51 protein-coding genes and 1 tRNA gene (1 of these 52 cut by a window edge) are annotated in these 57,428 nt (G+C 64.7%); 27 read left to right on the top strand and 25 right to left on the bottom strand.

All coding sequences use genetic code 11. From position 1 onward, the window contains the following. From coaBC to ltrA, 5 genes are all read right to left on the bottom strand, one after another. Positions 1–152 carry the beginning of a bifunctional phosphopantothenoylcysteine decarboxylase/phosphopantothenate--cysteine ligase CoaBC gene (gene coaBC, locus LDO29_RS15745; protein WP_224080723.1) on the bottom strand. It extends 1,051 nt beyond the left edge of the window, so only the first 152 of its 1,203 coding nucleotides appear in the window; the start codon lies at positions 150–152; the stop codon falls past the left edge of the window. A gap of 78 nt (positions 153–230) precedes the next feature. After that, positions 231–761 (bottom strand): signal peptidase II, encoded by a 531-nt coding sequence (gene lspA, locus LDO29_RS15740; protein WP_224080722.1) that lies wholly within the window; start codon positions 759–761, stop codon positions 231–233. Next, the gene (gene ileS, locus LDO29_RS15735) at positions 761–3,652 is read right to left on the bottom strand and encodes an isoleucine--tRNA ligase (RefSeq protein ID WP_224080721.1); all 2,892 of its coding nucleotides are present in this window, start codon (positions 3,650–3,652) and stop codon (positions 761–763) included. The genes lspA and ileS overlap by 1 nt, the downstream gene beginning before the upstream one ends. A 132-nt stretch (positions 3,653–3,784) precedes the next feature. Further along, a complete protein-coding gene (locus tag LDO29_RS15730) occupies positions 3,785–4,792 on the bottom strand; it encodes a bifunctional riboflavin kinase/FAD synthetase (protein ID WP_224080891.1) in 1,008 nt (335 codons plus the stop codon). A gap of 121 nt (positions 4,793–4,913) precedes the next feature. Continuing rightward, positions 4,914–6,614, bottom strand: coding sequence for a group II intron reverse transcriptase/maturase (gene ltrA, locus LDO29_RS15725; RefSeq protein WP_224080720.1), 1,701 nt, complete (start codon positions 6,612–6,614; stop codon positions 4,914–4,916). A gap of 1,353 nt (positions 6,615–7,967) precedes the next feature. On the opposite strand from ltrA, the gene LDO29_RS15720 reads away from it, so the two are divergent. After that, positions 7,968–9,773: a hybrid sensor histidine kinase/response regulator gene (locus tag LDO29_RS15720; protein WP_449720081.1), complete on the top strand. Its 1,806-nt coding sequence runs from the start codon at positions 7,968–7,970 to the stop codon at positions 9,771–9,773. A 36-nt stretch (positions 9,774–9,809) separates the two neighbouring features. On the opposite strand, the gene LDO29_RS15715 is transcribed toward LDO29_RS15720, so the two are convergent. Continuing rightward, positions 9,810–10,469: a response regulator gene (locus LDO29_RS15715; protein WP_224080719.1), complete on the bottom strand. Its 660-nt coding sequence runs from the start codon at positions 10,467–10,469 to the stop codon at positions 9,810–9,812. A gap of 237 nt (positions 10,470–10,706) precedes the next feature. Between LDO29_RS15715 and purN the strand changes: the two genes are divergently transcribed. The 6 genes from purN (at position 10,707) to nadC (ending at position 17,933) form a co-directional block, all read left to right on the top strand. Continuing rightward, positions 10,707–11,372 (top strand): phosphoribosylglycinamide formyltransferase, encoded by a 666-nt coding sequence (gene purN / locus LDO29_RS15710; protein WP_224080718.1) that lies wholly within the window; start codon positions 10,707–10,709, stop codon positions 11,370–11,372. Further along, on the top strand, positions 11,369–12,790 hold the full coding sequence (locus LDO29_RS15705) for an RsmB/NOP family class I SAM-dependent RNA methyltransferase (RefSeq protein WP_224080717.1): 1,422 nt from the start codon (positions 11,369–11,371) through the stop codon (positions 12,788–12,790). The genes purN and LDO29_RS15705 overlap by 4 nt, the downstream gene beginning before the upstream one ends. Before the next feature lie 72 nt (positions 12,791–12,862). Beyond that, positions 12,863–14,239 (top strand): mechanosensitive ion channel family protein, encoded by a 1,377-nt coding sequence (locus LDO29_RS15700; protein WP_224080716.1) that lies wholly within the window; start codon positions 12,863–12,865, stop codon positions 14,237–14,239. 362 nt (positions 14,240–14,601) lie between these two features. After that, a complete protein-coding gene (locus LDO29_RS15695; protein ID WP_224080715.1) occupies positions 14,602–15,792 on the top strand; it encodes a DesA family fatty acid desaturase in 1,191 nt (396 codons plus the stop codon). A gap of 126 nt (positions 15,793–15,918) precedes the next feature. Continuing rightward, complete coding sequence (nadA, locus tag LDO29_RS15690) at positions 15,919–17,073, top strand: quinolinate synthase NadA (RefSeq protein ID WP_224080714.1); 1,155 nt, start codon at positions 15,919–15,921, stop codon at positions 17,071–17,073. Continuing rightward, positions 17,070–17,933: a carboxylating nicotinate-nucleotide diphosphorylase gene (gene nadC / locus LDO29_RS15685; protein WP_224080713.1), complete on the top strand. Its 864-nt coding sequence runs from the start codon at positions 17,070–17,072 to the stop codon at positions 17,931–17,933. The genes nadA and nadC overlap by 4 nt, the downstream gene beginning before the upstream one ends. Before the next feature lie 75 nt (positions 17,934–18,008). Here the strand turns inward: nadC and nadB are convergent, their stop codons facing one another. From nadB to radC, 4 genes are all read right to left on the bottom strand, one after another. Then, positions 18,009–19,595 carry an L-aspartate oxidase gene (nadB, locus tag LDO29_RS15680; protein ID WP_224080712.1) on the bottom strand — a complete coding sequence of 529 codons (1,587 nt, stop codon included), beginning with the start codon at positions 19,593–19,595 and terminating at the stop codon, positions 18,009–18,011. 206 nt (positions 19,596–19,801) lie between these two features. Beyond that, a complete protein-coding gene (gene rpmG, locus LDO29_RS15675; protein ID WP_010814980.1) occupies positions 19,802–19,972 on the bottom strand; it encodes a 50S ribosomal protein L33 in 171 nt (56 codons plus the stop codon). 13 nt (positions 19,973–19,985) lie between these two features. Further along, complete coding sequence (rpmB, locus tag LDO29_RS15670; protein ID WP_006575661.1) at positions 19,986–20,219, bottom strand: 50S ribosomal protein L28; 234 nt, start codon at positions 20,217–20,219, stop codon at positions 19,986–19,988. 180 nt (positions 20,220–20,399) lie between these two features. Further along, a complete protein-coding gene (gene radC / locus LDO29_RS15665) occupies positions 20,400–21,086 on the bottom strand; it encodes a RadC family protein (RefSeq protein WP_224080711.1) in 687 nt (228 codons plus the stop codon). A 147-nt stretch (positions 21,087–21,233) separates the two neighbouring features. Between radC and LDO29_RS15660 the strand changes: the two genes are divergently transcribed. The 8 genes from LDO29_RS15660 (at position 21,234) to LDO29_RS15625 (ending at position 28,911) form a co-directional block, all read left to right on the top strand. After that, positions 21,234–21,722 carry an FKBP-type peptidyl-prolyl cis-trans isomerase gene (locus LDO29_RS15660; RefSeq protein ID WP_224080710.1) on the top strand — a complete coding sequence of 163 codons (489 nt, stop codon included), beginning with the start codon at positions 21,234–21,236 and terminating at the stop codon, positions 21,720–21,722. A 28-nt stretch (positions 21,723–21,750) separates the two neighbouring features. After that, positions 21,751–22,725: a 4-hydroxy-3-methylbut-2-enyl diphosphate reductase gene (gene ispH, locus LDO29_RS15655; protein ID WP_224080709.1), complete on the top strand. Its 975-nt coding sequence runs from the start codon at positions 21,751–21,753 to the stop codon at positions 22,723–22,725. Between the two features lie 610 nt (positions 22,726–23,335). Then, positions 23,336–24,538, top strand: coding sequence for a branched-chain amino acid ABC transporter substrate-binding protein (locus LDO29_RS15650; protein WP_224080708.1), 1,203 nt, complete (start codon positions 23,336–23,338; stop codon positions 24,536–24,538). Between the two features lie 211 nt (positions 24,539–24,749). Then, entirely contained in the window at positions 24,750–25,685 is a 936-nt protein-coding gene (locus tag LDO29_RS15645; RefSeq protein WP_224080707.1) for a branched-chain amino acid ABC transporter permease, read from the top strand. 13 nt (positions 25,686–25,698) lie between these two features. Continuing rightward, entirely contained in the window at positions 25,699–26,856 is a 1,158-nt protein-coding gene (locus LDO29_RS15640) for an ABC transporter permease subunit (RefSeq protein ID WP_224080706.1), read from the top strand. A gap of 13 nt (positions 26,857–26,869) precedes the next feature. After that, positions 26,870–27,646 (top strand): ABC transporter ATP-binding protein, encoded by a 777-nt coding sequence (locus LDO29_RS15635; protein WP_224080705.1) that lies wholly within the window; start codon positions 26,870–26,872, stop codon positions 27,644–27,646. 17 nt (positions 27,647–27,663) lie between these two features. Next, positions 27,664–28,380 (top strand): ABC transporter ATP-binding protein, encoded by a 717-nt coding sequence (locus LDO29_RS15630; RefSeq protein WP_224080704.1) that lies wholly within the window; start codon positions 27,664–27,666, stop codon positions 28,378–28,380. 174 nt (positions 28,381–28,554) lie between these two features. Next, positions 28,555–28,911 carry a CREC-EF hand family protein gene (locus LDO29_RS15625; protein ID WP_224080703.1) on the top strand — a complete coding sequence of 119 codons (357 nt, stop codon included), beginning with the start codon at positions 28,555–28,557 and terminating at the stop codon, positions 28,909–28,911. 121 nt (positions 28,912–29,032) lie between these two features. On the opposite strand, the gene LDO29_RS15620 is transcribed toward LDO29_RS15625, so the two are convergent. Both LDO29_RS15620 and LDO29_RS15615 read right to left on the bottom strand, forming a co-directional pair. Further along, on the bottom strand, positions 29,033–30,220 hold the full coding sequence (locus LDO29_RS15620; protein ID WP_224080702.1) for an acetylornithine transaminase: 1,188 nt from the start codon (positions 30,218–30,220) through the stop codon (positions 29,033–29,035). A gap of 296 nt (positions 30,221–30,516) precedes the next feature. Beyond that, positions 30,517–31,581, bottom strand: a complete 1,065-nt coding sequence (locus tag LDO29_RS15615; protein WP_224080701.1) for a CDP-6-deoxy-delta-3,4-glucoseen reductase — start codon at positions 31,579–31,581, stop codon at positions 30,517–30,519. Between the two features lie 9 nt (positions 31,582–31,590). Here LDO29_RS15615 and LDO29_RS15610 point away from each other — a divergent pair, with 9 nt between their 5' ends. The 11 genes from LDO29_RS15610 (at position 31,591) to hutG (ending at position 43,781) form a co-directional block, all read left to right on the top strand. Further along, positions 31,591–32,568, top strand: a complete 978-nt coding sequence (locus LDO29_RS15610; protein WP_224080700.1) for an NAD-dependent epimerase/dehydratase family protein — start codon at positions 31,591–31,593, stop codon at positions 32,566–32,568. Between the two features lie 309 nt (positions 32,569–32,877). Continuing rightward, on the top strand, positions 32,878–33,855 hold the full coding sequence (locus LDO29_RS15605; RefSeq protein ID WP_224080699.1) for an ABC transporter substrate-binding protein: 978 nt from the start codon (positions 32,878–32,880) through the stop codon (positions 33,853–33,855). A 15-nt stretch (positions 33,856–33,870) separates the two neighbouring features. Continuing rightward, positions 33,871–34,725, top strand: a complete 855-nt coding sequence (locus LDO29_RS15600) for an ABC transporter permease (protein WP_224080698.1) — start codon at positions 33,871–33,873, stop codon at positions 34,723–34,725. Continuing rightward, positions 34,725–35,504: an ABC transporter ATP-binding protein gene (locus tag LDO29_RS15595; protein WP_211952412.1), complete on the top strand. Its 780-nt coding sequence runs from the start codon at positions 34,725–34,727 to the stop codon at positions 35,502–35,504. The genes LDO29_RS15600 and LDO29_RS15595 overlap by 1 nt, the downstream gene beginning before the upstream one ends. Positions 35,505–35,509: 5 nt before the next feature. Next, positions 35,510–36,268, top strand: a complete 759-nt coding sequence (hutC, locus tag LDO29_RS15590; RefSeq protein WP_224080697.1) for a histidine utilization repressor — start codon at positions 35,510–35,512, stop codon at positions 36,266–36,268. Between the two features lie 81 nt (positions 36,269–36,349). Next, positions 36,350–37,930, top strand: coding sequence for a histidine ammonia-lyase (gene hutH / locus LDO29_RS15585; RefSeq protein ID WP_224080696.1), 1,581 nt, complete (start codon positions 36,350–36,352; stop codon positions 37,928–37,930). A 17-nt stretch (positions 37,931–37,947) separates the two neighbouring features. Then, on the top strand, positions 37,948–39,648 hold the full coding sequence (hutU, locus tag LDO29_RS15580; protein WP_224080695.1) for a urocanate hydratase: 1,701 nt from the start codon (positions 37,948–37,950) through the stop codon (positions 39,646–39,648). Then, positions 39,645–40,238: a HutD/Ves family protein gene (locus LDO29_RS15575; protein WP_224080694.1), complete on the top strand. Its 594-nt coding sequence runs from the start codon at positions 39,645–39,647 to the stop codon at positions 40,236–40,238. The genes hutU and LDO29_RS15575 overlap by 4 nt, the downstream gene beginning before the upstream one ends. Next, on the top strand, positions 40,235–41,506 hold the full coding sequence (hutI, locus tag LDO29_RS15570; RefSeq protein WP_224080693.1) for an imidazolonepropionase: 1,272 nt from the start codon (positions 40,235–40,237) through the stop codon (positions 41,504–41,506). The genes LDO29_RS15575 and hutI overlap by 4 nt, the downstream gene beginning before the upstream one ends. 4 nt (positions 41,507–41,510) lie before the next feature. Further along, on the top strand, positions 41,511–42,917 hold the full coding sequence (locus LDO29_RS15565) for a formimidoylglutamate deiminase (protein WP_224080692.1): 1,407 nt from the start codon (positions 41,511–41,513) through the stop codon (positions 42,915–42,917). 51 nt (positions 42,918–42,968) lie between these two features. Then, positions 42,969–43,781 carry an N-formylglutamate deformylase gene (gene hutG, locus LDO29_RS15560; protein ID WP_224080691.1) on the top strand — a complete coding sequence of 271 codons (813 nt, stop codon included), beginning with the start codon at positions 42,969–42,971 and terminating at the stop codon, positions 43,779–43,781. Positions 43,782–44,037: 256 nt separating this feature from the next. Here the strand turns inward: hutG and LDO29_RS15555 are convergent, their stop codons facing one another. From LDO29_RS15555 to LDO29_RS15505, 11 genes are all read right to left on the bottom strand, one after another. Beyond that, the gene (locus LDO29_RS15555) at positions 44,038–45,663 is read right to left on the bottom strand and encodes a bifunctional aspartate transaminase/aspartate 4-decarboxylase (RefSeq protein ID WP_224080690.1); all 1,626 of its coding nucleotides are present in this window, start codon (positions 45,661–45,663) and stop codon (positions 44,038–44,040) included. Positions 45,664–45,767: 104 nt separating this feature from the next. Continuing rightward, positions 45,768–47,453: an aspartate-alanine antiporter gene (gene aspT / locus LDO29_RS15550; protein ID WP_224080689.1), complete on the bottom strand. Its 1,686-nt coding sequence runs from the start codon at positions 47,451–47,453 to the stop codon at positions 45,768–45,770. Between the two features lie 108 nt (positions 47,454–47,561). Then, positions 47,562–49,265 carry an aspartate-alanine antiporter gene (gene aspT, locus LDO29_RS15545; RefSeq protein WP_224080688.1) on the bottom strand — a complete coding sequence of 568 codons (1,704 nt, stop codon included), beginning with the start codon at positions 49,263–49,265 and terminating at the stop codon, positions 47,562–47,564. 261 nt (positions 49,266–49,526) lie between these two features. Beyond that, positions 49,527–50,279, bottom strand: a complete 753-nt coding sequence (gene loiP, locus LDO29_RS15540; protein ID WP_224080687.1) for a metalloprotease LoiP — start codon at positions 50,277–50,279, stop codon at positions 49,527–49,529. Between the two features lie 254 nt (positions 50,280–50,533). After that, positions 50,534–51,322, bottom strand: coding sequence for a class I SAM-dependent methyltransferase (locus LDO29_RS15535; protein WP_224080686.1), 789 nt, complete (start codon positions 51,320–51,322; stop codon positions 50,534–50,536). A 210-nt stretch (positions 51,323–51,532) separates the two neighbouring features. Further along, a complete protein-coding gene (locus LDO29_RS15530) occupies positions 51,533–51,763 on the bottom strand; it encodes a DUF1484 family protein (protein ID WP_224080685.1) in 231 nt (76 codons plus the stop codon). Positions 51,764–52,233: 470 nt separating this feature from the next. Next, complete coding sequence (locus tag LDO29_RS15525) at positions 52,234–52,629, bottom strand: hypothetical protein (RefSeq protein ID WP_224080684.1); 396 nt, start codon at positions 52,627–52,629, stop codon at positions 52,234–52,236. Next, positions 52,629–53,102: a Panacea domain-containing protein gene (locus LDO29_RS15520; protein WP_224080683.1), complete on the bottom strand. Its 474-nt coding sequence runs from the start codon at positions 53,100–53,102 to the stop codon at positions 52,629–52,631. The genes LDO29_RS15525 and LDO29_RS15520 overlap by 1 nt, the downstream gene beginning before the upstream one ends. Before the next feature lie 217 nt (positions 53,103–53,319). Then, complete coding sequence (locus LDO29_RS15515) at positions 53,320–53,565, bottom strand: hypothetical protein (protein ID WP_224080682.1); 246 nt, start codon at positions 53,563–53,565, stop codon at positions 53,320–53,322. 232 nt (positions 53,566–53,797) lie between these two features. Beyond that, positions 53,798–53,882, bottom strand: a tRNA-Leu gene (locus LDO29_RS15510). Between the two features lie 80 nt (positions 53,883–53,962). Further along, positions 53,963–54,325, bottom strand: coding sequence for an HNH endonuclease (locus LDO29_RS15505; RefSeq protein ID WP_224080681.1), 363 nt, complete (start codon positions 54,323–54,325; stop codon positions 53,963–53,965). 91 nt (positions 54,326–54,416) lie between these two features. Here LDO29_RS15505 and LDO29_RS15500 point away from each other — a divergent pair, with 91 nt between their 5' ends. Then, positions 54,417–55,322, top strand: a complete 906-nt coding sequence (locus tag LDO29_RS15500) for an alpha/beta hydrolase (RefSeq protein WP_224080680.1) — start codon at positions 54,417–54,419, stop codon at positions 55,320–55,322. A gap of 9 nt (positions 55,323–55,331) precedes the next feature. Here LDO29_RS15500 and LDO29_RS15495 read toward each other — a convergent pair whose 3' ends face one another. Together LDO29_RS15495 and LDO29_RS15490 are read right to left on the bottom strand one after the other, a co-directional pair. Beyond that, positions 55,332–56,210 carry an NAD(P)-dependent oxidoreductase gene (locus LDO29_RS15495; RefSeq protein ID WP_224080679.1) on the bottom strand — a complete coding sequence of 293 codons (879 nt, stop codon included), beginning with the start codon at positions 56,208–56,210 and terminating at the stop codon, positions 55,332–55,334. 45 nt (positions 56,211–56,255) lie between these two features. Further along, the gene (locus LDO29_RS15490; protein ID WP_224080678.1) at positions 56,256–57,428 is read right to left on the bottom strand and encodes an ABC transporter substrate-binding protein; all 1,173 of its coding nucleotides are present in this window, start codon (positions 57,426–57,428) and stop codon (positions 56,256–56,258) included.

The following is a 57,428-nucleotide window of genomic DNA, read 5'->3' as shown; positions in this document are numbered from 1 at the left end:
GTGACCGGGGTGATGAAATGGGTCGCCGCCTCGGTCATTGCCACCTGGACCGTGGCGCCGGCCTTGGTCAGCAGGCGGACCAGCTCGGCGGACTTGTAGCAGGCGATGCCGCCGGTCAGGCCGAGAACGATGTGCTTGCCGCGCAAATCCATGTGGGACTCGTCAGAGAAAATGGTTTCGGCATGATACCGGCAGCACGTGCAGGCTGCCGGAGGCGGCTCAGTGCCGGCTCAGTGTCGACGAACGCGCCGCAACTCGTCCACGATCAGCAGCACCGCGCCCACCGTGATGGCGCAGTCCGCCACGTTGAACGCGGGCCAGTGGTAGTTGCGCACGTAGAAATCGAGGAAGTCGATCACGTGCCCGTAGACCACGCGGTCGACCACGTTGCCCACGGCGCCGCCCAGGATCAGCGACACGGCGAAGCAGAACAGCCGCTGGCCCGTGTGGCGGTACAGCAGCCAGACGATGAACGCGCCGACTACGATCCCGAGCCCGGTGAAGAACCAGCGCTGCCAGCCGCCGGCATCGGCCAGGAAGCTGAACGCCGCGCCCTTGTTGTACACCAGGACCAGGTTGAAGAAGCTCGTCACCGGACGCGATTCCCCATAGGTGAACGTGCGCACGATAACGATCTTGAAGAACTGGTCCAGCACCACCACCAGCAGGGCGAATGCCATCCACAGCAGCGGCGTGGTGTTGCCCGAGGCCTTGTTATTGCGGCGCGCCGGGCGGGCGGAACGGGTCGTGGTCGATGCCATCAGGCATGGCTCCTGTGTTCACCGGCGCCGAACAGGTTGCTGTCGCAGCGGCCGCAAAGGGTCGGGTGGTCCGGGTTCTGTCCGACATCGGCGCGGTAGTGCCAGCAGCGCTCGCACTTGGCGTGTGCCGAAGCCGCCACGGTGACCAGCAGGTCGCCAGCCTCTGGCGCGGGCGTGACCGTGGCCGCGGACGTCAGCAGCACGAAGCGCAGATCGTCGCCGAGGCTCTGCAGCGCGGCCAGCACCGGGCCGCCGGCCTGGATGTTGACCTCGGCCTGCAGCGACGAACCGATGGCGCCTTCCACGCGCACCGCTTCCAGCTGCTTCGTGACTTCCGCGCGCACTTCACGCAGGGTATGCCATTTCTGCAGCAGGTCGTCGGCCTGGTCCACTTCCGGCAGCGTGTAGTAGGTGCTCGTGAAGATGGTGTCGGTGTGGCCGGTGCCGTGCGCGAACACCTGCCAGGCTTCCTCGGCGGTGAACGACAGGAACGGCGCCATCCAGTGCAGCATGGCCTGCGTGATGTGGTACAGCGCGTTCTGCGCCGCGCGGCGGTCCCTGGAGTCCGGCGCGGTGGTGTAGAGGCGGTCCTTCAGCACGTCCAGGTAGAAGCCGCCCAGGTCTTCCGAGCAGAAGGTCTGCAGCTTGGCTACCACCGGGTGGAATTCGTACGAGTCGTAGTGCGACAGTACTTCCTTCTGCAGGCGCTCGGTCAGTGCCACGGCGTACTGGTCGATCTCCAGCCATTCGGAGGCCGGCAGCGCATGCTTCGCGTGGTCGTAGTCGGACAGGTTCGACAGCAGGAAGCGCAGCGTGTTGCGGATGCGGCGATAGCTTTCCACCACGCGCTTGAGGATCTCGTCGGAGATCGACAGCTCGCCCGAGTAGTCGGTCGAGGCCACCCACAGGCGGATGATCTCGGCGCCCATCTTGTTGGCGATGTCCTGCGGCGACACGGTGTTGCCGACCGACTTGGACATCTTGCGGCCTTCGCCGTCCACGGTGAAGCCATGCGTCAGCAGCGCCTTGTAGGGCGGCTTGCCGTACAGCATCGATGCCGTCAGCAACGACGAGTGGAACCAGCCGCGGTGCTGGTCGGAGCCTTCCAGGTACAGGTCCGCCAGGCGGCCGTCGACTTCATCGGCCGACGGGTCGTACAGGTCGTCGCGGTGCGAGCCGCGGATCACGGTCCAGTGCGTGGTGCCCGAATCGAACCACACATCGAGCGTGTCGCGGTTCTTTTCGTACTGGTCGGCCTCGGCGCCGAGCAGTTCCTTCGGGTCCAGCGCCTGCCAGGCTTCGATGCCGTGCTGCTCGACGCGCTTTGCCACTTCTTCCAGCAGCTCGGGCGTGCGCGGGTGCAGCGCGCCGGTTTCCTTATGGAGGAAGAAGGCCATCGGCACACCCCACTGGCGCTGGCGCGACAGCGTCCAGTCCGGGCGGTTGGCGATCATGTTGTGCAGGCGCTGCTTGCCCCACGACGGATAGAACTCGGTGGCCTCGATGCCGGCCAGCGCGGTTTCGCGCAGCGTCGGCACGGCCTTGCCGTTCTGCTCGACCGGATCGACATCCATGCCCGCGAACCACTGCGAGGTGGCGCGGTAGATGATCGGCGTCTTGTGACGCCAGCAGTGCATGTAGCTGTGGGTGTACTTGTGCGAGTTGAACAGGTTGCCGGATGCCTTCAGGACCTCGACGATCTTCGGGTTCGCATCCCAGATCGACAGGCCGCCGAACAGTGGCAGCGTGCCCGCGTACACGCCGTTGCCCATCACCGGGCTGATGATGTCGTGGTCGCTCATGCCGTGCGCCTTGCACGACTGGAAGTCTTCCACGCCATAGGCCGGCGCCGAGTGCACGATGCCCGAGCCGGTGTCAGTGGTCACGTAGTCGCCGAGGTAGATCGGCGACAGGCGGTCATAGCCGGCGTCCATCTTGGCCAGCGGGTGGTGGAAGCGGATTTCCGACAGGGCGGCACCAGTCGTGGTCGCGACGACCTTGCCTTCCAGTTCATAGATCTTGAGTTGTTCCTCGACGCGCTCGGTGGCCAGGATCAGGTAGCCGCGCGGCGTGTCGACCAGCGCGTATTCGACTTCCGGATGCACGTTGAGCGCCTGGTTGCTCGGGATCGTCCACGGCGTGGTGGTCCAGATCACGATCCAGCCCGGCTTGGCGTTGATCTGCTCGATCGAAAGCTTGAAGGCATGCGCCAGCTTGTCGGCTTCGGCGAACGGGAAGCCCACGTCGATCGACAGGTCGACCTTGTCCTTGTACTCGACTTCAGCCTCGGCCAGCGCCGAACCGCAGTCGAAGCACCAGTTGACCGGCTTCAGGCCGCGGAACACATAGCCCTTTTCCATGATCTTGCCGAGGGCGCGGATCTCGTCGGCCTCGTTGCTGTAGTTCATGGTCAGGTACGGATGGTCCCAGTCGCCGAGCACGCCCAGTCGTTCAAAGTCCACCATCTGGCGCTTGATCTGCTCCGTGGCATAGGCACGCGCCTTGGCCTGGACTTCCTGCACCGGCAGGCCCTTGCCGAACTGCTTTTCGATCTGGATCTCGATCGGCATGCCGTGGCAGTCCCAGCCCGGCACGTAGACGGCGTCCAGGCCGGTCAGCCCGCGCGCCTTGACGATCATGTCCTTGAGCACCTTGTTGACCGCGTGGCCGATGTGGATGTCGCCGTTGGCGTACGGCGGGCCATCGTGCAGCACGAACTTCTTCGCGCCCTTGCGGGCCGCGCGGATCTTCTTGTAGAGCTGCTTGTCCTGCCACTGCTTGACCCACTGCGGTTCACGCTTGGGCAGGTCGCCGCGCATCGGGAAGGGGGTGTCCAGCAGGTTGACCGGATATTTGCTTTTCTCGGGCTTGGCGCGTTTGTCGTTGGACATGTCGATTCTCGGGGCAATTCGTTTGGCGCGCAGCGGGCCGCGTATTTGGCCACATAGGGGCCGCACATGGCGTGCGCGCAGGAAAGACGGGATGAGGCGGAGCGCGAACCGGCACCCCGGGGTGCCGGGCCGCTAGCTAATTCGGTCGGTGGCGGAGGTGGCGAAGTCGCGGCCGCCAGCGCCCTCGGCCTGGCCGGTCGGGGCGTCCGGCGCGGTCAGGCCGAAGAAGGCGCGCGCGTCGGCGCTGTCCTTGGCGATGGCCGCGGTCAGGTCTTCCAGGTTGTCGAAGCGCGCCTCATCGCGCAGCTTCTTCATGAACTCCACCCGGATCAGCTTGCCGTACAGGTTCTCGTTGACGTCGAACAGGTGGACTTCCAGCAGCACGCGGCCGGCGTCCTCGATGGTCGGGCGCACGCCGATGCTGGCCACGCCCGGCAGCGGATGATCGGCAATGCCGTGCACCTGCACGACGAAGATGCCGTTGACCGCCGGACGCTTGTGCGAGATGCGCAGGTTCAGCGTCGGAAAGCCCAGGTCGCGGCCCAGCTTGCGGCCGTGGATCACATGGCCGCTGATCGCATAGCCATGGCCGAGCAGGCGGCGCGCATGTTCGAGGTCGCCATCGGCGAGCGCCTGGCGCACGGCCGAGCTGGAGATGCGGATGCCGCCTTCGGACACCGAGCCCATCTGCTCGACGTCGAAACCGAAACGCTGGCCCGCGTCCTGCAGGTAGGCAAAATCGCCGGCGCGTTTGGCGCCGAAGCGGAAATCGTCACCGACCAGCACCCAGCGCGCGTGCAGGCCGTGCCACAGCACGTTCTCGACAAATGCCTGTGGCGACTGGCCGGCGAAGTGGGCGTTGAAGTGCTCCACCACTACGCGGTCGACGCCATTGCGGCGCAGGCTCTCGAGCTTGTCGCGCAGCAGGGCGATGCGGGTCGGCGCCTTGTCCGGCGTGAAGAACTCGCGCGGATGCGGCTCGAACGTCATCACGCACAGCGGCAGGCCGCGCGCGTCGGCCGCCGCGCGCGCGCGCGCAAGCAGCGACTGGTGGCCGCGATGCACACCGTCGAAATTGCCGATGGTAAGCGCGCAGGGCGCGCGGCTCTCGGCGTTGGGCAGGCCGCGGAAGACTTTCACGGGGACGGCGGGAAATGTTTCGGGGTAGGGTAGGAGCATACCATTTCTGGTGATGCTCCCCCCTAAGAACCGTACGTGCGAGTTTCCCCGCATACGGCTCAAGCCTCTCAAAGTAAATGAGTCAATCAAGTACCGGCTTTACAGCGATTCTGCCGTAGTGATGGACTTGAACATGACAACCGGGATGCACCAGCACTCGATTTCCTAGAGCATCGGAGCCGCCAAGAACGCGCGGCACGAGGTGATGGTCATCCCATCCAGTCTCTTTGGTTATCTTGCTCTGACACACCGCACACAAGCCCCGCTGGGACATATACAGCTTGATCCATTGCTTGCGGTGTGACATGTCGTCGGACATGCGTGCCTGTCGCAATTTCTCGCCATACATCTCCTGCGCTGGGTCAAACGGATGGTAGTCCGCCCGAACCTTCTTGTGCCTCCTTATCTGCGTACTCGCAAGCGAATACAGCTCCAGCCAGAAAGGATTGCCCTTCTTATCCACAGTCGTGGTTCCAAACACCCAGTTCCGAGCCTCTATGGTGGCGAAGTATTTCTTCCGCACCCACTCGGCATTCTTCCCTCGATGTCGCCGTTTTGCCCACCTCCACAAAGCACAGAAGATCTGGTGCTCCATCTTGGTGAACGCCGCCGTTGCTACCACCGGGCGATGATACTGCGCCCACCCTCTTAGCATCGGATTCAGCAGTCTGATCAGATCATCCTGCTTTGCCGTTTTCTTGACACTGATGACTTCCTTCACTTTGCGGTAGAACGCTTGCACGTTCTTCTTGCTCGGCTTGATGAGCAGCTTTCCCGAGTACTTCCGGAAATTCCACCCTAGAAAGTCAAAGCCGTCGGCGATGTTGACGATCCGCGTTTTCTCCGTCGATAGTGTCAGCCCCCGTACTGCCAGGAACTTCTCCACCCACGGCTTCACTTCATTTTCTAACACCTCCGGCGTATTGCCGGTGATCACGAAGTCGTCCGCATAGCGCACTACATTCACTTTCAGCTTGTTGGATTTCACGACGCCGAATTTCGCCCGTAGGGACGCATCCAGTTGTCGCTCCAATCCGTTCAGTGCCACGTTTGCCAGAGTCGGGGAAATGATGCCTCCCTGTGGTGTTCCGGCGTCGGTCGCCTGAAACTGGCCCTGAAAAACCACGCCAGCTTTCAACCACTTCCGAAGGATTGCTTTGTCCATTGGGACATTGCGCTCCAGCCAGTTGTGGCTGATATGGTCAAAACACCCTTTGATATCCGCTTCCAGCACCCATTGAGCCGAAGCTCGCTTGGACAGGGACGCGAAGAGCTGGGACATGGCATCGTGAGTGGAGCGATTGATCCGAAACCCATAAGAGTTCGGATCGCTCGTCCCTTCGGACACCGGCTCCAGCGCCAGCAGATACAGCGCTTGCATGGCTCGGTCGTGCATGGTCGGAATGCCCAGAGGGCGCTTCTTCCCATTTGACTTGGGGATGTAGACACGCTTCAACGGCAGCGGTCGATACCCCCGGTGCTTCAACCTCCCGATGGCTTCCCATCGGTCTTCAGGCGTTTCCCACTCGACGCGATCGACTCCTGCCGTCCGCGCACCTTGGTTCATCGCCACTCGCCGCACCGCCGATGCCTTGGCGGACCACGAGCGGGTCAGGGACCTTTGCAAGGCTTTCACCCTGCGCCAGTCCCCTTCCTGTGTTGCCTTCGCAATTCGAATCTGCATTACCCGAACGTTCCGGTCGACGCGGCGCCAGTCAATGTCGCCCCATCTCTCTGGTACGCCGGAAGGCGCAGATTCATCCTCACGGATCAATGCTTCCATGCTGCCCTCCTATCTTGAGGATCTTCCCCAACATCGAAAGACAACATGCCCCTTGTGGGACATGTTGTCCCACAAGGGAAGAAAAGTTAAACAAGCGAGTTCAGTCAGTCGTCTTGCGACGAGTAGACCAGTTGGAAGTCTGCCCGCTTTCGCGTGGGATGATGTTTCAACCCCTATCCGGACCGTTACAGCCCGGCATTCGCTTTTTCCAACCTCCCATACCCGCACAGCCAACAGCGTTCCTTGCGGTTCGCCTGCCTGAGCCAAACAGCACTCGGGCAGCTATACGGGCTTACCACGTTCCCCACGCGTTACACGACTGGGTTAGGGCCTGCCTCTTCGCCGGTGGTCTGAAGGCGATGTACTCCGAGCTTTAAGCGGAGTATCCGACCACGTACCTTTTGGTTAGTGCCTATCATCAGCTTTGGCACTGCAATGCTTACGACGTTTATCAGCAGTTCACATGTGTTACCCATACCAGCCAGCCTAGCTCCTCAACCGATGCTGCTTCGGTCTTCTACCCGCGAATCTCACAATCCACGGGCACCCTTGCGGGGGCTACATTGTCAGGGAAGCTTCACACCCCACCGTTGCCAGTGACGCATGTCCCCCTAGGCTACTGCTAATCGCATAGCAGGTTCTCTATCAAGGCGTCCTCGCGGGCGTGCTTGACTGAACCATAACGCGCGGAGCTGACGCTCCGGGACCTCACTTCTTGCTCGCGTGCTCCCATCCAGGCGAGCGCTTGACGTCGGCGTCGGGCTCTTGCGAGCGCGGGCCTCCGCCCCAAAGGACGTAGCGCCGATCCATACGGATCGGTTTGAATGCTATGTAGCGATTACGCAACTAAAGTACCGCTGCGCAATCACCCGCCCCCTCCGAAGAGAGGCGTTTACAGAGAAACTCGCCCAAAGGCGAGCGTCCCCGCCCTTGGGCAATGGCTGGAAATCCATCCAGCAAAAAAGCAAGCCGCAGGTCAGCCAGTGTTCCGGCTTTCCCACAGCACATCGGACTCCCCCTAGCTGGTCGGCCGGGTTTGTCTAAGCAAGCAATGGTTGGGATTGGACGGGTCAGGCCGAAGCCTTCTCCTTGTCCCAACAGGGTCGATGCTCCTTACGTTGGAGCTATCCGGACACGAGGGTGCGTGTCGCACTAAAGCGAGCATTATAAGGCGAATGGGTCCGATTGCCCCTTCCGGGCGCCCGCGGGCCCGCCCGTATCACTGTTTTTGTGGTGCAACCGGCCTGTCGCCGTGGCACGATGCGGCAAAAGGCGGCATGATATGCGCCACTCCAGACGGGCGCGGGGCATCGGCTGCCGGCGCCTCCAAGTTTCGGTCCGCACATTCTTCACTTGAACGCGCTGCTTAACCGGCTGTTGCCGCGAATCCTGCCGCCTCCCCGCGCCCAGCTCGATATCGAGACGCGCGCCAAGCTGATGGCCATTGTCCACAAGGCTTCGCCGTCGGGCACGGTGGCGGCAGTCCTGCTGCCGGCCCTGACCATCCTCGCGTTCTGGAATTCGGCCGACCATGCCGCGCTGCTGGGCTGGGGCGCGGCGATGCTGGTGCTGGCCGCCGGCGGGGTGTGGTTCTACCAGGGTTACCAGCGCGATGGCGCTTCCATGAGCCGTTCCGCGCACACGCGCAAGTGGTGGAACCATATGCGTGGCGTGGCCTTCCTGACCGGGCTGACCTGGGGCAGCTCGGCGCTGCTCCACATGTACACGGGCTCTGCGGTGTTCTCGAGCGTGCTTTACCTGCTCAGCGTCGGCGTACTGGCCGGCGGCGCGGTATCTCAGGCGCCCGTGCCGTCGAACCTGGCATATGCCGGCGTGCCAATCCTGTTGCCGAACCTGCTGATGGCCGAAATCGCGTTCCCCGGCCATGGCATCTACGTGCAGTTGCTGCTGATCATCTACGCATTGATGCTGGGCCGTCATGCGCTCGGCCTGCAGGGCACGCTGGTGAGGGCGATCCAGCTCGAAGGCGACAGCCGCCGCCTGGCCAAGCGGTTCGAGGAGGAGAAGGAGCGCGCGCTGCACGCCAGCGAGGAGAAATCGCGCTTCCTGGCCGCGGCCAGCCACGACCTGCGGCAGCCGGTGCACGCGCTGGTGATGCTGGTGGAGGCGCTGCGCGCGCGCAACCAGTCCACGGTGCTGCATCCGCTCGTGGAGCAGGTAGCGGCAGGCACACAGACCATTGACCTGCTGTTCCGCTCTTTGCTGGACCTGTCCAAGCTGGAAGGGCGCAAGGTCCTGCCCACGCTGGAGCCGTGCGAGCTGAGCGCGCTGATCCGCGACGTGATGAGCCAGTTTGCGGCGGATGCGCGCGAAAGCGGTCTGACGCTGACCCCGCGCGTCCCCGACGAGCTTTACGCGATGGCCGAGCCCGTGCTGCTGCGCCGCGCGCTGTTCAACCTGGTGCAGAACGCATTGCGCTATACCAGGCGCGGCGGCGTGCTGGTCACGGCGCGCCAGCGCCGCAAGCACGTGCGGCTCGAAGTATGGGACACGGGGGCCGGCATCTTGCCGGATCACTTGCCGGACATCTTTTCGCCGTACTACCAGGTCCACAACCCCCAGCGCGACCCGTCTCAGGGCCTGGGCTTGGGGCTGGCCATCTTCAAGGAGTGCGTGCGCCTGATGCGCGGCACGTACGGCGTGCGTTCGGTTCCGGGCAAGGGCTCGGTATTCTGGTTCGCGCTCGCTCCGGTGCCGGCGGAGACGGTTGCCAGTGTGCGCGAGATGCGTGCCGTGGCCGCGGCGGAAGAGTCCAAGCCTGACAAGCTGCAAGGCACGGTGCTCGTGGTCGATGACGATAGCCAGATCCGCAAGGCCTGGATCGCGCTGATGGAGGCTTGGGGCATTCGCGTCGCTTGCGCCGCGCATGGCGCGGAAGCGGACAAGCTGTTTGCCAAGGGCTTGCGGCCGGACATCATCTTCTGTGACCTGCGGCTGCCGGGCAGCGAAAACGGCCTGGACCTGCTGGAGCGCTGGCAGAACACCCAGCCGCAGGCGCGCAGTGCGCTGCTGACCGGAGACCTGAAATCCGCTGCGCTGGCGGCAGCGGAAGAGGCGGGATATTTCGTGTTGCCGAAGCCGGTGGACCCGGCGTCGCTGCGCTTGCTGCTGCGCCGCTGGCTGCGCCCTGCGGCCTGACGGAGCAGCTTGGCCGGTGTGGCCAGCGGTGTGGCCTTACTGGCGCAGGCGGAAGCGCTCCATGCGCGACATGACCTGCATGCGCGTCCGGACTCCGAGCCGCTGCAGGATAGCCGAGACGTGTTCCTTCACGGTGTTCTCGGTCAGCCCGAGCCTGCGTGCAATGACCTTGTTGGGCAGGCCTTCGAGCACCAGCGCGAGCACGGACCCCTGGCGCGGCGTCAGGCCAAGTTCCGCTGGCGTGACAGGGATGCCGTGCGCCGGCCCGAATGACTGGGCTCGCCCGCTGAGGGCTTCATCGGTCGGAAACGAGGTATCGCCGGCCAGTACCCTGCGCACGGCGGCGGTAAATGCGTGGGCGTCCAGGTGCTTGCCCACGAAGCCGCAGGCCGACAGGGCGCGGGCGCGCCCGACGATTTCGGGCGTGGCTTCGGCCGACATGAAGATGAAGCGGGCGCCCGGGATGACCGTCTTGAACGTCTGCATGGCATCGAAGCCAGTGCCATCGTTCAGCCAGATGTCGAGCAGCACGATATCCGGGCGCAGGCCTTGCTGCAGGCTGGTCAGCGCTTCCCTGGCGCTGCCGGCGGCATGGACGGCAACATCAGGCATCACCTCCGTCAGGAATGCGGTAGTGCCTGACAAGGCCATAGGATGATCATCGACGACCAACAACGTCGGTGCAGCGTTCGACATGCTAATTCCCGTCTAATTTCCCGTTTCGCCCTTGTTGTCACCAGCATGCACAAAACTGGAGCGTGGACGTAGGGCCCACTCTAGCAGAGGGTGCGAAGCGTCACAATCCATCAAACGGGGGTTTACGGCCCGGCTGTCGCATGTCGGTTGCACGTCCTGCCTCCGATTATCGTGAATTAAGTGCCTAATGTATTAGCTTTGGCGAAGTTTAGCGTCTCCGCTTGGTAGAATTGCGCGATGAAAAAAATCGTCATCCTGATTTCAGGGCGGGGCTCCAATATGGAAGCCATCGTCCAGGCCTGCGCGGCCGGCGGCTGGCCGGCGCGCATCGCCGCGGTCATCTCGAACCGGCCGGATGCCGCCGGACTGCAATTCGCACAGGCCCACGGTATTGCCACCAGCGTGGTCGATCACCGCCAGTATCCCGATCGCACCAGCTTCGACGCGGCGCTGGCCGAGGCGATCGATAGCTACGAGCCGGACCTGGTCGTGCTTGCCGGCTTCATGCGCATCCTGACCACGGGTTTCGTCGACCGCTATGCCGGCCGGTTGCTCAATATCCATCCGTCTTTGCTGCCGTGCTTCCCAGGTCTGAATACCCACAAGCAGGCGCTCGACGCCGGCGTGAAGCTGCATGGTGCCACCGTGCATTTCGTTACGCCTGAACTCGATCACGGCCCCATTGTGATTCAGGCGGCTCTCGATGTATTGCCTGTCGATACGCCAGAGAGCCTTGCCGCACGCCTGCTCGATTGCGAGCATGTGATTTATCCCCGCGCCGTGCAGTGGTTCGTCGAAGGGCGCCTGCAGGTGCAGAGCGGGGTCGTACACGTCAATCCGGCCGAGCCGCAACTGCTTATGGCCATCTCCGCCGGCGTGCCGGCGGTAGGAGCAAAGCCATGAGTCGTCATCAGGCAGGGGCGCGTCCGGCGTCCAAGGATTCCCGCCAACCCTCGCGGACCCGCAAGTCGAGTCCTATCCGCAAGCCGGCAGGGGCACGCCCGGCGCATGGCGGCCCGGGTGCGGATGGCCAGCAGGTGCGTGGGCCGGGTGGGCTTCACGCGTCGCATATCCAGCATATCGACCGGCTGCTCGGCAAAGTCATGTTGTTTGCCCGACCGGCCGACGCCGTGGTGAGCCATTATTTCCGCGAGAACAGCAAGCTCGGACATCGCGAGCGCGGCATCATTGCCGAGGCAATCTACGCGGTACTGCGCCGACGCGTGGAATTCGGCCAGTTTGCCGAAAGCGGCAGCGGCTCGGCGTCACGCCGCCTGGCGCTGCTGGGTCTCGCCGCGACCCTCGGCCGCGATATGCTGACGCCTTTCCTGTACCCCGAGGAGGCCGAATGGCTAGATCGCCTGACCACGATCGAGCGCGCCAGCCTGTCGCCGCGCGTGCGGGCCAACTTGCCCGAATGGCTGTTCGATGACCTGGTGGCGCACCACGGCGAAGCCTTCGCCTCCGCACTTGGCGATGCCTGGCTGCGGCCAGCACCGCTCGATCTGCGCGTGAACCTGGGCAAGACCACGAGAGAGGCGGTATTGGCCGAACTCGAGGCCGCGGGCCTGCGTGCCGAGCCCACGCCGATGTCGCCCGTTGGTATCCGCATGCACGGCAAGCCGGCGCTGAACAAGCTGCCGCTGTTCGTGAATGGGCTGGTGGAGGTTCAGGACGAGGGCAGCCAGTTGCTGTGCAGTCTGGTGGCGCCCAAGCGCGGCGAGATGGTGGTCGATTTCTGCGCGGGTGCCGGCGGCAAGACGCTGGCGCTCGGCGTGGCCATGCGTTCGACCGGCCGCCTCTATGCGTTCGACGTGTCGGAAAAGCGGCTCGCCAATCTCAAGCCGCGCCTGGCGCGCAGCGGGCTGTCGAATGTGCACCCGGTGCTGATCGATTCCGAGCGTGACGCCAAGATCAAGCGGCTGGCTGGCAAGATCGACCGTGTGCTCGTCGATGCGCCCTGCAGCGGCCTCGGGACGCTGCGGCGCAACCCTGACCTGAAGTGGCGCCAGAACCCGGAATCGGTGCTGGAACTGACCGCCAAGCAGAGCGCGATCCTCGATGCGGCGGCACGCCTGGTCAAGGGCGGCGGGCGCGTCGTTTACGCCACCTGCAGCGTGCTGGAGGCCGAAAACGAGGCGATCGTCCGCGATTTCCTTGCTTCCCACCCGAATTTCCGCCTGGTTCCGGCGGCAGAGGTGCTGGCCGAGCAGAAGATCGAAGTGCCTTCGTTGCCGACAGAAGGCGGCATGTTCGCGCTGTATCCTCATCAGCACCAGACTGACGGCTTCTTTGCCGCGGTGCTGGAGCGTACGCAGTAATCCCCTCCCGCCGGCAATCGCGCTTTCCGCGTGGCTGCCGGTGCGGCTCCAGGGTATCCAGGCAGATTCTCCATGAGCGGAAACCCATTGGCCGACCTGACGGCCTCCCACGCGACGTTTGGCAAGATGCTCGACGACCTGATCCGGGATGCGGGCGGGCCCGGTTTCATCTGGCAGCTTGCCGTGCTGGCCGGCTGCCTGCTGGCGGCCTGGCCGCTGGCGCGCTTGGTCGTCAAACGGCTCGAGGATCGCTACGCATCGTCCAGCTTCTCGTTGCGTTTCGCCGCCGCCAGCCTGGAGCGGGCCATGTTCCCGCTGTTCGGCTGGCTGCTGGTGATGACGGCCCGCTTCGCGCTGGAGCCGGTAATGGCAATCAGCGTGCTGCGCCTGGCGCTGGTGCCGCTGTTCGGTATTACCTCGCTTTACTTCACCTTTTACATCCTGCGCCGGGTGCTGTCCGGCAGCGGCCAGCTGCATGGCATGCTGCTCCTGGTGGAAAAAGTGCTGACCACGCTGGTCTGGGTGGCCATGGCGCTTTATGTGCTGGGCCTGCTGTTCGACGTGACAGCATGGATGGAAACCATGCGGTTCTCGCTCGGCAAGCAGAAGGTGAGCCTGGCCGACATCCTGATGGCGGTGGTGTGGATCCTGCTGACCGTGCTGGTCGCGATGTGGTTCGGTTCCTGGCTGGAAGAGCGCCTGATGCGCTCGGCCAGCCTCGACGTGAACCTGAAGGTCGTACTGACCCGCATCTCGAAGGCGCTGCTGCTGCTTGTGTCGCTGCTGCTGAGCCTGTCGCTCGTGGGCATCGACCTGACAGTACTGTCCGTGTTCGGGGGTGCGCTGGGCGTTGGCCTGGGTCTTGGCCTGCAGAAGATTGCCAGCAACTACATTTCGGGGTTCATCATCCTGCTCGATCGCTCAGTCAAGCTCGGCGACCAGATCACGGTGGACAAGTACACCGGCATCGTTTCGCAGATCCGCACGCGCTATACCGTGGTACGCAATGGCGATGGCGAGACCCTGGTGCCGAACGAGCAGTTGGTTGCGCAATCGGTGCAGAATCACTCGTTTTCGAACACCAATGTCCGCGTCGCAACGCGCGTGCAGGCCGACTATGGCGCTGATCCCGAGACCGTGATCCTGTTGCTCACGGAATGCGTGCGTGAACTGCCGCGGGTGCTGGAGAACCCGGCGCCAGCCGCATTCCTGGTCATGTTTGCCGACAGCGGCATCGAATATGAGGTGGCGGTCTATATTGCCGATCCGCAGAACGGCAAGCTTGGCGTGCAGTCGGCCATGAACCGCGCGATCTGGCGCACGCTGCGCGAGCATGGCATTTCCATCCCCTATCCGCAGCGGGAAGTCCGTGTGCTCGGTACGTCGGGGCAGTCGCCGCAACTCGATGTTGCTTCCGTGCCACCTGAAAAAGTGGTGACATCGGCATGACTGCCTGAGGGAACAGGCGAAGACTGCACAAGGGAACAAAATGTGTGGCCCCTCGTCAAACTCCGGGAAAAAGCGTATGACTCAGGCTTGCGCGATCCGGTAGAATGCCGGGTTGTCGCGGGTTGCGAGCATCCCGCCCCTACATCAGACAGCCGCCAGATTGCAGCGGCTCGTGCCTGTCCCGCCTGCCATGGCCGGCGCCGGAACTGCGCGCCACGGGTTCCCGCCACCGGCTGGCGGGTCCGTGGCGGACGCCAGACCATATCGCAATCAGTAGATTTGCAGTCCTTTTTCTGCGCGTTGTGCACGGCGCCGGGGCAGCCGCAAGGGAAAGCCCCTGTTTAACCGACGGAGAACAGAGTTTGTTCGACACTATTCTTGACTGGGCCGCTAATGGCCTTGCCAACTGGTCCTGGTGGGAGATCGTGATCTACACGCTGGTGATGACGCATATCACCATCGCGGGGGTCACCATCTTCCTGCATCGCTGCATGGCGCACCGATCGCTCGACCTGCACCCGATTGCCCAGCATTTTTTCCGCTTCTGGCTGTGGCTGACCACGGGCATGGTCACCCGCGAGTGGACTGCCATCCACCGCAAGCACCACGCCAAGTGCGAGACCGAGGACGATCCGCACAGCCCGCAGACCCGCGGCATCCGCAAGGTGCTGCTGGAAGGCGCGGAGCTGTATCGCGCTGAAGCCAAGAACAAGGAAACCATTGCCAAGTTCGGCCATGGCTGCCCCAACGACTGGATCGAGCGCAATGTGTACTCGCGCTTCGGCTGGCAGGGCGTCGGGCTGATGCTGATCATCGACCTGGCCCTGTTCGGCGTGATCGGCATGACGGTGTGGGCTGTGCAGATGCTGTGGATCCCGATTCACGCCGCCGGCATCATCAATGGCCTGGGCCACTGGTGGGGCTATCGCAACTACGATTGCGAAGACGCTTCGACCAATGTCTCGCCGTGGGGCTTGATCATTGGTGGTGAAGAGCTGCACAACAACCACCACACCTACCCGACTTCGGCCAAGTTCTCGATCAAATGGTACGAGTTCGATGTGGGTTGGGGTTATATCCGCGCCATGCAGGCCGTCGGCCTGGCCAAGGTGAAGAAAACGCCGCCCAAGGCTCGACTCGTCGAAGCGCGTCCCGTCGACGACAACACGCTGGAAGCCATCATCGCCAATCGCTATGACGTGATGGCGCGCTACGCCAAGGCCGTGAAGAGCGCGTTCCGCCAAGAACTGGAGCAGCTCAAGGAAGGCCGTGTTGCCGATTACCGCAATCTCAAGCCGGCCCGGAAGTGGTTCCATCGCGACGAGGCCAAGCTGGCCGCGCCGCAGCGCCAGCAACTCGCCAGCATCGTCGAGCAGAGCAAGTCGCTGCAGACCTTCGTGGAGATGCGACGTGAACTGGCCGCCATCTGGGGCCGTTCGAACCTGACGCGCGAGCAGTTGCTGCAGCAGCTGCAGGCCTGGTGCCATCGTGCCGAGGCCAGCGGTATCCAGGCGCTGCAAGATTTCTCGCTGCGCCTGCGCCGCTACGCCTGATACAATTCGGCCGCGCCGTATGGTTTGACAAAGCCCCGCCCATGGCGGGGCTTTTGTTTTAGATAAACTCCCCCATGTTCTGGCCGGCCGCACCCTTGTTGGCGGAGGTCTAGAGGAGTACCGGAGATGACCCCACAATCGATCAAGACCGTCGAGTTCGAGAAGCCGAACCTGGCGGATGCCGAAAACGTCACTGGCGGCAGCTGTGTGGCCCATGCCTGGGCCAAGGTGCCGCCGGTGTTGTCGCCCGACGAGCGGCAATCGCTGAAGGCGCGTATCCGCCGCTTGCTGAAGGAACGCAACGCGGTGCTGGTGGCGCACTATTACGTTGACGCCGACCTGCAGGACCTGGCCGAGGAAACCGGCGGCTGCGTCTCTGACTCCCTCGAAATGGCCCGCTTCGGCCGCGACCACGAGGCCAGGACCCTGGTAGTGGCGGGCGTGCGCTTCATGGGCGAGACGGCCAAGATCCTCAGCCCGGAGAAGACCGTGCTGATGCCGGACCTGGATGCGACTTGCTCGCTTGACCTGGGTTGCCCGGCCGACGAGTTCACCGCTTTCTGCGATGCGCACCCGGACCGCACCGTGGTGGTCTATGCCAATACCAGCGCCGCCGTGAAGGCGCGCGCGGACTGGATGGTGACCTCCAGCATCGGCCTGAAGATCGTCGAGCACCTGCACAAGCAGGGAAAGAAGATCCTGTGGGCGCCGGACAAGCACCTCGGCAGCTATATCCAGAAGCAGACCGGCGCCGACATGCTGCTGTGGCAGGGTTCATGCCTGGTGCACGACGAGTTCAAGGGCATCGAGCTGGACCTGCTGCGCCGTGAATTCCCCAAGGCCAAGATCCTGGTGCACCCGGAATCGCCGGAAAACGTGGTGGCGCAAGCCGATGTGGTCGGCTCGACCTCGCAACTGATCGAGGCCGCGCAGAAGCTGGAAGCAACCGAATTCATCGTCGCCACCGACAACGGCATCCTGCACAAGATGCGGATGGCGGCGCCGGGCAAGCACTTCATTGAAGCCCCGACCGCCGGCAACAGCGCCACCTGCAAGAGCTGCGCGCACTGCCCATGGATGGCGATGAACGCGCTGTCGAACCTGGCCGAAGTGCTGGAAACCGGCCGCAACGAGATCCACGTGGATCCGGCCACCGGCCGCCAGGCAGTGACCTGCATCAACCGCATGCTCGACTTCGCCGCGCAGCAGAAGGCCAATGTCCGCCCCGCGGCTGATCTGGCGAAAGAACAGGCCTTGTTCCAGGGAATCGGTCCGGCATGAGTGTGAACCCCGTTTTCGATAGCTATGGTCCGGCGCTGAAGGCGGCGCTGGAAGCCAATGTCAGGGCGGCGATTGCCGAGGACGTCGGCAGCGGCGACCTGACCGGCTTGCTGGTGCCGGAGGACAAGCCGGCGCTGGCGCGGGTCATCGTGCGCGAGCAGGCCGTACTGTGCGGTCAGCCGTGGTTCGCTGCCTGCATGAAGGCAGTCGACGAGCGGCTGGCGGTGGCATGGAAGCAGGAAGAGGGTGCCCGCATGGCGCCCGATTCGGTCGTCTGTGAGATCACCGGGCCGGCGCGCGCATTGCTGACCGCGGAGCGTCCGGCGCTGAATTTCCTGCAACTGCTGTCTGGCGTGGCGACGGCGACGCGCCGCTATGCCGACCTGATCGCCGGCACGCGTGCGCGCGTGCTGGATACCCGCAAGACGCTGCCCGGCCTGCGGCTGGCGCAGAAGTACGCGGTCAGGGTAGGTGGCGGCGAGAACCAGCGGCTGGCGCTCTACGACGGCATCCTGATCAAGGAAAACCATATCGCAGCGGCAGGCAGCATCACGGCCGCGATGCAAGCCGCGCTGGCACTCGGCGCCGATGCGCCGATCCAGATCGAGGTGGAGTCGCTGGCCGAGCTGGAAGAGGCGCTGGCGGCCGGTGCGACATCGGTCCTGATCGACAACTTCACCGTGCCGATGATGCATGACGCCGTGCGCACCAATGCCGGCCGCGCGCTGCTGGAGGTATCGGGCGGCGTCAATGCCGAGACCATCCGCACCTTTGCCGAGACCGGCGTGGACCGCATCTCAGTGGGGGCGTTGACCAAGGACGTGCGCGCCACCGATTATTCGCTGCGGATCATCGGCTAACCATTGCCAGCGTGAAAACACAAACGGCCCGCATCGCGCGGGCCGTTTGCTTTGGATGCCTGCAGAATTCCCCCGTTACCGCTTGCGCGCGGGCTGCATCACGGTCGGCAGCGCCTTGGGCAGGGTATCCGGGTAGTCGCGGCTGAAGTGGAGCCCGCGGCTTTCGTGGCGCGAATAGGCGCTGTCGACGATCAGCGAGGCGACCTCCACGAGGTTGCGCAGTTCCAGCAGATCGCGCGTGACGCGGAAATTGGCGTAGTACTCGGCGATTTCCTCGCGCAGCAGGCTGATGCGGTGCTGCGCGCGTTCCAGCCGCTTGCTGGTGCGCACGATCCCGACGTAATTCCACATCATGCGGCGCAGTTCATCCCAGTTATGGGAGACCACGACTTCCTCGTCGGCGTCGGAGACGCGGCTCTCATCCCAGGCAGGCAGCGTGATGTCCGGCAATCCGGCCTTGTCCTGGCATGCAATGTCGTTGGCGGCAGCACGGCCGATCACCATGCACTCGAGCAGGGAATTCGATGCCAGCCGGTTGGCGCCGTGCAGGCCTGTGCAGGCGGTTTCGCCCACGGCGTAGAGGTTGCCGATATCGGTGCGGCCCGCGGTATCGGTCACCACGCCGCCACACGTGTAGTGCGCGGCCGGTACCACGGGGATCGGCTCGCGCGCGATGTCGATGCCCAGTTCCAGGCAGCGCGCGTGGATAGTAGGGAAATGCTCCTTGAGGAAGGCCTCAGGCTGGTGCGTGATGTCCAGGTACACGCAATCCAGCCCGCGCTTCTTCATTTCGAAGTCGATCGCCCGGGCCACCACGTCGCGTGGCGCCAGTTCGGCGCGTTCGTCGTGGTCGGGCATGAAGCGGGTGCCGTCCGGCAGCTTCAGCAGCCCGCCTTCGCCGCGCACGGCTTCCGAAATCAGGAAGGACTTGGCATACGGGTGGTACAGGCAGGTCGGGTGGAACTGGATGAATTCCATGTTCGACACCCGGCAGCCGGCGCGCCACGCCATGGCAATGCCGTCGCCGGTGGCCGTGTCGGGGTTGGTGGTGTACAGATAGACCTTGCCGGCCCCGCCGGCGGCCAGCACCGTGTGCGTCGCGGTGATGGTGCGCACCTCTTCGGTGCGGTCGTCGAGCACGTACAAGCCATAGCAGCGGTTTCCCGGCAGCCCGAGCTTGCGCGATGTGATCAGGTCGATCGCGAACTGGTCTTCGAGGATCGTGATGTTCGGATGCTGGCGGGCCTGCTCCGACAGCGTGCTGACCACGGCATGGCCGGTCGCATCCGCGGCATGGATGATGCGGCGCCGGCTGTGCCCGCCCTCGCGGGTCAGGTGATAGCCGAGTTCGGCCTGTTCGTCCCTGGTGAACGGCACGCCGCGGTCGATCAGCCACTGGATGGCCTCTCGCCCATGCTCGACGATGAAGCGCGTTGCCTCTTCATCGCACAGGCCCGCACCGGCCACGAGCGTGTCCTGGGTGTGCTCGTCATGGCTGTCGCCCGAATCAAGCACGGCGGCAATGCCGCCCTGTGCCCAATCGCTTGCGCCTTGTGTCATGGCACGCTTGCTGAGGATGACAACCCGGTGGGTGTCGGCCAGTTGCAGCGCGACCGTGAGACCGGCCAGCCCGCTGCCTACGATGGCGACGTCGAAGTTCATGGTGCAGGAGTTGCCCGCGCGGCGGCGCGGCATTGGGGGAAAGCTGGAAAGTCTACACCCGGGTGTGCCCTCATGCATCAGTGCAATCGCAGGCGCAGGCGCCAATCGCACTGCCGTTGGCCGTGGCACCAGCTGCAAGCCGCGTGGAAGCCACAAAAACAAAAAGCCCCGCAGTTGCGGGGCCTTCTGGCTGAAACCTGGATCAATTACTTGATCTTGGTTTCCTTGTAAGCGACGTGCTTGCGGGCGACGGGATCAAACTTCATGATCTCCATCTTTTCCGGCATGGTGCGCTTGTTCTTGGTGGTGGTGTAGAAATGACCGGTACCTGCGGTCGATTCCAGCTTGATCTTGTCGCGGCCGCCCTTGCTTGCCATGATGTACTCCTAATTAGACTTCGCCACGTGCGCGCAGGTCGGCGAGCACGGAGTCGATGCCTTTCTTGTCGATCAGGCGCAGGCCGGCGTTCGAGACGCGCAGGCTCACCCAGCGGTTTTCCGATTCAACAAAGAAACGACGATTCTGCAGGTTGGGCAGAAAACGGCGCTTGGTCTTGTTGTTTGCGTGGGAAACGTTGTTGCCGACCATCGGCGCTTTCCCGGTCACTTGACAGACGCGTGCCATGAAGCACTCCTAACTCTTCTATTCGTGGACAATGTTCGCAACAGATCAACAAAAGGCGCACGGGCCCGGACTGCAGCGGATGAGACTTCAGCAAAACGTGCATTATAGACTGGAAACCACCGGCGAATCAATGCTTTCGGTGCTCTCGCGTTGTATACCCATGTCGCCGTGCCGTACGCATCACGTGACGGTCTTCAATTGTCCGTGTTCGGCGAAAGAGTGGACGTGAGTGCCCGCCACGACAAAGTGGTCCAGCAGCCGGACGTCGATCAGATCGAGTGCGCGCGCCAGCATGCGGGTCATCTGTACATCGCTCTGGCTCGGCGTGCAACAGCCGGAAGGGTGGTTGTGCGCGACGATGACGCTGGCCGCATTGTGCGCCAGTGCCCGGCGCGCCACTTCCCGCGGGTAGACGGCGGTCTGGTTCAGCGTGCCGCGGAACAGCTCCTCGCTCGCGATCATGCGGTTGCGCGTGTCCAGGAACAGGCAGACAAAGACCTCATGGGCGAGCGGAGCCAGCGTCAGGCGCAGGTAGCCGCGGACTGCGGCGGGGGAATCGAGGCCGCTTGGCGTTTGCAGCGACTCAGCCAGCATGCGGCGTGCCAGTTCGGGCACCGCCTGCAGCTGCGTGTACTTGGCTTCACCCATGCCCTTGATGCCCAGGACGGCTCGTGCATCGGCGGAGAACAGGCGCGTGAGCGAGCCGAAGCACACCATCAGGTCGCGCGCCAGCTCCACCGCGCTCTTGCCGGTCGCGCCCACGCGCAGGAACACCGCCAGCAGTTCAGCGTCTGACAGCGCGGCGGCGCCACATTCCTGCAGTTTTTCTCGGGGCCGCTCGCAGGCGGGCCAGTTTGCGATGCTCATGTCTCGGGAGTCTTGGGATGGGGAGGTCGGTTGGAGACGCGTGGGGTTAGGTCGAGTCGGATGGGGTTGGGCCGGGCAGGGGTGGATAGGCAGGGCGGCAGGTGGCCCAGTCGAATACAATACGGGTTGCTAACCGGTTGATCACCCATGAATTTGCAAACATTTGCGTCGGAAGCCGACGGCGGTGCTGCTGGCCGCAAGACGGTCCGGGCCGACTCCTTCCTGACTCTGCACTACAGCATCTCTCTCGAAAACGGCACCGAAGTCGTCAGCACGTTCGAGGAAAAACCTGCCACGCTGCTGCTTGGCCAGGGGCAACTCGCCCCGACCCTGGAGCAGGCGCTGCTCGGCATGCCCGAGGGCGAGCGCATGACTTACCGTCTGGCTCCCGAGCAGGCGTTCGGCCCGCGCAACCCGGAGCTGCTGCAGTGGGTATCGCTCGCCACGCTGCGCGAGAACAGCTCGTTCGAGGAAGACTACAGCGCGGGCGACCTGGTGGAATTCAACGCGCCCAGCGGCGGCAAGTATGCGGGCGTCCTCAAGGAGATCGGCGACACCGCGGCGCTGTTCGACTTCAACCATCCGCTGGCCGGGCAGACCATCCTGTTCGACGTGCAGCTGATTGGGATCCTCTGATTGCGCTTCCCTGTCCTGACATTGCAGCATGCCTGACCTGACTACCGCACCCGATGCCGAGATCCTGATGGCGCAGCCGCGCGGCTTCTGCGCCGGCGTCGACCGCGCCATCGAGATCGTCGAGCGCGCGCTGGCGCGCTTCGGGGCGCCGATCTACGTACGCCACGAGATCGTCCATAACGCTTACGTCGTCGCCGACCTGCGCCGCAAGGGCGCCGTGTTCGTGCACGAGCTGGACGAGGTGCCTGCTGGCGCTACCGTCATCTTCAGTGCCCATGGGGTGTCCAAGGAGGTCCGTGCCGATGCCGCAGCGCGCGGTCTCAACGTGTTCGACGCGACCTGCCCGCTGGTGACCAAGGTCCATGTGGAGGTGGGCAAGATGCGTACGGAGGGCTGCGAGATCATCATGATCGGCCACCGCGGGCATCCGGAAGTCGAGGGCACGATGGGGCAGGCCGAAGGCGGCATGCTGCTGGTCGAGTCGGTCGCGGACGTCGCCGGGCTGGTGGTGGCCGATCCGGCGCGCCTCGCGTACGTGACGCAGACCACGCTGTCCGTGGATGAGACCCTCGAGATCGTGGACGCACTCAAGGCGCGCTTCCCGCTGATCCGCGAGCCCAAGAAGCAGGACATCTGCTATGCCACGCAGAACCGCCAGGATGCCGTGAAGTTCATGGCGCCCCAGGTCGAGGTGGTAATCGTGGTGGGCAGTCCCAACAGTTCCAACTCGAACCGGCTGCGCGAACTGGCCGCGCGCCTTGGCGTGCCGGCCTATATGGTGGATGCGCCCGAGCAGGTGCGTCCGGAATGGGTCGCCGGCAAGCGGCGTATCGGCCTGACCGCGGGGGCTTCGGCGCCCGAGGAACTCGCCCAGTCCATCGTCGCGCGCCTGCGCGAACTCGGCGCTCGCCACGTGCGCGCCCTGGCGGGTATCGAGGAAAACATGGCCTTCCCGCTTCCGCGCGGCCTGCAGGCCGCCCCGACTGCCGGCGTTACCGCCTGACCTGTCTCCTGGCGCCGCGTCCGGCGGCGCCCCTTTCCTGTATTCGCTTCTGATCTTCCCGCACTTTGCGTGCGCGGGCGTACGGACATTCCGCCATGACAGGTTGGATGCTTTTATCGTCACAACGATAATTCCGCAATCCCACGGGGAATATGCTCCGATAAGGTGCGGCCATTACTTACCTGTCGACGCAAGCAGACAAATAAGGGTAATCCCCGTGACTGGGGTTTTCCCTATTATGGTGCGGCGCTACATTCTGCACATTAGAGATTGGTGCAGGGGTTTTGGAATGAAACGCCTAATTAATACAGATGGATTATGCGTGGCACCAGGCGTGCATATTTCGATGGGAGACAGGAAGCAGGCACGGTTCTTGTAAGCGATGGTGACGGCGCCGCCAGATGACCGGGAATTGCCCCAATCTGTGCATTGGGGAAATTCCCTAGCTCATTTGGCGGGTAATTCGTTCAGGTTGTTGCGTCGCGTATTGCATCGCCGAAGAAAGGGGATACAATGCGCGCGTTTCAAATTGAAACTAAACAAAGGCGGTTCAGGGAGGCGTCCGGGAGGCGCCGCAAATCCCTGTTTTGTGAATCCCAGGAGATCACTCATGCAAATCACGTTTGCCAAGATTCTGCCGATTGCGGCCGCAGTGGCGCTCGTTGCAGCTTGCGGCAAGAAAGAAGAAAAGCCGGCTGAACCGTCGGCATCGGCTCCGGCGGCGGCCGCCCCGGCCGCGGGTGGCGGTGAAGTCGTCGTCAAGATCGGCCATGCGGCTCCGCTGACCGGCGGTATCGCCCACCTTGGCAAGGACAACGAAAACGGCGCCCGCCTTGCCGTGGAAGAAGTCAACAAGACCGGCCTCGAGATCGGCGGCAAGAAGATCAAGCTGGAACTGGTCGGCGAAGACGACGCTGCGGATCCGAAGACCGGCACCGCCGTCGCCCAGAAGCTGGTCGATGCCAAGGTCGTGGCCGTGGTCGGCCACCTGAACTCGGGCACCTCGATCCCGGCCTCGAAGATCTACAGCGATGCCGGCATCGTGCAGATCTCCCCGTCGTCGACCAACCCCGACTACACCAAGCAGGGCTTCAAGACGACCTACCGCGTGGTCGCCACCGACGCCCAGCAGGGTCCGGCGCTGGCCAACTACGCTGCCAAGACGCTGCATGCCAAGAACGTGGCGATCGTCGACGACGCCACCGCCTACGGCAAGGGCCTGGCCGACGAGTTCGAGAAGACCGCCAAGGCGGCCGGCGTGAACGTGGTGGCGCGCGAAGCCACCAACGACAAGGCCACGGACTTCAAGGCCATTCTGACCAAGATCAAGGGCAAGAAGCCTGACGTCATCATGTATGGCGGCATGGACGCCACCGGTGGCCCGTTCGCCAAGCAAGCCAAGGAACTCGGCATCGGCGCCAAGATCGTCGGCGGCGATGGCGTGTGCACCGACAAGGTGGCCGAACTGGCCGGCGACGCGATCACCAACATCATCTGCTCGGAGGCAGGCCTGGCCCTGTCGAAGATGGAGAACGGCGCCGACTTCCAGAAGCGCTACGAAGCCCGCTTCAACGCGCCGGTGCAGATCTATGCACCGTTCACGTATGACGCCGTGATGGTCATCGTGGACGCCATGAAGCGCGCCAACTCGGTCGAGCCGGCTGCCATCCTGGCGGAAATGCCCAAGACCAACTACAAGGGCGTGATCGGCAACATCGCCTTCGACGAGAAGGGCGACATGAAGGAAGGCACCATCACGCTGTACGAGTACAAGGACAAGAAGAAGTCCGTCCTCGACGTCGTGAAGATGTAATTCGGGCTTACCGGCCCATCCGAACGGCACCGTGAGTATTTTGCGGTGCCGTTCTTTTTAGCCTCGCCTAATGTAGAAGCATCCTTACCATGGATGGAGCAGGGCAGGCCGCTTACCAGCAAACCAACCACACCTACATACCCATCTCACACCATGGTCCGTCCGGCATCTACACCATGCCGCAAGAACCGGGACTGAAGCAGGAGTTTTCATGGATATCTTTATCCAGCAGATCGTGAACGGTCTGGTGCTCGGCAGCATCTATGCGCTGATCGCACTGGGCTACACCATGGTCTACGGCATTCTGGGCATCATCAACTTCGCCCACGGCGACGTCCTGATGATTGGCGCGCTGACCGCTTTGTCAGCGATCCTGGGGCTGCAGAAATTTGCCCCCGGCCTGCCCGAGTGGCTGACGCTGGTGATTGCCACCTTTGTCGCCATGCCGGTCTGTGCAGTACTGGCCTATTCCATCGAGCGGATCGCCTACCGGCCGCTGCGCAATGCGCCGCGCCTGGCCCCGCTGATCACCGCCATCGGGGTTTCCATCATCCTCCAGACGGCTGGCATGCTGATCTGGTCGCGCAACCCGCTGACCTTCCCGCAGCTGCTGCCTTCCGACCCGATCGACATCGGCGCGACCGGCGCCACCATCACCGGCAAGGAAATCGTCATCATCGGCCTGGCCGTGATGGTCATGGCCGGCCTGCTGGCCCTGGTCAACCGCACCAAGCTCGGCCGCGCCATGCGCGCTACCGCCGAAAACCAGAAGGTGGCCGGCCTGATGGGCGTGAACCCCAACTTCGTCATTTCCGCGACCTTCATGATCGGCGCCACGCTCGCCGCGCTGGCCGGCGTGATGATGGCCACCAACTATGGCAACGCCCACTTCTACATGGGCTTCATTCCTGGCCTGAAGGCGTTCACCGCCGCGGTGCTGGGCGGCATCGGCAACCTGGCCGGCGCCATGGTGGGCGGCATGCTGCTGGGCCTGATCGAGGCACTGGGTGCCGGCTACATCGGCGACCTGACCAATGGCGTGTTCGGTTCGAACTACCAGGACGTCTTCGCCTTCATTGTGCTGATTACCGTACTTGTGTTCCGTCCGTCCGGCATCATGGGCGAACGCGTGGCTGACCGTGCCTGAGGGGAGCGAATCCATGAATACTCCGATTCCATCCACGGCCGCCGTCGCCGCGCCGTCAAAAGTCCCGACGAAGACCCTGGCCGCGCTGCTGGGCTTCCTGGTGATCGCCCTGTGCGCCCCGTTTTTCGTCCAGACCCTGGGCGGCAACTACTGGGTGCGCGTGCTCGACTTCGCGCTGCTGTACATCATGCTGGCGCTGGGCCTGAACATCGTGGTGGGCTTCGCCGGCCTGCTCGACCTGGGTTACATCGCGTTCTACGCGGTCGGCGCCTACATGATGGCGCTGCTCGGCTCGCCGCACCTGGCCAACCAGTTCGAGTGGATCCATCAGCTGTTCCCCCACGGGCTGCACGTGTCGATGTGGTGGGTGCTGCCAATTGCGATCCTGGTGGCGGCCACCTTCGGCGTGCTGCTGGGTGCGCCGACCCTCAAGCTGCGCGGTGACTACCTGGCCATCGTGACGCTGGGCTTCGGCGAAATCATCCGCATCTTCATGAACAACCTTGATCGCCCGCTGAACATCACCAACGGGCCGAAAGGGATCACCGCGGTGGACCCGGTCCATATCTTCGGCTTCGATTTCTCGAAGTCGCACGAGATCTTCGGGCTCAAGTTCACGCCGGTGTTCATGTACTACTACCTGCTGGTGTTCCTGGTCATCGTGATCGTGTTCGTCTGCCTGCGGCTGCAGAACTCGCGCATTGGCCGTGCCTTCGTGGCCATCCGCGAAGACGAGATCGCCGCCAAGGCGATGGGCATCAACACCCGCAACATCAAGCTGCTGGCCTTTGCCATGGGCGCGTCATTCGGCGGCGCCTCGGGTGCGGTGTTCGGCGCGTTCCAGGGCTTCGTGTCGCCGGAATCGTTCACGCTGTGGGAATCGATCTATGTGCTGGCCATCGTGGTGCTGGGCGGCATGGGCCATATCCCGGGCGTGATCCTGGGCGGCATCCTGCTGGTCGGATTCCAGGAACTGCTGCGCGTGGTGGCCGAGCCGATGCAGACCGGCCTGTTCGGCCACGTGATCGTCGATGCCGAAGTCCTGCGCCAGCTGCTGTTCGGCCTGGCCCTGGTCGGCGTCATGCTGTATCGCCCGGCAGGCATCTGGCCGTCGCCGCGCAAGGAAGACCGCCCGGTGGTGCGCCGTGCGGGCAGCGTGGGCCGTTTCTGACCAGGAGGACAACATGAGCAACAACAATTTCCTCCTGTCGGTACAGGGGGTCAACAAGCGTTTCGGCGGCCTGCAGGCGCTGTCCGATGTGGGCCTGCAGATCAAGCCGGGCGAAATCTATGGCCTGATCGGCCCGAACGGCGCCGGCAAGACCACGTTCTTCAACGTGATCACCGGCCTCTACACGCCGGATTCGGGCGAGTTCGTGCTGGGCGGCAAGCCCTACCAGCCGACCGCCGTGCATGAGGTGGCCAAGGCCGGCATCGCCCGTACGTTCCAGAACATCCGCCTGTTTGGCGACATGACCGCGCTGGAGAACGTGATGGTCGGGCGCCATGTGCGTTCCAAGGCCGGCCTGTTCGGCGCGATCTTCCGCCCGCCGGCGGTACGCCACGAGGAAGAGGGCATCGAGGACATGGCGCATGACCTGCTGGACTATGTCGGTATCGGCAAGTACGCCAACTTTACCTCGCGCAACCTGTCGTACGGCCATCAGCGCCGGCTGGAGATCGCCCGCGCGCTGGCGACCGAGCCCAAGCTGCTGGCGCTGGACGAACCGGCCGCGGGCATGAACGCGACCGAGAAGGTGGAGCTGCGCGGCTTGCTCGAGAAGATCAAGAACGATGGCAAGACCATCCTGCTGATCGAGCACGATGTGAAGCTGGTGATGGGGCTGTGCAACCGCCTGACCGTGCTGGACTATGGCAAGGTGATTGCCCAGGGCCTGCCGCAGGAAGTGCAGAGCAACCCCGCCGTGATCGAGGCCTACCTCGGCGCATCCGCGCACTGATGGCGGGAGGACAAGCAATGAAACAGACAGTACTGAAGATCTCCGGCCTGAAGGTTGCCTACGGCGGCATCCAGGCCGTCAAGGGCATCGACCTGGAAATCAAGGATGGCGAGCTGGTGACGCTGATCGGCGCCAACGGCGCCGGCAAGACCACCACCATGAAGGCCGTCACCGGCCTGCAGGGATGGGCCGGCGGCGACGTGGAGTACATGGGCAAGTCCATCAAGGGCGTGCCCAGCTACGCGCTGCTCAAGCAGGGCCTGGCGATGGTGCCGGAAGGCCGCGGCGTGTTCGCGCGCATGACCATCACCGAAAACCTGCAGATGGGCGCCTACACCCGCAATGACGAGGCCGGCATCAAGGACGATGTCGACCGCATGTTCGGCATCTTTCCGCGCCTGAAGGAGCGGGCCAACCAACTGGCGGGCACCATGTCCGGCGGCGAGCAGCAGATGCTGGCCATGGCGCGCGCGCTGATGAGCCAGCCCAGGCTGCTGCTGCTCGACGAACCGTCTATGGGCTTGTCCCCGATCATGGTCGAGAAGATCTTCGAAGTCGTGCGCGACATCTCGGCGCAGGGCGTGACCGTGCTGCTGGTCGAGCAGAACGCACGCCTGGCGCTGCAGGCCGCGCACCGCGGCTACGTGATGGAGTCGGGCCTGATCACGATGAGCGGCGAGGCCAGGCAGATGCTGGATGATCCGAAGGTGCGCGCCGCGTACCTCGGCGAATAAGGCTGGTTGCCAGCCACGAAGTATGGGACCTGGCTAACCCTGCCGATGCACAAATGTGTTGGTAGGCGGGTTATCAGTGCCTAGAATTCCCTGTGAGCCTTGGCTCACAGGGATTTTTTTTGCCGGAATTTCGCAAGAAGACCCTTCTCGATAAAAACGCTAGAGGAGATGGAAATGATCGTGCGTAAATTGCCTGCAGTATGCTTGGCAGCGGTGATGGCGCTGGCCTGCACGGCCGCGAGTGCCCAGCAGGCGAGTGCCCCGGGAGCAGACTCCGGTCAGGTTCCGGCGGCACCACCGACCACAGCCGAAGCCAAGGCGCTTATTTCCGAACGCTTCAAGGCGGCCGATGCCAACCACGACGGCAAGCTGAGCCGCGACGAAGCGAAAGCGGGTATGCCGCAGGTGTACAAGAACTTCAGCAAGATCGATTCGCTGAAGCGGGGGTACGTCTCCGAACGTCAGATCGGTGCGTATTGGGAAGCGAAGACCAAGGAACAGATGCAGAAGGAAAATCCCATCTGGAACTGACCGTTCGCTGGCGCGGTGACACACCCGAAGCCGCGTGATGTGGGACGGGGCGCCCGGCGCCCCCTCTCGCCTCCCAGGTGGAAGGGAGCGGGGCCGTTCAGGGTGTGTTTCGCTTCGGTGCTCAGGCCAGCTTCTTCAGCAGCGTGCGCAGCATGCCGATCATCTTGTCGATCTCTTCGCGCGTCACGTTCAGCGCCGGCATGAAGCGCAGCAGGTTCGCGCGCGGGGCGTTCAGCAGCAGGCCGTCCGGTCCCATGTCGCGGGCTTCCTCCACGAGTTGCGGACCGATGTCCTTGCCCAGTTGCAGCGCGCGCAGCAGGCCTTCCCCGCGTTCGCCGGCCAGGCCGAATTCGCTGCTCAGCGCCAGCAGCTGTTCCTTCAGGTATTCGCCCTTGGCCTTGACGTCGTCGAGGAAGCCCGGCGCGGTGAGCTGCTCGATCACGGAGCTGCCGACGGCTGTCATCAGCGGGTTGCCGTTGTAGGTGCCGCCCTGGTCGCCGGCCTCGAAGCTGGCCACTTCCGCCTTGCACAGCAGCGCCGACAGCGGCACGCCACCACCGATGCCCTTGCCCAGCGTCATGATGTCCGGCTCCACGCCCGACAGCTGGTAGGCGAAGAGGGTGCCGCAGCGGCCGCAACCAGTCTGTACTTCATCGACGATGAGCAGCAGCTTGTGCTTGTCGGCCAGCGCGCGCAGGCCCTGCATGAACTCGCGCGTGGCGGGAATCACGCCGCCTTCGCCCTGCACCGGCTCCAGCATGATGCCGACGGTCTTGTCCGTGATGAGCTTCTCCACCGAAGCCAGGTCGTTCAGGTCTGCCTTGGGGAAACCCGGCACCTGCGGTGCGAAGATGGTGTCCCAGCCGGCCTTGCCCGACGCGCTCATGGTGGCGAGCGTGCGGCCATGGAAGCTGTGGTCCATGGTGATGATCTCGAAGGCGCCGTTCTTGTGCTTGCGGCCCCATTTGCGCGCGAGCTTGATCGCGCCTTCGTTGGCCTCGGCGCCGCTGTTGGCGAAGAAGACCTTGTCGAAGCAGCTGTTGTCGGTGAGCTGCCTGGCCAGCCGGATCATCGGCTCGTTGTAGAACGCCGGGCTCGGGTTGATCAGCTTGCCCGCCTGCGCGACCACGGCGTCGACCATGCCCTGGTTGGAATGGCCGAGGCAGTTCACTGCCCAGCCCTGCACGAAGTCCAGGTATCGCTTGCCGTTGTGATCCGTCAGCCAGGAGCCCTTGCCCTCGGTGAAGACGAGTTCGGGCCGGTTGGTGATGTACATCAGGGATTGAACGGGATACTCAGCAAATGCCATGGCGGACTCCAGGGGTCGGCTTTAAACGATGGACGGACGGGCGTAAGAACCGGAACAAAAACAAAAAGCCACGGGGGTTGCCCGTGGCTCGTTGACATGAACAGACGCAGTCGACGGTCAGCCGCGCGGCACCCCAGCGGGGAGCGACGTACGGAAGCTGCGGCGTCGGTTGAAGGTCATGTGCATGCGGGCAAATATAAGGCGCATGCGCCCGGGTGTCAAAACGAATTTTGGAGGTCCCGGGCATTGTTGCGCTGAGGGAACGGCTTCGGGAACGGCTGGCGGCGGCGCGCGCCTCAGGCCGCCGGTGCCGCGCCGGCCGGGTGCATATCGGCCTCGGACGTGAACGAGTCGGCGAAGAACGCATCCTCGTGCAGCTTGCACTGTCGGGTGAAATCACCGCGCGCGGCGTTGATCATCACCGGTGCCCCGCAGGCGTAGACCTCGTGGCCGGACAGGTCCGGGTGGTCCGCAATCACGGCCTGGTGGACGAAGCCGGTGCGGCCGCTCCAGTTGTCTTCCGGCAGCGCGTCCGAGATGACCGGCACGTACTTGAAGTTGGGCAGATCGCGCGCCCATTGCTCGCACAGCGCGTGCATGTACAGGTCCTTCGGGCGGCGGCCACCCCAGTACAGCGTCATCGGGCGCGTGATGCCGGTGTAGGCGGCATGCTCGACGATGGCCTTGATCGGCGCGAAGCCCGTGCCCGAGGCCAGCAGGATCATCGGCGCCGTGGATTCCTCGCGCAGGAAGAAGCTGCCCAGCGGGCCTTCGAAGCGCAGGATGTCGCGCTCTTTCATGGCCGGCGCGCCTTCCTTGGCGCCGAACACGTAGTCGGTGAACGCACCGCCCGGCATGTGGCGGATATGCAGTTCGATCGGGCCATCCTCATGCGGCGGCGTGGCGATTGAATAGCTGCGGCGCTTGCCGTCGCGCAGCAGGAATTCCACGTACTGGCCGGCCAGGTACTGCATGCGCTCGGTGGCGGGCAGTTGCAGCTTGATGGCGATCACGTCGTCGGCCAGGCGTTCCAGCGAGGTGACGCGGCACGGCACCTTCTTTATGGGGATGTCGCCCGCGCCGTGGACCTCGCGGCATTCGATGGTGATGTCCGAGCTGGCATTGGCGCAGCAGAACAACGCACGGCCCTCGGTCTTTTCCTGCGCGGTCAGCGCCGCCGGGGCGTGGTCGCCTTGTACGATGGTGCCTTCCAGTACGCGGCCCTTGCACGAACCACATGCACCGTTCTTGCAGCCGTAGGGCAGGCCGATGCTGTGACGCAGGGCAGCGCCCAGGATGGTTTCATCGGCAGCCACCTCGAACTTGTGGCCGCTGGGCATGACGGTTACTTGATAAGCCATAATCGATCTATGAGCCAAATTCTTCCGAAGCTGCAGCCATCGCGCCGCCCGAGCCCCGGGGTTCGCCTGGGCCGCCCGCGCCTGCTGATCGTGGGGTGCGGGGATGTGGGGACGCGCTGCCTGCGAATCGTGTCCGCACGGATGCGTGTGTTTGCCGTAACGTCGCAGCCGGCGCGCCGGGCCGAGCTGCGTGCCGCCGGCGCGGTACCGCTGGTCGCGGACCTGGACCGGCCCGCCACGCTCGCGCGCCTGCGCGGGCTGGCCAGCCGCGTGCTGGATCTGGCTCCGCCGCCTGGGGCGGGTGAGGGCGATCCGCGCACGCGTGCCTTGCTCGCCACCCTGCGCCGCACCGCATGGCGCAGCGCCCGGGCGCACGCCGGCGAGCCCGTCATTCTACCCGACCGGCGCAGGGCTCGTCCGGCCTTCGTCTATGCCAGCACATCGGGCGTCTATGGCGACCGTTCCGGCGCGCGCGTGGCCGAATATGCCCGCGTGCGCCCGCAGACAGCGCGTGCGCGGCGCCGCGTGGCGGCCGAGCGTGCCGTGCGCGAGCTCGGCCGGGATGGTGATTGGCGTACCAGCATCGTGCGTATTCCCGGCATCTATGCCGAAGACCGCCTGCCGCTGGCGCGCCTGAAGCGCGGCACGCCGGCGCTGGCCCCGCAGGATGACGTCTACACCAGCCATATCCACGCCGACGACCTCGCGCGGACTATGGTCGCCGCACTGTTCCGTGGACGAGCCCAGCGCGTGGTGCATGCCAGCGACGACACCGAGCTGCGCATGGCCGACTACTTCGATCTGGTGGCTGACCGCCGTGGCCTGCCGCGTCCGCCGCGCATCACGCGCCAGCAGGCCCGCGAAGTGATTGATCCGACCCTGCTGAGCTTCATGAATGAATCGCGCCGTCTGGACAACCGGCGCCTGAAACGCGAGCTGCGTCTGCGGCTGCGCTATCCCACCGTCACTTCCTTCTTCGACGCCTGATCCGGAGGACTGTTGTGCCGTGTCTTGGGCACGGCGCTTGCGTTCCCGTCGTCTCGTCGTCTCCTGTCTATACAGCAATGGGTGTTTTGCTCCGGCAAGGTGCATCCAGTCATCGCTACTGTCGATGGCTTAATCTGCACTTTGGCCGGAAGCGTCCATAAAAGGTGCATATCTGGCCTCCATGGGCCAGTGGGTCCCTCGGGCAACTACTACATTGACTTGTATATACAGGATTGTAAAATTGCCCGGAACCAAGCAGTGCCACATGCATGGCGCCGCCGCTGACGGACACACCAAAGGAGCTTACCGATGAGGATTCAGAGCCGGATTGCAGGTCGGGCCGCCATGCGCATCGCCCGCGCGTCATTGCTGGCAGCGGTTGCCATGGCCGGGGTGGCCCATGCGCAGACCACGCAGGTCACGCTCGGCATGAGCGGCTGGACCGGCTTTGCGCCGCTGACGCTGGCCGACAAGGCGGGAATCTTCAAGAAGCACGGCGTGGACGTGGACATCAAAATGATCCCGCAGAAGGACCGCCACCTGGCGCTGGCCTCGGGTGCCATCCAGTGCGCGGCCACCACCGTGGAAACGCACGTGGCGTGGAACGCCAACGGCGTGCCCATCACGCAGATCGTGCAGCTCGACAAGTCCTACGGCGCCGACGGCCTGGCCGTGCGTGCCGACGTCAAGGGCTTTGCCGACCTGAAGGGCAAGACCATCGGCGTGGACGCGCCCGGCACCGCGCCGTACTTCGGCCTGGCGTGGATGCTGAAGAAGAACGGCATGACGCTCAAGGATGTGAAGACCACCACGCTGTCGCCGCAGGCCGCCGCGCAGGCCTTCGTGGCAGGCCAGAACGACGGTGCGATGACCTACGAGCCCTACCTGTCCACCGTTCGCCAGAACCCGGACAAGGGCAAGATCCTGGCCACCACGCTCGACTATCCGATGGTGACCGATACACTGGGCTGCTCGCCCAAGTGGCTCAAGGACAATCCCAAGGCCGCGCAGGCGCTGGTCGACAGCTATTTCGAAGCGCTCGAGATGATTCGCAAGGAACCCGGGAAGTCCAACGAGATCATGGGTGCGGCGGTCAAGCAGACCGGCGAGCAGTTCGCCAAGTCGTCGGCCTACCTGCGCTGGCAGGACCGCGAGGCCAACCGCAAGTTCTTCGCTGGCGAGCTGGCCAGTTTCAGCAAGGAAGCCGCCGGCGTGCTGCTCGACATCGGCGTGATCCGCCAGGTGCCGGACGTCACCACGCTCTACGACGCGCGCTTCCTCAAGTAAGCGGAGGCTGATGTCATGGCGCAAGTTCAGATGAGTTCCCCAGCGCCAGTCGGCATGCCGGCCAAGGCGGTGCCGGCACGCCGCCGGCATCCGTGGCTATCGCCGCTGGTGCCGGTGTCGCCGCCCGCGCGCTGGGTGCTGGGCCTGTCGTTCTTCGTGCTGTTCTTCGCGGTGTGGGCCGTGGTGACGCTGGGTGGCTTCGTGTCGCGTACGTTCCTGGCCGATCCGCTGACCATGGCGCGCGAGGGCATGACCTTGTTCGCGGAGTACAACTTCATCGGCGATATCGGCATGACCGTATGGCGCGTGCTCGGCGGCTTCGTGCTGGCGGCGGTCCTCGCGGTGCCGCTGGGCATCCTGATGGGCGCGTACAAGGCGGCGGAGGCGTTCTTCGAGCCGTTCGTCTCGTTCTGCCGTTATCTGCCGGCGTCGGCCTTCATTCCGCTGCTGATCCTGTGGGCCGGCATCGGCGAGACGCAGAAGCTGCTGGTGATCTTCATCGGCTCGTTCTTCCAGATCGTGCTGATGGTGGCGGTCGCCGTGGGCGGCGCGCGCAAGGACCTGGTGGAAGCGGCCTATACGCTCGGCGCCAACAGCCGCGGCATCGTCAAGCGTGTGCTGATCCCGGGCGCGGCGCCGGAGATTGCCGAGATCCTGCGGCTGGTGCTTGGCTGGGCCTGGACCTACGTGATCGTCGCCGAGCTGATCGGCTCGTCCTCGGGCATCGGCCACATGATCACCGACAGCCAGGCGCTGCTGAACACCGGGCAGATCATCTTCGGCATCATCGTTATCGGCTGTATCGGGCTGGTGTCGGATCTCGTCTTCAAGCTGGCCAACCAGCGCCTGTTCCCGTGGAGTTCGATCTGATGAGCGCACTGTCCATCCAGCAGGTCTCGCGCACCTTCACCAACCCGCGCGGCGGCCAGACCCAGGCGCTGCTGCCGGTCGATTTCGAGGTGCGCGACAACGACTTCGTCACCATCCTGGGCCCGTCGGGCTGCGGCAAATCGACGCTGCTGCGCATCGTCGCCGGCCTCGACACGCCTACCGGCGGCACCGTGCTGCTCGACGGCCAGCCCGTGTCCGGTCCGGGCGCCGACCGCGGCATGGTGTTCCAGTCCTACACGCTGTTCCCGTGGCTGACGATCGAGCAGAACGTGCGCTTCGGCCTGCGCGAGCGTGGCATGAGCGAGGCCGAGCAGCGCGAGCGCAGCGATTTCTTCATCCAGCGCGTGGGGTTGCGCGGCTTCGAGCATCACTATCCCAAACAGCTCTCGGGCGGCATGCAGCAGCGCACCGCGATTGCGCGGGCGCTGGCCAACGATCCCAAGATCCTGCTGCTCGACGAGCCGTTCGGCGCGCTCGACAACCAGACCCGCGTGCTGATGCAGGAATTGCTGCTCGGCATCTGGGAAGCTTCGCGCAAGACGGTATTATTCGTGACCCACGATATCGACGAGGCCATCTTCATGGCCAACCGGGTGGCAGTGTTTTCCGCCAGGCCGGGTCGTATCAAGAGCGAGATCGCGGTCGATTTCCCGCATCCGCGCCATTACACGATCAAGACGTCGCCGGAGTTTTCCGCGCTCAAGGCGCGGCTGACCGAGGAGATCCGCGCCGAGGCCATGGCCGCGGCCGAGCACTGAAGACCATGAACCACGCCGTCGGCACTGCCAGCCCCGCTTCCTCTCCCACTGCGCTCTACCAGCAGGTGAAGGCGTACATCGCGCGCCAGATCCAGAGCGGTGCGTGGCAGCCGGGCGACCGGGTGCCGTCGGAGCAGGAGCTGGTGAACCGCTTCGGCGTGTCGCGCATGACCGTCAACCGGGCGCTGCGCGAGCTGTCCGAGCAGGGCAGGGTGGTGCGCGTGGCCGGCGTGGGCACCTTCGTGGCCGAGCACAAGCCGCAGTCCACGCTGCTCAGCGTGGTCAACCTGCAGGACGAGATCCGCATGCGCGGCCATGACTATGCCTGCGACGTGATCCTGGTCGAGCGCGTGGCGGCCTCGATCGAAGTGGCCGCGGCGCTGGAGCTGCGCACCGGCGAATCGGTGTTCCATTCCGTCTGCGTGCACCGCGAGGACGGCGTGCCGGTGCAGCTGGAAGACCGCTACGTCAACCCGCGCGTGGCGCCGGACTTCATCAGCCAGGACTTCAGTGCCATCAAGCCCGGCGAATACCTGCTGCGCAATGTGCCCTATGACCAGGTCGAGCACGTGGTCGACGCCATTTCCGCAACGCCCGACCAGGCGGCGCAACTGGAAATGCCGCCGACACAACCTTGCCTGATGCTGACCCGCCGCACCTGGACGAACGGCGTGCCGGTGACGTTCGTGCGTTGCCTGCACCCGGGCAACCGCTACCGCCTCGGCAGCCGCTTCCGCGCCGACGGCAATCCCGCCTTCGGCTGATTTCCGACAGAACTCAGCTATCTCATCCATTTTTTTGTCCTAAGCTGTATAGACAGGGACATACAAGACAGGAACCGACTCATGACCGCCAGCCAAACCGAACAAGCCTCCCGCCCGCTGCTGACCCTGAATCCGGGCCAGGTCACCCTGGCCGACCTTCGCCGCATCTACCGCGGCGAAGTGCGCCTCGAGATGGCCGACTCGGCCTGGGCCGGCGTGCGTGCCGCGCAGGCCACTGTGCAGGACATCATCGACGCCGACGCCGTGGTCTACGGCATCAATACCGGCTTCGGCAAGCTGGCGCAGACGCGCATCCCGAACGACAAGCTGGCCACGCTGCAGCGCAATCTGGTGCTGTCACACAGCGTGGGCACCGGCCCGGACCTGGGCGAGGACGTGGTGCGCGTGATCCTGGCGATCAAGGCCGTAAGCCTCGCGCGCGGCCATTCGGGCGTGCGGCCCGAGATCATCGAAGCGCTGCTTGCGCTCGCCAACCACGGCGTGACGCCGTGCATCCCGGCCAAGGGCTCGGTGGGCGCGTCGGGCGACCTGGCGCCGCTGGCGCACATGTCGTGCACGCTGATCGGCGTGGGTGATGTGATCGTCGATGGCCGCCGCGTGCCGGCTGCCGAAGGACTGGCTCACGCGGGCCTGTCCGCGTTTGAACTGGGCCCCAAGGAAGGCCTGGCGCTGCTCAACGGCACGCAGGTTTCGACGGCGCTGGCGCTGGCTGGCCTGTTCGCCGCGGAAGATGCGTTTGCCGCCGGGCTGGTGGCCGGAGCGCTGTCGCTCGAAGCGATCAAGGGCTCGGTCAAGCCGTTCGACGCGCGCATCCATGAAGCGCGCGGCCAGGCTGGCCAGATCGCCGTGGCCGGCGCCGTGCGCGCCATGCTCGACGGCAGCGAGATCGTCGATTCGCACAAGGCCTGCGGCCGCGTGCAGGACCCGTACTCGATCCGCTGCCAGCCGCAGGTGATGGGCGCCTGCCTCGACAACCTGCAACACGCCGCGCGCATCCTGAGGATCGAAGCCAATGCCGCCTCGGACAATCCGCTGGTGTTCCCGGAGCAGGGCGACGTGATCTCCGGCGGCAACTTCCACGCCGAGCCGGTGGCGTTTGCCGCCGACATCATCGCGCTGGCGATTGCCGAGATCGGCGCGATTTCCGAGCGCCGGCTGGCGTTGCTGCTGGACACGGGCCTGTCGGGCCTGCCGCCGTTCCTGGTGCGCGACGGCGGCTTGAACTCGGGCTTCATGATTGCGCAGGTCACCGCGGCGGCGCTGGCGTCGGAGAACAAGTCGCTCGCGCATCCGTCCAGCGTCGACAGCCTGCCGACTTCGGCCAACCAGGAGGATCATGTGTCGATGGCCACCTATGGCGCGCGCCGGCTTGGCGATATGGCGGCCAATACCGCGGTGGTGGTAGGCATCGAAGCGATGGCTGCCGCGCAGGGTATCGAATTCTATCGGCCGCTGAAGTCGTCGCCGCTGGTGGAACAGGAACTGGCCCGCATCCGTGCGCGCGTGGCGTTTGTCGAGGCTGACCGCTACCTGGCGCCGGATATCGAGGCGATGAAGCAGTGGGTGGTGCAGGGGGATGCGGGAGCGGGGTGGCCTGCAGCGGTCCGCGACATCCTGCCGACTAATACCAAGAGCGCCTGAGCAAGGAGAGAGTCCCCATGAACGCCCACGAATCCCAATTCCTCCAGCGCGGCCAGCGCGAAATTCGCGCGCCGCGCGGCACGGAGCTGCACTGCAAGAACTGGCTGATCGAAGCCGCCTACCGCATGATCCAGAACAACCTGGACCCGGACGTGGCCGAGCGCCCGCAGGACCTGGTGGTCTACGGCGGCATCGGCAAGGCGGCGCGCAACTGGGAATGCTTCGACGCCATCCTCGACAGCCTGCGCCGCCTCGGCGAAGACGAATCGCTGCTGGTGCAGTCCGGCAAGCCAGTCGGCGTGTTCCGCACGCACGCGGACGCGCCGCGCGTGCTGATCGCCAACTCCAACCTGGTGCCGCACTGGGCCAACTGGGACAAGTTCAACGAGCTCGACCGCGCTGGCCTGATGATGTACGGCCAGATGACCGCCGGCTCGTGGATCTACATCGGCACGCAGGGCATCGTGCAGGGGACGTACGAGACCTTTGTCGAAGCGGGCCGCCAGCATTACAACGGCGACCTGTCGGGCAAGTGGATCCTGACGGCGGGCCTGGGCGGCATGGGCGGCGCGCAGCCGCTGGCCGGCGTGCTGGCAGGTGCTTGCGTGCTGGCGGTCGAATGCCAGGAATCGCGCATCGACTTCCGCCTGCGCACGCGGTACCTCGACAAGAAGGCCACCACGCTCGATGAAGCACTGGCGATGATCGCCGAGGCCACGCAGAAGAAGGAAGCCATCTCCGTCGGGCTGCTCGGCAACGCGGCGGATATCGTGCCCGAACTGGCCAAGCGCGCGCAGGCCGGCGGCATGCGTCCGGACATCGTCACCGACCAGACCTCGGCGCATGACCTCGTCAACGGTTACCTGCCGCAAGGCTGGACTGTCGAGCAATGGGAGCACGCGCGCCAGCAAGATCCCAAGTCGGTGGAGGCGGCCGCGCGTCCGTCTATCGTGAAACACGTGCAGGCCATGCTCGACTTCCAGAAGATGGGCGTGCCCACCGTCGACTATGGCAACAACATCCGCCAGGTCGCGTTCGACGAGGGCGTGAAGAATGCCTTCGATTTCCCGGGCTTCGTGCCAGCGTACATCCGCCCGTTGTTCTGCCGCGGCAAGGGCCCGTTCCGCTGGGTCGCGTTGTCGGGCGATCCCGAGGATATCTACAAGACCGATGCCAAGATGAAGGCGCTGTTCCCCGAGGACAAGCACCTGCACCGCTGGCTCGATATGGCGCACGACCGCATCGCGTTCCAGGGACTGCCCGCGCGCATCTGCTGGGTGGGGCTGGACGAGCGCCATCGCGCGGGCCTCGCGTTCAACGAGATGGTGAAGTCGGGCGAACTGAAGGCGCCCGTCGTGATTGGCCGTGATCATCTCGACTGCGGCTCGGTCGCTTCGCCGAACCGCGAGACCGAAGCGATGCGCGATGGCTCCGATGCCGTGTCCGACTGGCCGCTGCTCAACGCGCTGCTGAACACCGCCGGCGGCGCGACGTGGGTCAGCCTGCACCATGGCGGTGGTGTCGGCATGGGCTTCTCGCAGCATGCGGGCGTGGTGATCGTCTGCGACGGCACGGACGCCGCCGCGAAGCGTATCGAGCGCGTGCTGTGGAACGACCCGGCCACGGGCGTGATGCGCCATGCCGATGCCGGCTATGAACTCGCCATCGAATGTGCGCGCGAGAAGGGCCTTAACCTGCCGATGGTGAACCGCTCATGACCCGCTTCGCCCTTGACTCGATTGAACCGACGCCATGGAAGAACGGCGGCGGCACCACGCGCGAGGTCGCTGTGTGGCCGCCCGATGCGGGGCTTGATGACTTTGCCTGGCGCATCAGCGTCGCCGATATCGCGGCGGACGGGCCATTCTCCGCGTTCGCGGGGATCGACCGGCAGATCGTGCTGCTCGACGGTGCAGGCGTGCGCCTGCACGCCGCCGACGGCAGCTTCGACTACCGGCTCGCAACCATCGGCGAACCGTTCGCTTTTTCGGGCGATGTAGCAGTCGACGCGACGCTCATTGCTGGCGCCACGCGCGACTTCAACGTGATGGCACGCCGCGGTGTCTGCCGCGCGCAGGTGCATGCCATGCAGCACGGCTTCTCCTTCAGCTCGGGCGAGGACGCTGTGGCGCTGTTCGTGCTCAGGGGCGATTGGCGCGATCCCGGCGCAAGCCTGATGGAGCCGCTGCGCGCCAACGAGGGCGTCTGGTATCCCGCGGGCGTCACCGCGGCGTTCCACGCGCTGGCGCCGCTCGACGCCGATGCGCTGTGCCTGTGCGTCACGCTGACAACGGAGAGCGGCCAATGAGTGCGCCCATTGCATCGAGCCTTTCCGGCGCCCGCTCCGCGGACGGCGTCTGGCATCACTGCCACCTGCTGCCGGACGCCGACCCTGGCCGGGCAGTGCGCGATGGTGCGCTGGTCGTGGAACAGGGCACTATCGCCTGGCTCGGCCCTGAAGCGGAGCTGCCCGACGGCTATCGCGGCCTGCCGCGCCATGACGCGGGCGGGGCATGGATCACGCCTGGACTGGTCGATTGCCATACGCACCTCGTCTACGGCGGCCAGCGTGCCGACGAATTCGCCATGCGCCTGGCCGGCGCCAGCTACGAGGAGATCGCGCGCGCCGGTGGCGGCATCGTGTCTTCGGTGCGCGCTACCCGTGCCGCCGACGAAGACACGCTGTTCGCGCAAGCGGCTGCCCGCCTGGCGCCGCTGCTGGCCGAAGGCGTGACGGCCATCGAGATCAAGTCCGGCTATGGCCTGGAACTGGAGGCGGAGCGCCGGCAACTGCGCGTCGCACGCCGCCTTGGCGAAGCGTTCGGCGTGTCGGTGCACACGACCTTCCTCGGCGCGCATGCGCTGCCGCCGGAATATGCGGGCCGTGCCGACGATTACATCGATCTGGTCTGCAACACCATGCTGCCGGCACTCGCGGAAGAAGGGCTCGTCGATGCCGTCGATGCCTTCTGCGAATCGGTCGGCTTCTCGCTGGCGCAGACCGAGTGCGTCTTCGACGCAGCCGCCCGCCATGGCCTGCCGGTCAAGCTGCATGCGGAGCAGCTGAGCAACCTCGGCGGCGCTGCGCTGGCTGCGCGCCACCGCGCGCTGTCGGCGGACCACCTCGAGCACCTGGACGAAGCCGGCGTGGCGGCCATGGCGGCCGCAGGCACGGTGGCAGTGCTGCTGCCGGGCGCCTATTATTTCCTGCGTGACACGAACCTGCCGCCGATCGCACTGCTGCGCCAGTACGGCGTGCCAATGGCGATCTCCACGGATCACAATCCGGGTACATCGCCGGTCACATCGCTGCTGCTGATGATGAACATGGCCTGCACGCTGTTCCGCCTGACCGTGCCCGAGGCGCTGGCTGGCGTGACCACGCACGCGGCGCGCGCGCTCGGTGCAACCGGTCGCCATGGGCGGCTGGCTGCCGGACGCGCGGCGGATTTCGTGCTCTGGCGCGTCGATTCGCCGGCGGAACTGGCCTACTGGTTCGGCCGCAATCCGGCCGCGGCGGTCGTGCGGCAGGGATGTATCCATCCAGCGCCGTCACACGATAGCGGGAGGGCATGAGAGCATGAATGAAGCACGCATCCTTGCGCCCCATGCACTACTGCCCACTGGCTGGGCGCGCGACGTGCTGCTGGCCTGGGACGCCGATGGCCGCCTGACGACGGTACAGGCCGGCGCGGCAGCCGCCGCCGGCGTGCCGCGCGCGGCCGGCCCGGTGCTGCCCGGCATGCCGAACCTGCACTCGCATGCGTTCCAGCGCGGCTTCGCCGGGCTGACCGAATACCGCAGCGTGAAGCCGGGCGCCGATCCCGCCGGAGCGGACTCGTTCTGGAGCTGGCGCACGCTGATGTACCGCTTTGCGCAGCGCCTGTCGCCCGATACGCTGGAGGCCATTGCCACGCAGCTCTACATCGAGATGCTGCGCGCCGGCTACACCAGCGTGTGCGAGTTCCACTACGTGCACCATGACATCGACGGCAAGGCCTACGCCGACGCGGGCGAGATGTCGCTGCGCCTGCTGCGCGCGGCCGGCCGTGCCGGCATCGGCATGACGCTGCTGCCCGTGCTGTACCAGACCGCCGGCTTCGGCGACAAGCCGCCGCTGGCCGAGCAACGCCGTTTCCTGCACGACACCGACGCCATGCTGAAGCTGCTGGAGCGGCTGGTCCCGGCATGCGCCGAGCAGCGCGCGCGCCTGGGGCTGGCGCCGCACTCGCTGCGCGCGGTGCCGCAGCAGAGCCTTGCGCACGCGCTGGCCGGCCTGAACGCGATCGACCCGACCGCACCCGTGCACATCCACATCGCCGAGCAGCAGCGCGAGGTTGATGAATGCATTGCCTCGACCGGCATCCGTCCGGTGGAATGGCTGCTCGACCATGCCGAGGTCGATGCGCGCTGGTGCCTGGTGCATGCGACCCACATGGACTGGGACGAACGCCGGCGCCTCGCGCACAGCGGCGCTGTGGCCGGCATTTGTCCGACTACCGAGGCTAATCTCGGCGACGGTGTGTTCGAGGCCGCGCCTTACCTCGCCCAGCACGGTGCCTGGGGCATCGGCTCGGATAGCCATGCCAGCGTCAGCGTGGCCGAGGAACTGCGCATGTTCGAGTACGGCCAGAGGCTTGCGCTGCAACAGCGCAATGTGCTGGCGTCGGAGTCGCACATGCAGGTCGCGGATCGCCTGTACCTGGAAGCCGTGGCCGGCGGCGCGCGTGCCGCGGGGCGTGCGGTGGCCGGGCTGGCGCCGGGCCAGCAGGCCGATTTCGTCGTGCTCGACGGCGCGCATCCCGCGCTGGCGGGGCTCGACGGTGCCCAGGCACTGGCTACCCACGTCTTTGCCAACCACGGTCATGAGACACTAGCGGAAGTCCGCACCGCTGGCCGTTGCCGCGTGCAGCATGGCGCGCATCCGCTACAGGCGGAAGCCGGCCAGCTGTTCGTCGCCGCGCGCGCCAGCCTGCTGGCAGACTGAAACCGGCAGCACGCGGACTTGCGCCGCGTGCTGCCCAGCATCGCACAGACCATGTCCTTTTCTACCGATACCCCAGCCTTTACCCTGCATCGCGGCACCCGTCCGCTGCTGGTATCGATGCCGCACGTCGGCACCTACCTGCCTGCCACGGTGTCGCAGCGGCTGACTGCCGAGGCGCGCACCGTGCCCGATACCGACTGGCACCTGGAACGCCTCTACGACTTCGCGCGCGAACTCGGCGCCTCCGTCCTGGCGGCCACGCATTCGCGCTACGTGGTGGACCTGAACCGTCCGCCCGACAACGCCAACCTCTATCCCGGCCAGGACACCACCGGCCTGTGCCCGGTCGACACCTTCGACAAGACGCCGCTGTACGCCAATGGCGTGGGCCCTGACGACGCCGAGATCGGCGCGCGCCGTGACGCCGTATGGCGGCCCTACCATGCCGCGCTGGCCGAAGAGCTGGCACGCCTGCGCCAGCAGCACGGCACCGTGGCGCTATGGGATGCGCATTCGATCCGCTCGGTGCTGCCGCGCTTCTTCGAAGGCAAGCTACCGGACTTCAACCTCGGCACGGCCAACGGCGAGAGCTGCGACCAGGCGCTGGCCGACGAGCTGCTGGAGATCGCGCAAGATGTGCCCGGCCATACGGCCGTGCTGAACGGGCGCTTCAAGGGCGGCTATATCACGCGCAATTACGGGCAGCCGCGTGACGGCGTGCATGCGGTGCAGCTGGAGCTGGCGCAGTCGGCGTATATGAGCGAGTCGTATCCGTTTGCGTATGACGAGGCGAAGGCCTCGGCGTTGCAGCCGTCGTTGAAGCAGATGCTGGTGGCGGTGCTGGGGTTTGTGGAAGGGCGCTGAGCAAGGCGATGTTCCGTGGCGCGTGGACAGGCTGGCCCTCAGGTGAGGGCCAGCGCATGCCGTAGCCACTACCCTCACGACAACGAATCCGCCAGCCTGCAAAGGTTCTGCCAAGTCCGTGTAGGGCGTGGTGATCACCACGCGGCGCACGGCGTTGTGGATCATCGACACCAGCACCATCTGGGCATTCTGCGTACCGTAGCCCGGCCGCGGCTTCGGCACGCGCCACCCGTCGGGCCGTCCGGCGCCAGCGCGCTTATTTCTTCACCACGTTCTTGTCGGCCTTGTTGCCGGTGGCCGCGTTGTACTTCTCCACGTACTCCTCGAACAGCTTGCGGATCGAGCGGCCGATCTTCGCGTAGTCCGATTCGTTCAGGTTGGCCAGCGAGACGCGGCCCGACGGGTGGCGCGTGCCGAAGCCGCGGCCGGGCAGCAGCACCACGCCGGATTCCTCGGCCAGGCGGAACAGCAGTTCGTTCGGCTCCACCGATGCCAGCACCCATTTGACGAAGTCCGGGCCGAGCGCCTTGCCGCCCAGTGCTTCGATGTCGAGCAGTGTGTAGTAGTCGACAGCATTGGGGTCGTCCGCCTCCGGCGCGATGCCGATCTCGCGGTACAACGCGGCCTTGCGGCTGCGGATCAGGCGCTTCATGGCGATCTTGTAGCTGTCGGGCGTGTCCATCAGCGAGAACAGCGAGAACAGCACCATCTGCACCTGTTGCGGCGTGGACAGGCCCGCCGTGTGGTTCAGTGCCACGGTGCGGCTGTCCGCCACCAGGCGGTCGATGAACTTGAGCTTGTCCGGCTCGGTGGTGATCGAGGTATAGCGCTCGTGCAACTCCTTGCGAGCAGCTTCGGGCAACTGGGCGATCCTTTCGTCGAAGATGTTGTTGCGGTGCGTGGCGATCACGCCGAGACGCCAGCCGGTCGCGCCGAAGTACTTGGAGAACGAGTAGACCAGGATGGTGTTTCTCGGGCACATCGCGAACAGCGAGACGAAGTTGTCGGCGAAGGTGCCATACACGTCGTCGGTCAGGATGATCAGGTCCGGGCGTTCTTCGATGATCGAAGCCAGGTATTCCAGGCTTTCATCGCTCATGCGCACCGACGGCGGGTTGCTCGGGTTGACGAGGAAGAAGGCCTTGACCTTGGGGTCGCGCAGCTTGTCGAGCTCCTTGTTCGAGTACTGCCAGTGATTGCCGGGGTCGGCATCCACGGACAGTTCGACCAGCTTGTAGTCGTTCAGCTCGGGGATCTCGATGTACGGCGTGAAGATCGGCATGCCCAGCGCGATCGTGTCGCCAGGCTTGAGCAGGTGGTTCTCGCGGATCGAGTTGAACAGGTACGTCATCGCTGCGGTACCGCCTTCGACGGCAAACAGGTCGAATTCGCCGATGAACGGGTGATTGCCGATCATCTCCTTGCGGATGTACTGGCCGACAATAACTTCCGACAGCTTTAGCATGCGATCCGGCACCGGGTAGCTGCAGGCCAGGATGCCTTCGCACATCTCATAGAGGAAGGCACCGGCATTCAGGCCGAGCTGGTCGCGCACGTAGGACACCGCACCGGCCAGGAACGACACGCCGGGCACGTGCGCGAATTCGCGCGCGAACAGGTCGAAGCGCTCTTCGATGCCTTCGCGGCGCGGAAAGCCACCCACGCCTTCGGGCATGTATGAGAACGAGCGCTCCGACTCGCGCATGGCGAACAGGCCGAGCTGCCAGAAGCCATGGCGCGGGATAGTGGCGAGGAAGTTCGGGTTGCCACGGCCCGCATTCAGCATCAGGCGGTCGGCATCGCTGCTGGCAAGCTTGATCAGTTCATCCTTCAGTTCAAACGGCGAGAGGCTGGCCAGCTTGGACATATCCGGTTTGCTCATGACTTGCTCCTTTAAGACGCTTGTCGGGTTGGCGCTGGCGGGCCGTAAGGGTAGGGACGGCCCCGCTCAGCAGGAAAGGCGATGACGATGAAACAGCGGGGCCGCTACACGAGGCCCACCACCAGCGGTCCGAGCAGCGTCAGCAGCACGTTGGCGATGGCATAGGTGATGGCAAAAGGCACGGTCGGCACCGGGCTTTCCGCCTTGTCGAGGATGCCGCCGAACGCGGGGTTGGCGCTGCGCGAGCCGGACAGCGCGCCGGCGAGCAGTGCCGCGTTGTCGTACCTGAGCACATAGCGGCCGAAGAACATGGTCAGGAACAGCGGCAGCAGCGTGACAACGGCACCGAGGATGAAGATGGTCAGGCCTTGTTGCTTCAACGTGGTGGCAGCCTGCAGGCCTGAGTTGATGCCGACGATGGCGACGAACGAGGCCAGCCCGAAATCCTTGAGCAGCTGGCAGGCAGCGGTAGGCATCGCGCCGAACATCTTGTGCTTGGACCGCGCCCAGCCGAATACCAGGCCGGACAGCAGTGCACCGCCACCGGCACCGAGCGTCAGCGGGATCGAGCCCACGCGCCATACCAGAAGGCCGATCAGCAGACCTACGAGCACGCCGGCGCCGAAATAGACAAAGTCGGTCTTCTCGCTCGGCACCAGCTCATAGCCCGCCATCTGCGACGCGCGCTTGGTATCGGCCGGCGTGCCATAGAGCGTGAGGATGTCGCCATGCTGCAGCTTCAGTTCGGGCAGCAGCGGAAGCGGGTTGTCATAGCGCTCGATGTGTTCGATATAGACGCCATGGCGCATGTCGCGTCCCACCATTTCCACAATCTCCGCGACCGTCTTGTTGTTCATGCCCTTGGTGGTGAAGACCACCTTGCGCGTCTGCATGACCACGCCCATGCCCTCCGCGTCCGCGACTTCCTCGCCGATCTGCGAAGCGGTTGGCACCATGGCGTCGCGGCGGCCCACCAGCAGGACCAGGTCGCCTTCCTTGAGCACCTCGTCCTGCTTGACCTCGATCTGCTTGCCGCCGCGCTGGAGTTTCTCGACCGTGACCAGGTCTTCGCCGCCGATCTCGATCTGCGAAACGGTCTTGCCGGCAGCGTCGGTGACGCGAAACAGGCGGCCCGTCAGGCGCGACAGCGCGCCACGCTGGCCCGGACCAAACTGCGGCAGGCCGCCGTGCAGCTTGGCTTCCATCTTCTTGGCCTCGACCTTGAGGTCCGCCTTCATGAAGCGCGGCAGGATGTTCACACAGACGATGATCGCGCCGAGCGAGCCGAACACATAGGTGACGGCATAGCCGATCGCGACGTTGGCCTGCAGCCGCTTCACCTCGTCCGCCGGCAGGCCGAGCTTGGTGATCGCATCGCCTGCCGTGCCGATGATGGCTGACTGGGTCATGCCCCCTGCGGCGAGGCCGGCCGCGATGCCCTTGTCGAGATCAAAGATCTTGGCCAGCACGACCACCGTGGCCAGCCCGCATACCGCCATGAAGACAGCCATGGCGATCTCGCGCAGCGAACTGCGGTTCAGCGAGTTGAAGAACTGCGGGCCGCTCTCGTAGCCCACCGCATAGATGAAGACGGCAAACATCACTGCCTTGACGCCATTGTCGATCTGGACGCCAAACTGGCTGATCACCACCGCCGCCAGCAGCGAGCCGGCCACACCACCGAGCTGAAAGCGCCCGAACGTGATCTTGCCAATGGCGTAGCCGACGGCCAGCGACAGGAATAGCGCTGATTCCGGCGATTTCTGGAAGATGTCATGCAACCATTCCATGGTGCCCTCCTGAAGCGAGCGATGCGAGTTGAGACGACGATTTCGACAAACTGCTGTCGGGTTGTTGCAGGGACAGTCTTCTCGCGCGGTATCTGCGTGCCGCGTCTGTCAATGCCTTGCCAGCGCTCCCGCCATGGCCACCGACACGGGGCCCAGCAGCGGAAGCAGGACATTGGAAATCGCATACGTGATCGTGTAGCCGATCACCGGGGTGCCGTTGCCGGCTGCGCTGGTCAGCGCCATGATCGTCGGCGTGCTGCAGTGCTGGCCGGCGACAGCGCCGAGCAGGATCGGCGTATCGAGCTTCAGCCAGCGGTGGCCGATGAACAGCGATATCGCGGCCGGTACCACCGAGACCAGGATGCCCGCTACCGGCAAAATCAGGCCGTATTCGCGAATGAGCTTGATGGCGTCGGGGCCGGCCGACAGGCCCACGGCGGCAATGAACGTGGCCAGGCCAAAGTCCTTCAGGATCTCGGCGGCGGACGAGGGCAGAGAGCCGAACAGCGGCACGCGCGCGCGCAGCCAGCCGAACATCAGGCCCGACACCAGGCAACCGCCGCCCGTGCCCAGCGTGAGATCGGCCTGGCCAAGCCTGACGCTAAACGAACCGATCAGCATGCCCAGCAGCACGCCGATGCCCAGGAACACGAAGTCCGTCTTGATGGTCGGCGTGACCGGGTAGCCGAGTTCCGGCACCACGCGCTGCACGGCTTCCTGCGGGCCGGTCAGCGTCAGCACGTCGCCACGCTCCAGCACGGTCTCCGGCAGCGTGGGGACGCTGTGCTGCATGCGTGCGATGCGCTGGATATAGACGCCGCGGCCCATGCCGACATCAGCCATCTGGCGCAGCCGCGCGAGGGTCAGGCCGCCGACTTCGCGCCGCGTGAGCAGTACGTCCTGCTCGCTCTGCACGGCTTCCATGCCGGGCGCATCGGGCTCATCGAGCATTTCGGGGCCGACCAGGCCGGTGAAGGTCACCATGGCGTCGCGCCGGCCGACCGCGAGCACCACGTCACCGGCACGCAGGACCTCCGCAGGCGTCGGCCGGAACGTATTCCCGTCGCGCCGCACACGCCGGATCGTCACGCCGAGCGCGACCAGCTTTTCGGCTTCCAGTACGGAGTTGCCGGCCACGCCTTCCACACGCAGCACGCGTGCGACCAGCAGCGGCAGCGCGCTGCTCTGGCCTTCGCCCATGTCGTTCTCGCCACCGAGTTTCTGCCACAGCTTCCCGGCGGATTCACGCAGGTTCACGCGTAACAACCAGGGTGCGAACTGGCTCGTGAACAGGACGATCGAGACCAGTCCGAACAGGTAGGTCACGCTGTACGCCGTGACGATATTGGTCTGCAGCACGCGCACTTGCTCCGGCGAGACGCCCAGCCGGGAAATCGCTTCGGACGCGGTGCCGATTACGGCTGACTCGGTCGCGGCGCCGGCGAGCAGGCCGGCGGCCGTGCCCTGGTCCAGCCCGAGCAGCGGCACTGCGATGGCCAGCAGGATCAGCAGTACAAAGACTTCCACGACCGACAGCAGCCCGATGCGCCATTCGCGCCCGACATTGGCAAAGAACTGCGGACCGCCGGTGAAGCCCAGCGCAAAGATGAAGACGGCGAAGGCAACGTTCTTGACATCATCATCGAGCCGCGACCCGCTTTGCCCGATCACGAGCGCGGCAATCAGCGTGCCGCAGATGCCGCCGAGCTGGAACGGCCCGAACCGGATCGCGCCAATGGCATGGCCGATCGCGAGCGCAAGAAAGAGCGCAATCTCCGGTTGCGAGGCAAGCAGGCCTGAAAGCAATTCCATGGCGCGGCAGCGATATCCTTGGATCGTGCGGCATAGCGCGGATACGTGCCGTCGCGCACGGCCGCCCGAAACGCGCGGCCGTGCAGGCCAGTACGCACCAGCATCCGCAGGGGATGCAGCGTGATGGATTATCACTGTCGGGGTGCAACCGGCGTACTGAAAGCTTTTGTCCGTGAATTAAATGCGGTCAATGTGCGATCAATGGCTGCTGCGCCGCAGCGTGGCGGCCTGGCCGCAGTTCACCCGATCGGGGGCGCCGCGCTACTTGCCGCCGGCTAGCCGTGCCTCGATGTGCTTGGCGCGCTCCAGCGATCCGGGGTGGCTGCTGAGCATGCTGGATTGGCCGCCATCGAGTGTCGCCAGCTTGCGGAATGCGGAGGCCAGCGCCTGGCGGTTGGCGCCGTTCCTGGTCAGCAGGTCGAACGAATAGTCGTCCGCGGCACTTTCCTGCCGTTGCGAGAACTGCGCATTGATGAATTGCTCGCCAAGGTCGGCGAGCTGCGACGATGTCAGTGCGGTGAGTGTCGGGCTGCCCAGCGAGCCGAGCAGGCCGCGCGCGGCCGACGTGCTGTACGCCACCTGCATGGCGTGCTTGGTATGGCCCAGCGCGACATGGCCGATCTCGTGCCCCACCACGCCGCGGACTTCATCGTCGGACATCAGGTCCATCAGGCCGCTGTAGACACGCACGCAACCGTTGGCCATCGCCCAGGCGTTCACGTCCTGGGTCATGTACACCTTGGCGTCCAGCGGCAGGCCGGTGTTGCCCAGGCCGCTCATCACGTTGGCCAGCCGCTTGGTATAGGTGCTGTCCGCTGCCGCAATGGTGTTCTTCTTGTCCATTTCCGCGCAGGACTGGTCGGACAGGGTCTTGACGTTGGCATCGGTCAGCGTGGCGGCCGAGAACAGGCTGCCGCCCGCTTGCGTCATGCTGTCCATGTTCATGTTGGCGCAACCGGCCTGCAGGGCAATGCAGGCAATGGCAGGGACGGCATATCGCGCGTATCGCGTCATGGCTGGGCTCCGGGGCGGGATTGACCAATGCATAGCATAGGAAAGCCGCAAGCGGATGCGCCAGTGGATTCCGTCCGACAAGGATGCGCGTGCAACGTCCAGGGGGCCGGCAGGTGGGAAGGTCGGGCGTCGAATAACGCTGCCGGGAAACCCGCGAGCGTTTCTGTGACGCGAAATGTACGTGTGATACGGCGGGCAGAATACGGGAGAGCCGTCCCGTGCACATTGACGTGACGGCTCCCGTTTTCCGGCGCTCAGCGCCCCGGCAATTCGTAGGCGATGGTGCGGATGACACCGCCGCTGTCCGGAACTTCGCAAAGAATCCGCGCGGACAGCACTTTCAGGTTGAATGGTGGCGCGGTCAGCACGAGCCCGCTCGGCTGCGCCCCGAACAGGCGCAGGTGCGAGCCGATCGTCTTGTCCAGATTGGGCGTGAAGTTCGCGCTCTGCGGCAGGTACTCGGTCAGGATCAGCACCTTGTATGGCCCCAGCTTCGACAGCACGGTAGCAATGCGCGCGTTGTCCAAATGATCGAGCACCTGGCGCAGGAACACGATGTCGCCCGGAGGCAGCGGATCGGCCGTGATGTCGACGCAGCGGAAGTCGACGTCGAGGTCGGCGAATCTCGTGCGGTTCGACTGGATCGCTGCGTCCACGACGTCGCAGCCGATGTAGCGTCCGCAAACGGCGCGAATGCGTTTGCCGACATTGAAGTCGCCGCAGCCGAGGTCGACGACGGACGGCGGCTCCGGCATCGCGCTGAGGTACTCGGTCACGGCCTTCACATAGGGTTCGACAATCTTCGGATCATGGGAACTGCTGCCACTGTAGAACCCCGACTGATCTTCGGCCACGCCCCAGGCGCCGGTTTTATACACATGGGTGAACACATCGCCCAGTGACTTGCCTTCATACAGCGAGCCTTCCCTGCGTATCACACGGTCGCGGTGAAACTTCAGCAACCACGCCGGCATCAAGGGCTTCAGCCGTTGCTTGAATCGTTGCGCCAGCACGGAGCGTGTGGATGTGGCTGCCGTCGTCATATTTCCTCCTGTCCGGGGACAGTTACGGGAAGGGGTCTGGATGTTCGAGCTTAGTAACAATCAGGGGCCGCTTCATCGTAAAGGTTGATGACGTTTGTGCGGAAGGCCTCAGAGCGAGTGAACTGGCCGAGCGGTATGAGGCAAACGCAGCCTGCTGAGTCCTGGCGAGCGGCGGTATCGCACATCACGATACCGCTGGCGTTCAGCCCGTCAGTGTACGAACACAGTACGTTCCAGTGCTTGCTCCATCTGCCCCTTGAGGCAGTCCACCAGACAGTAGACGCTGAAGCTGGCTTCGGAGGTCTCGCTCTGTTGTTCAAGCAGTGCCAATACGCCATTCATGCCGGCGCTGACTTTTTGCAGCTGCTCGTAGCCTTGAAGGATGACAGCGCTGTCGATGCCTGGTGTTGGGATGGCTTGCGGCTGTGTTGCGATTGTCATTCGAACCCCTCGATCTATTCAAATGGAAGGGCCTGCACGAGATGCCTGGAGAAGGGAGGTGGCAGGCCCGACGGCGGGGGTGGAAACCCGGACGAGAGGTAAGCCAAAGCCGGTCAGCTCGCGCTGCCCCGCCCGGCCTGCCTTTGAACAATGACAATCAGAAGCGGAATGCCAATGGCTTGTAGCAACCATTGGCATCACTCTCGTTCGGGTTTCCACGCCCGATCACCGATGTTTTCGGTGACGGCGTCAGTGTCTTGCTTCGGCCATCGGGTGTCGACGAGAGGAATCTGATTTTTGGGGGGGGCTGCAAATGTCGCCGTATCCTCGGGCCTGCGGCGGCCAGTACTGTTTCTGCGCCTTGATAGAGCGTCTCACGTCTCGTTTCCCGAGTAGCATGGACCCGATACCACTCCCCCATTGCTGTTGCTGGCGATAGCCATATCAGGCGTGTGTCGCTCACCGTGCGCCTACTTGGCAGGTTTCTTGTCGTCCTTCTGATTGCTCGGGAACAGGCCTCGAATCACGCCAAGGAAAGCGGCAAGAACATTGATCGTTGCCCCGGTCGTCACGGCTACGAGAACGGTATCGCTCAGGATCTGCTTGTCGAAAAAACCCTTCACCGCGGCGACCGTAGCAATGGCCACGATCCAAAATGCGATGCAGGCTTGCGCCAGGCAATAAGCCTTGTCGGCATAGTCGGCTCGCAGTAGGCGATTCGCCTGGCTATCCTGGACAAACTCGCGGACGATAGGCTCATCGGCCTGGCGTTCGTTGAGCGTGCGGGCCGGCGCGTCTTCCGTGGATGCTACCGGCTGCCCAAGAACAATAGCAGGGATGGATGGAACGCTGGGCTTCCCACCCATCAGCCGATATGCCGCATCAGGTCTTCATTGGAAATGGGGCCACCATCCGGGCCGCCGGTGATCGTCCATGCGGACTCGGGGCGATGTGTAATGCCGGAGAGCTGGGCGCCACTGTAGCCGCCGTAGGCCCGGATTACCTCATCGATGACTGCCCAGGTATAAGCGTCATCGGCGGGCACCGTGGGCTGGACAAGCGAATACCCGCCCCCTTGGGGCGATAGGAACGTACCGAATTGATCAATCGCGGATGCGCCGTAGTGCTTGAACTCGTGGTACAGCGAGGGGATGACCGGCCCGAATTTCCATCGGGAGAATGTGTCATCAATCAGCGGCTCGCCGTCTTTCCACTTCAGGTGCCAAGACTGGGCGAAGTACAGAAGCTTTTGCAGCTTCATTGGTGACAGATCGGGAAGGCGTCCTTCCTTTGCCTTCTGAATGAAGGCATTGGCGACCGCCATCGTCGGGTAAGCCATAACACCTCCGTTGCAAAACCATACCGCCGAGCCTGCCGGGGGACGTTGTAGCGTGCCGCCTACGGTTCCCGGATGGTCCAAATCAGGGTCGGAGTGTATCACTAGGGATCACTAACTATCACTATGCATCACTATGTAGCACTATGCACCCCGCCGTTTGTTGAAATATGGGCGCCGCAGCCTATTTCCAGTCGGCTGGCACAACCGTAGAAAGCACTCAGAAGTCGACATGTGCTGCCTGCCGCCGTGCAATGGCCACCAGGTGGGAGGCGCGGCAGAGCTCAGCAAACCCTATCTCAGCCAGATCGAGAAGCGCAAGCGAGACGGAACCGTTGATGTGCTGCAAAATCTCTGCGGCGCTCGGTGCCCCGATGGACATTCTGGTGGAGCCGAAGGAGGGCTGAGCGGCTTGCTCCGTGCACTCTGGATTGCATCGGTCATCGATCACGGTATCCGGCAGCACGAATGCGCCGTCAAACTATCCGGTGATGGTCGCTGCCCGTGTGGTCAGCTTGGGAAGTTCGCTGGTGATGTCGCGCAGAATGGCGACGGTCGAGGCATATGGCTTGTGCCCCCAGAAATGCCCCCAAGTACCCCCGGATGGAGTGGGGCTATGTCGAACAATGCTGGGAATAGAGAACCCCACAGATCTTGATTCTCTGGGGGGCCTTCGTGGGACTACGTTGGTATGTATTTGGTGCCCGGGGTCGGACTCGAACCGACACGCCTTGCGGCGGGGGATTTTGAGTCCCCTGCGTCTACCTGTTTCACCACCCGGGCAGGTGTGGGCGCCGGAACCGGCACCGCGCTGAGCCGCGAATTATGCCGCAAATCCCCTCGCCCGACAACCTTCGGATCCCTCAGCAGCCCCGGCGTTCAGTGGTGTGGCGGCTGCGGTCATAGTATTCAGGCGGCTTGCGGGCGATCCAGCGAATGAAGTCGGCCATGGCGGGGTGGCGCCGCAGCGCTTCCCAGTCGTGGAAGCCGCCTGCCAGCTCGGCTTCGGTGAAGACTGAGTGGATCTTCTGGTGGCAGACGCGGTGCATCGGCACGGTGTCGCGGCCGCCGTGGCTGCGCGGGATGGGGTGGTGGAGGTCGGTGCTCGGGCCTTCGATAAGCTTCCTGCCGCAGAGCGGGCAGCGGCCGGCAGTGGCATCCGGCTTGGGCACGGGCGGGCCGAGCTGGTCGTCCCGGCCGGCCCGGAGACTGCGTTTGACGACCATGGCGCAATCCGGTGAGTGGTATTGGCACGGATATCCGCACGGGCCGGACAGGGACTACGATGGCAGGGTTTGCCACGACGCCGAGCACGCCATGCCCGCACAATCCTCCCTGGCCAGCCTGGCCCGGTTGCCTTCGCAGGACCCGGCCTTCTACGAGCGAGAATACAACAACCGCGCGCGCGTGCCGGACAACGCCGAGCACATGGCGCGCTGGGCGTCGCTGTCGGCACAGGTGCGGGCGCGTGGCGGCTACCTGGAAGATCTCAGCTATGCCGCACCGGGTTCGACCCACGCGCAGGACGAGCGGCTGGACTATTTTCCGGGCGCTGGCGAGCGCCCGCCGCTGCTGGTGTTCGTGCATGGCGGCTATTTCCGCGCGCTGGACAAGCGCGACCACAGCTTCGTGGCCAGCGAGCTGCCGCGGCTGGGCGTGTCGGTGGCGGTCGTGAACTATTCGCTGTGCCCGTCCGTGACGGTGCCGGCTATCGTGCGCCAGGTGGTGGGCAGCGTGGCATGGCTGTACCGGCAATCGGAGAAGCTGGGCCATGACCACTCGCGCATTTTCGTGGCGGGCCATTCGGTTGGCGGCCACCTGGTGGCCATGCTGATGGCGGCGCTGTGGCCGCAGGTGGGGCCGGATTTGCCGGACGACCTCACAAAGGGCGGCTTGGCCATCAGCGGCCTGTACGACCTGGAGCCGCTGCGGCGCGCCGAATTCCTGCAGCGCGACCTGCGCCTGTCAGAGTCCGACGTAGCGCGCCTGTCGCCGGCGTTCATGCGGCCCGCGACGCACGCGCCGCTGGTGACGGCCGTGGGCGAACTGGAAACCGCCGAGTACCACCGCCAGAACGCGTTGATCCGTGCAGCCTGGCCAGCCAATGCGGCGCAGGATGTGCCGCTGCCGGGCCGCCACCATTTCAACGTGATGGACGACCTGGCCAATCCCAGCAGCACGCTGCTGCGTGCCGTCCTGGCGCTGACGGGCGTCAGGACGTAGCTCGCACGCTTACCCTTCCAGCACGCGCAGCAGGGACGACGTATCGTCCTTGCCCCAGCCTTTCTCCATGAGCACCTGAAGCTGGCTGGACGTGGCCTGCATGGCCGGCAGCTTCAGGCCGATTTCCTGCGCGATGTCGCGCGCCAGCCCGAAGTCTTTGTCATGCAGCCGCGCCTCGATGCCCGCGGCAAAGTCGCGCGCGACCATCTTGGGACCCATCAGGTCCAGCATGCGGCTGCCGGCCATGCCGGTGGACATGGCCTCGAACACGCGCGCCGTATCGACCTGCTGCGCGGCGGCAAAGCGCATGGCCTCGGCGATGCCTTCGATGTTGACCACCTGCGCGATCTGGTTGCACAGCTTGGCTACCTGGCCGGCGCCGTGGTCGCCGATGTGGGTGATGGTCTTGCCAAGCAGCGCCAGCAGCGGGCGCACGCCTTCCAGCACTTCGGGCTTGCCTCCGACCATGATGGTCAGCGTGGCGGCCTCAGCCCCGGCGGTGCCGCCGGACACTGGGCAGTCCAGCATGTCGATGCCGCGTGCGGCCAGCGCGGCGGCGATCTCGCGCGTGACGATCGGCGAGATGGTGCTGTGGTCCACGCAGACGGTACCGCGCGCGGCACCATGGATCACGCCGTTCTCGCCGAGCAGCACCTCGCGCACGTCCTCCGACGATGTCACGTTGGTGAACACCACGCTGGCGTCGCGCGCGGCTTCGGCGGGTGTGAAGAAGGGTTCGGCACCGAATGTGCGTGCTGCCTCGGCCGCTTCGGGGCGGCGCACGAAGGCGCGCACCGTGTGGCCCGCGGCCAGCAGGTGGCGGGCCATGTGCGAGCCCATGGCGCCCAGGCCGATGAAGGCGACGGTAGTCGATGGAGATGCGGTCATGTCAGGACTTCCTTGTTGCTGATCCGACAGCCGCCCCGCGCCGGATCACTGGTCCGGTGCGTAGGCGAACTTGCCGTTGCGGATAATCCCCATCACGCGCGAACGCTGGTCGAAGCCCTGGTGATCCTTGGCTGACAGGTTCAGCACGCCGTTGGGGACGGTGAGGTTGTTGGTATTTTCCAGCGCATCGCGCAGGGCGTGGCGGAATGCGGGGGTACCGGGCTGCGCGCCGGTCTTGAGCGCGCGGCGGCTGGCGTCGTCGAGCAGTTGCCACGCGCCCCAGGCGTCGCCGGCGAACTGGGTGACGGTGTCAGGGCCGTACTTGCCTTCATATTGGTTGACGAAGGACAGTGCGACCTTCTTCACAGGGTGGCCGTCCGGCAGCTGGCGCGCCACCACCACCGGGCCGGTCGGGAAGAGGGTGCCTTCCACGTCCTTGCCGCCCATGCGCAGGAATTCCCACGAGGCGATCCCGTGAGTCTGGTAGACCTTGCCCTTGTAGCCGCGCTCGCCCAGCGTCTTCTGCGGCAGCACGGCGGGCGTGCCGGCGCCGGCGATGAGGATGGCATCCGGATGGGCGGCCATCAGCTTGAGGACCTGCCCGGTTACCGAGGTATCGGCGCGCGAGAAGCGCTCATTGGCCACAACCTTGATCTTGCGCACGTCAGCCAGCCGCGAAAACTCGCGCCACCAGCTTTCGCCATAAGCGTCATTGAAGCCGATGAAGCCAACCGACTTGACGCCATGGTTGCTCATGTACTCGGTCAGCACGGTCGCCATGTGCGAGTCGTTCTGCGGCATCTTGAAGACCCAGCGGCGCTTGGGGTCGCTCTGCGGCTCGACGATCGTGGCCGATGCGGCCAGCGTGACCATCGGCGTTTCGCCTTCGCGGATGGCGTCGAGCGAGGCCAGTGCCGTGGCAGTGATATTGGGGCCGACGATCACATCGACCTTTTCCTCGGAGATCAGCTTGCGCACATTGCGCACGGCGGCGGACGGGTCCGTCGCGTCGTCCAGCACGATGTAGTGCGCCTTCTGCCCGCCCAATGTCTGTGGCCACATCAGCACGGTGTTCTTCGACGGAATGCCGATCGACGCTGCGGGGCCGGTGGTCGATACGTCGATGCCGACGCGAATGTCGGCCTGGGCGGCATTGGCAATCAGTACGGTGGCGGAGGCGCAGGCGATGACGAGCGCGCGGCGCAACGGGTTGGGCAT

This window comes from Cupriavidus laharis (assembly GCF_914271435.1).
GTDB classification, from domain to species: Bacteria; Pseudomonadota; Gammaproteobacteria; order Burkholderiales; family Burkholderiaceae; genus Cupriavidus; species Cupriavidus laharis.
This window is presented reverse-complemented; position numbering and strand designations above follow the sequence as displayed.

Excerpts from the sequence above, each read along its gene's own strand:
- lspA (WP_224080722.1), bottom strand. The coding sequence starts at position 761 with ATGGCATCGACCACGACCCGTTCCGCCCGCCCGGCGCGCCGCAATAAC.
- ileS (WP_224080721.1), bottom strand. The coding sequence starts at position 3,652 with ATGTCCAACGACAAACGCGCCAAGCCCGAGAAAAGCAAATATCCGGTC.
- ltrA (WP_224080720.1), bottom strand. The coding sequence starts at position 6,614 with ATGGAAGCATTGATCCGTGAGGATGAATCTGCGCCTTCCGGCGTACCA.
- LDO29_RS15715 (WP_224080719.1), bottom strand. The coding sequence starts at position 10,469 with ATGTCGAACGCTGCACCGACGTTGTTGGTCGTCGATGATCATCCTATG.
- purN (WP_224080718.1), top strand. The coding sequence starts at position 10,707 with ATGAAAAAAATCGTCATCCTGATTTCAGGGCGGGGCTCCAATATGGAA.
- LDO29_RS15705 (WP_224080717.1), top strand. The coding sequence starts at position 11,369 with ATGAGTCGTCATCAGGCAGGGGCGCGTCCGGCGTCCAAGGATTCCCGC.
- LDO29_RS15700 (WP_224080716.1), top strand. The coding sequence starts at position 12,863 with ATGAGCGGAAACCCATTGGCCGACCTGACGGCCTCCCACGCGACGTTT.
- nadA (WP_224080714.1), top strand. The coding sequence starts at position 15,919 with ATGACCCCACAATCGATCAAGACCGTCGAGTTCGAGAAGCCGAACCTG.
- nadC (WP_224080713.1), top strand. The coding sequence starts at position 17,070 with ATGAGTGTGAACCCCGTTTTCGATAGCTATGGTCCGGCGCTGAAGGCG.
- nadB (WP_224080712.1), bottom strand. The coding sequence starts at position 19,595 with ATGAACTTCGACGTCGCCATCGTAGGCAGCGGGCTGGCCGGTCTCACG.
- rpmG (WP_010814980.1), bottom strand. The coding sequence starts at position 19,972 with ATGGCAAGCAAGGGCGGCCGCGACAAGATCAAGCTGGAATCGACCGCA.
- rpmB (WP_006575661.1), bottom strand. The coding sequence starts at position 20,219 with ATGGCACGCGTCTGTCAAGTGACCGGGAAAGCGCCGATGGTCGGCAAC.
- radC (WP_224080711.1), bottom strand. The coding sequence starts at position 21,086 with ATGAGCATCGCAAACTGGCCCGCCTGCGAGCGGCCCCGAGAAAAACTG.
- LDO29_RS15660 (WP_224080710.1), top strand. The coding sequence starts at position 21,234 with ATGAATTTGCAAACATTTGCGTCGGAAGCCGACGGCGGTGCTGCTGGC.
- ispH (WP_224080709.1), top strand. The coding sequence starts at position 21,751 with ATGCCTGACCTGACTACCGCACCCGATGCCGAGATCCTGATGGCGCAG.
- LDO29_RS15650 (WP_224080708.1), top strand. The coding sequence starts at position 23,336 with ATGCAAATCACGTTTGCCAAGATTCTGCCGATTGCGGCCGCAGTGGCG.
- LDO29_RS15645 (WP_224080707.1), top strand. The coding sequence starts at position 24,750 with ATGGATATCTTTATCCAGCAGATCGTGAACGGTCTGGTGCTCGGCAGC.
- LDO29_RS15640 (WP_224080706.1), top strand. The coding sequence starts at position 25,699 with ATGAATACTCCGATTCCATCCACGGCCGCCGTCGCCGCGCCGTCAAAA.
- LDO29_RS15635 (WP_224080705.1), top strand. The coding sequence starts at position 26,870 with ATGAGCAACAACAATTTCCTCCTGTCGGTACAGGGGGTCAACAAGCGT.
- LDO29_RS15630 (WP_224080704.1), top strand. The coding sequence starts at position 27,664 with ATGAAACAGACAGTACTGAAGATCTCCGGCCTGAAGGTTGCCTACGGC.
- LDO29_RS15625 (WP_224080703.1), top strand. The coding sequence starts at position 28,555 with ATGATCGTGCGTAAATTGCCTGCAGTATGCTTGGCAGCGGTGATGGCG.
- LDO29_RS15620 (WP_224080702.1), bottom strand. The coding sequence starts at position 30,220 with ATGGCATTTGCTGAGTATCCCGTTCAATCCCTGATGTACATCACCAAC.
- LDO29_RS15615 (WP_224080701.1), bottom strand. The coding sequence starts at position 31,581 with ATGGCTTATCAAGTAACCGTCATGCCCAGCGGCCACAAGTTCGAGGTG.
- LDO29_RS15610 (WP_224080700.1), top strand. The coding sequence starts at position 31,591 with ATGAGCCAAATTCTTCCGAAGCTGCAGCCATCGCGCCGCCCGAGCCCC.
- LDO29_RS15605 (WP_224080699.1), top strand. The coding sequence starts at position 32,878 with ATGAGGATTCAGAGCCGGATTGCAGGTCGGGCCGCCATGCGCATCGCC.
- LDO29_RS15600 (WP_224080698.1), top strand. The coding sequence starts at position 33,871 with ATGGCGCAAGTTCAGATGAGTTCCCCAGCGCCAGTCGGCATGCCGGCC.
- LDO29_RS15595 (WP_211952412.1), top strand. The coding sequence starts at position 34,725 with ATGAGCGCACTGTCCATCCAGCAGGTCTCGCGCACCTTCACCAACCCG.
- hutC (WP_224080697.1), top strand. The coding sequence starts at position 35,510 with ATGAACCACGCCGTCGGCACTGCCAGCCCCGCTTCCTCTCCCACTGCG.
- hutH (WP_224080696.1), top strand. The coding sequence starts at position 36,350 with ATGACCGCCAGCCAAACCGAACAAGCCTCCCGCCCGCTGCTGACCCTG.
- hutU (WP_224080695.1), top strand. The coding sequence starts at position 37,948 with ATGAACGCCCACGAATCCCAATTCCTCCAGCGCGGCCAGCGCGAAATT.
- LDO29_RS15575 (WP_224080694.1), top strand. The coding sequence starts at position 39,645 with ATGACCCGCTTCGCCCTTGACTCGATTGAACCGACGCCATGGAAGAAC.
- hutI (WP_224080693.1), top strand. The coding sequence starts at position 40,235 with ATGAGTGCGCCCATTGCATCGAGCCTTTCCGGCGCCCGCTCCGCGGAC.
- LDO29_RS15565 (WP_224080692.1), top strand. The coding sequence starts at position 41,511 with ATGAATGAAGCACGCATCCTTGCGCCCCATGCACTACTGCCCACTGGC.
- hutG (WP_224080691.1), top strand. The coding sequence starts at position 42,969 with ATGTCCTTTTCTACCGATACCCCAGCCTTTACCCTGCATCGCGGCACC.
- LDO29_RS15555 (WP_224080690.1), bottom strand. The coding sequence starts at position 45,663 with ATGAGCAAACCGGATATGTCCAAGCTGGCCAGCCTCTCGCCGTTTGAA.
- aspT (WP_224080689.1), bottom strand. The coding sequence starts at position 47,453 with ATGGAATGGTTGCATGACATCTTCCAGAAATCGCCGGAATCAGCGCTA.
- aspT (WP_224080688.1), bottom strand. The coding sequence starts at position 49,265 with ATGGAATTGCTTTCAGGCCTGCTTGCCTCGCAACCGGAGATTGCGCTC.
- loiP (WP_224080687.1), bottom strand. The coding sequence starts at position 50,279 with ATGACGCGATACGCGCGATATGCCGTCCCTGCCATTGCCTGCATTGCC.
- LDO29_RS15535 (WP_224080686.1), bottom strand. The coding sequence starts at position 51,322 with ATGACGACGGCAGCCACATCCACACGCTCCGTGCTGGCGCAACGATTC.
- LDO29_RS15530 (WP_224080685.1), bottom strand. The coding sequence starts at position 51,763 with ATGACAATCGCAACACAGCCGCAAGCCATCCCAACACCAGGCATCGAC.
- LDO29_RS15525 (WP_224080684.1), bottom strand. The coding sequence starts at position 52,629 with ATGGGTGGGAAGCCCAGCGTTCCATCCATCCCTGCTATTGTTCTTGGG.
- LDO29_RS15520 (WP_224080683.1), bottom strand. The coding sequence starts at position 53,102 with ATGGCTTACCCGACGATGGCGGTCGCCAATGCCTTCATTCAGAAGGCA.
- LDO29_RS15505 (WP_224080681.1), bottom strand. The coding sequence starts at position 54,325 with ATGGTCGTCAAACGCAGTCTCCGGGCCGGCCGGGACGACCAGCTCGGC.
- LDO29_RS15500 (WP_224080680.1), top strand. The coding sequence starts at position 54,417 with ATGCCCGCACAATCCTCCCTGGCCAGCCTGGCCCGGTTGCCTTCGCAG.
- LDO29_RS15495 (WP_224080679.1), bottom strand. The coding sequence starts at position 56,210 with ATGACCGCATCTCCATCGACTACCGTCGCCTTCATCGGCCTGGGCGCC.
- LDO29_RS15490 (WP_224080678.1), bottom strand. The coding sequence starts at position 57,428 with ATGCCCAACCCGTTGCGCCGCGCGCTCGTCATCGCCTGCGCCTCCGCC.